The 57,348-nt window shown below is 51.3% G+C and carries 57 protein-coding genes, 2 tRNA genes, 2 pseudogenes and 2 riboswitches (2 of these 63 only partly in view); of the genes and pseudogenes, 24 read left to right on the top strand and 37 right to left on the bottom strand.

Annotation, left to right across the window (positions count from 1 at the left end):
* The 8 genes and pseudogenes from AC0L73_RS02075 to recA all read left to right on the top strand — a co-directional run.
* Positions 1-1,344, top strand: the 3' portion of a protein-coding gene (locus AC0L73_RS02075; RefSeq protein ID WP_227952344.1) for an ABC transporter substrate-binding protein. It extends 243 nt beyond the left edge of the window; only the last 1,344 of its 1,587 coding nucleotides appear in the window; the start codon falls outside the window, past its left edge; it ends in the stop codon at positions 1,342-1,344.
* Between the two features lie 76 nt (positions 1,345-1,420).
* Positions 1,421-2,395 (top strand): ABC transporter permease, encoded by a 975-nt coding sequence (locus AC0L73_RS02070; protein WP_227952343.1) that lies wholly within the window; start codon positions 1,421-1,423, stop codon positions 2,393-2,395.
* A 7-nt stretch (positions 2,396-2,402) separates the two neighbouring features.
* Positions 2,403-3,332: an ABC transporter permease gene (locus AC0L73_RS02065; RefSeq protein WP_227952342.1), complete on the top strand. Its 930-nt coding sequence runs from the start codon at positions 2,403-2,405 to the stop codon at positions 3,330-3,332.
* 5 nt (positions 3,333-3,337) lie between these two features.
* The gene (locus tag AC0L73_RS02060; protein WP_227952341.1) at positions 3,338-4,318 is read left to right on the top strand and encodes an ABC transporter ATP-binding protein; all 981 of its coding nucleotides are present in this window, start codon (positions 3,338-3,340) and stop codon (positions 4,316-4,318) included.
* Positions 4,311-5,307, top strand: a pseudogene (locus AC0L73_RS02055) (ABC transporter ATP-binding protein). The gene AC0L73_RS02060 and the pseudogene AC0L73_RS02055 overlap by 8 nt, the downstream one beginning before the upstream one ends.
* Positions 5,304-6,818 carry a M81 family metallopeptidase gene (locus AC0L73_RS02050; RefSeq protein WP_227952339.1) on the top strand — a complete coding sequence of 505 codons (1,515 nt, stop codon included), beginning with the start codon at positions 5,304-5,306 and terminating at the stop codon, positions 6,816-6,818. The pseudogene AC0L73_RS02055 and the gene AC0L73_RS02050 overlap by 4 nt, the downstream one beginning before the upstream one ends.
* A gap of 516 nt (positions 6,819-7,334) precedes the next feature.
* On the top strand, positions 7,335-7,739 hold the full coding sequence (locus tag AC0L73_RS02045; RefSeq protein ID WP_473654738.1) for a hypothetical protein: 405 nt from the start codon (positions 7,335-7,337) through the stop codon (positions 7,737-7,739).
* Between the two features lie 344 nt (positions 7,740-8,083).
* Positions 8,084-9,169 (top strand): recombinase RecA, encoded by a 1,086-nt coding sequence (gene recA, locus AC0L73_RS02040; RefSeq protein ID WP_321576148.1) that lies wholly within the window; start codon positions 8,084-8,086, stop codon positions 9,167-9,169.
* 81 nt (positions 9,170-9,250) lie between these two features.
* On the opposite strand, the gene AC0L73_RS02035 is transcribed toward recA, so the two are convergent.
* Positions 9,251-10,465, bottom strand: coding sequence for an NADP-dependent isocitrate dehydrogenase (locus tag AC0L73_RS02035; RefSeq protein WP_227952337.1), 1,215 nt, complete (start codon positions 10,463-10,465; stop codon positions 9,251-9,253).
* Positions 10,466-10,568: 103 nt separating this feature from the next.
* The gene (locus AC0L73_RS02030; RefSeq protein WP_227952336.1) at positions 10,569-11,153 is read right to left on the bottom strand and encodes an LOG family protein; all 585 of its coding nucleotides are present in this window, start codon (positions 11,151-11,153) and stop codon (positions 10,569-10,571) included.
* Positions 11,154-11,183: 30 nt separating this feature from the next.
* Between AC0L73_RS02030 and AC0L73_RS02025 the strand changes: the two genes are divergently transcribed.
* From AC0L73_RS02025 to AC0L73_RS01995, 7 genes and pseudogenes are all read left to right on the top strand, one after another.
* Complete coding sequence (locus AC0L73_RS02025) at positions 11,184-11,552, top strand: hypothetical protein (RefSeq protein WP_227952335.1); 369 nt, start codon at positions 11,184-11,186, stop codon at positions 11,550-11,552.
* A gap of 77 nt (positions 11,553-11,629) precedes the next feature.
* On the top strand, positions 11,630-12,097 hold the full coding sequence (locus AC0L73_RS02020) for a c-type cytochrome (protein ID WP_227952334.1): 468 nt from the start codon (positions 11,630-11,632) through the stop codon (positions 12,095-12,097).
* A gap of 33 nt (positions 12,098-12,130) precedes the next feature.
* Positions 12,131-13,030: a c-type cytochrome gene (locus AC0L73_RS02015; protein ID WP_227952333.1), complete on the top strand. Its 900-nt coding sequence runs from the start codon at positions 12,131-12,133 to the stop codon at positions 13,028-13,030.
* A 97-nt stretch (positions 13,031-13,127) separates the two neighbouring features.
* A complete protein-coding gene (locus AC0L73_RS02010; RefSeq protein WP_227952332.1) occupies positions 13,128-14,243 on the top strand; it encodes a LysM peptidoglycan-binding domain-containing protein in 1,116 nt (371 codons plus the stop codon).
* Positions 14,244-14,364: 121 nt separating this feature from the next.
* Positions 14,365-16,196 (top strand): annotated as a pseudogene (locus tag AC0L73_RS02005) (ABCB family ABC transporter ATP-binding protein/permease).
* Positions 16,197-16,306: 110 nt separating this feature from the next.
* Entirely contained in the window at positions 16,307-17,005 is a 699-nt protein-coding gene (locus AC0L73_RS02000; RefSeq protein ID WP_227952330.1) for a phosphatidylserine decarboxylase, read from the top strand.
* Positions 17,006-17,833: a CDP-alcohol phosphatidyltransferase family protein gene (locus AC0L73_RS01995; RefSeq protein ID WP_227952329.1), complete on the top strand. Its 828-nt coding sequence runs from the start codon at positions 17,006-17,008 to the stop codon at positions 17,831-17,833.
* A 63-nt stretch (positions 17,834-17,896) separates the two neighbouring features.
* Here the strand turns inward: AC0L73_RS01995 and AC0L73_RS01990 are convergent, their stop codons facing one another.
* From AC0L73_RS01990 to AC0L73_RS01915, 16 genes are all read right to left on the bottom strand, one after another.
* Positions 17,897-21,073 (bottom strand): efflux RND transporter permease subunit, encoded by a 3,177-nt coding sequence (locus AC0L73_RS01990; RefSeq protein ID WP_473654737.1) that lies wholly within the window; start codon positions 21,071-21,073, stop codon positions 17,897-17,899.
* Complete coding sequence (locus tag AC0L73_RS01985) at positions 21,070-22,197, bottom strand: efflux RND transporter periplasmic adaptor subunit (RefSeq protein WP_227952327.1); 1,128 nt, start codon at positions 22,195-22,197, stop codon at positions 21,070-21,072. Before AC0L73_RS01985 ends, AC0L73_RS01990 begins: the two co-directional genes overlap by 4 nt.
* Positions 22,198-22,236: 39 nt before the next feature.
* Positions 22,237-22,773: a PadR family transcriptional regulator gene (locus AC0L73_RS01980; protein WP_227952326.1), complete on the bottom strand. Its 537-nt coding sequence runs from the start codon at positions 22,771-22,773 to the stop codon at positions 22,237-22,239.
* A gap of 261 nt (positions 22,774-23,034) precedes the next feature.
* Positions 23,035-23,529 carry a cell wall hydrolase gene (locus AC0L73_RS01975; protein ID WP_227952325.1) on the bottom strand — a complete coding sequence of 165 codons (495 nt, stop codon included), beginning with the start codon at positions 23,527-23,529 and terminating at the stop codon, positions 23,035-23,037.
* A 77-nt stretch (positions 23,530-23,606) separates the two neighbouring features.
* On the bottom strand, positions 23,607-23,828 hold the full coding sequence (locus AC0L73_RS01970; RefSeq protein ID WP_227952324.1) for a DUF1289 domain-containing protein: 222 nt from the start codon (positions 23,826-23,828) through the stop codon (positions 23,607-23,609).
* 1 nt (position 23,829) lies between these two features.
* The gene (locus tag AC0L73_RS01965) at positions 23,830-24,261 is read right to left on the bottom strand and encodes an iron-sulfur cluster assembly scaffold protein (protein WP_227952323.1); all 432 of its coding nucleotides are present in this window, start codon (positions 24,259-24,261) and stop codon (positions 23,830-23,832) included.
* 9 nt (positions 24,262-24,270) lie between these two features.
* Positions 24,271-25,896 carry an NTP transferase domain-containing protein gene (locus AC0L73_RS01960; protein ID WP_473654736.1) on the bottom strand — a complete coding sequence of 542 codons (1,626 nt, stop codon included), beginning with the start codon at positions 25,894-25,896 and terminating at the stop codon, positions 24,271-24,273.
* The gene (locus AC0L73_RS01955) at positions 25,893-26,582 is read right to left on the bottom strand and encodes an XdhC family protein (protein WP_473654735.1); all 690 of its coding nucleotides are present in this window, start codon (positions 26,580-26,582) and stop codon (positions 25,893-25,895) included. The genes AC0L73_RS01960 and AC0L73_RS01955 overlap by 4 nt, the downstream gene beginning before the upstream one ends.
* Positions 26,583-26,591: 9 nt before the next feature.
* Positions 26,592-26,930 carry an XdhC family protein gene (locus AC0L73_RS01950; RefSeq protein WP_227952320.1) on the bottom strand — a complete coding sequence of 113 codons (339 nt, stop codon included), beginning with the start codon at positions 26,928-26,930 and terminating at the stop codon, positions 26,592-26,594.
* A complete protein-coding gene (locus AC0L73_RS01945; protein WP_227952319.1) occupies positions 26,927-28,147 on the bottom strand; it encodes a vWA domain-containing protein in 1,221 nt (406 codons plus the stop codon). The genes AC0L73_RS01950 and AC0L73_RS01945 overlap by 4 nt, the downstream gene beginning before the upstream one ends.
* A complete protein-coding gene (locus AC0L73_RS01940; RefSeq protein ID WP_227952318.1) occupies positions 28,144-29,061 on the bottom strand; it encodes an AAA family ATPase in 918 nt (305 codons plus the stop codon). Before AC0L73_RS01940 ends, AC0L73_RS01945 begins: the two co-directional genes overlap by 4 nt.
* A 134-nt stretch (positions 29,062-29,195) precedes the next feature.
* Entirely contained in the window at positions 29,196-29,984 is a 789-nt protein-coding gene (locus AC0L73_RS01935; RefSeq protein ID WP_227952317.1) for an FAD binding domain-containing protein, read from the bottom strand.
* Between the two features lie 14 nt (positions 29,985-29,998).
* Positions 29,999-32,350, bottom strand: coding sequence for a xanthine dehydrogenase family protein molybdopterin-binding subunit (locus AC0L73_RS01930; RefSeq protein ID WP_227952316.1), 2,352 nt, complete (start codon positions 32,348-32,350; stop codon positions 29,999-30,001).
* A 3-nt stretch (positions 32,351-32,353) separates the two neighbouring features.
* Positions 32,354-32,821 carry a (2Fe-2S)-binding protein gene (locus AC0L73_RS01925; RefSeq protein WP_473654734.1) on the bottom strand — a complete coding sequence of 156 codons (468 nt, stop codon included), beginning with the start codon at positions 32,819-32,821 and terminating at the stop codon, positions 32,354-32,356.
* Between the two features lie 143 nt (positions 32,822-32,964).
* Positions 32,965-33,621 carry an SRPBCC family protein gene (locus tag AC0L73_RS01920; protein ID WP_473654733.1) on the bottom strand — a complete coding sequence of 219 codons (657 nt, stop codon included), beginning with the start codon at positions 33,619-33,621 and terminating at the stop codon, positions 32,965-32,967.
* 82 nt (positions 33,622-33,703) lie between these two features.
* Positions 33,704-34,198, bottom strand: coding sequence for a PAS domain-containing protein (locus tag AC0L73_RS01915; protein WP_227952313.1), 495 nt, complete (start codon positions 34,196-34,198; stop codon positions 33,704-33,706).
* 216 nt (positions 34,199-34,414) lie between these two features.
* Between AC0L73_RS01915 and AC0L73_RS01910 the strand changes: the two genes are divergently transcribed.
* Positions 34,415-35,026: a Panacea domain-containing protein gene (locus AC0L73_RS01910; RefSeq protein ID WP_473654732.1), complete on the top strand. Its 612-nt coding sequence runs from the start codon at positions 34,415-34,417 to the stop codon at positions 35,024-35,026.
* 4 nt (positions 35,027-35,030) lie between these two features.
* Here the strand turns inward: AC0L73_RS01910 and AC0L73_RS01905 are convergent, their stop codons facing one another.
* Genes AC0L73_RS01905 through AC0L73_RS01865 form a run of 9 tightly spaced genes read right to left on the bottom strand, consistent with a single transcriptional unit; the run spans position 35,031 to position 42,582 of the window.
* Positions 35,031-35,228, bottom strand: a complete 198-nt coding sequence (locus tag AC0L73_RS01905) for a hypothetical protein (protein ID WP_473654731.1) — start codon at positions 35,226-35,228, stop codon at positions 35,031-35,033.
* Positions 35,194-36,747 (bottom strand): Na(+)/H(+) antiporter subunit D, encoded by a 1,554-nt coding sequence (locus tag AC0L73_RS01900; protein ID WP_473654730.1) that lies wholly within the window; start codon positions 36,745-36,747, stop codon positions 35,194-35,196. Before AC0L73_RS01900 ends, AC0L73_RS01905 begins: the two co-directional genes overlap by 35 nt.
* Positions 36,740-37,012: a hypothetical protein gene (locus AC0L73_RS01895; protein ID WP_227952310.1), complete on the bottom strand. Its 273-nt coding sequence runs from the start codon at positions 37,010-37,012 to the stop codon at positions 36,740-36,742. Before AC0L73_RS01895 ends, AC0L73_RS01900 begins: the two co-directional genes overlap by 8 nt.
* Positions 37,013-37,023: 11 nt before the next feature.
* Entirely contained in the window at positions 37,024-40,029 is a 3,006-nt protein-coding gene (locus tag AC0L73_RS01890) for a proton-conducting transporter transmembrane domain-containing protein (RefSeq protein ID WP_473654729.1), read from the bottom strand.
* Between the two features lies 1 nt (position 40,030).
* Positions 40,031-40,396, bottom strand: a complete 366-nt coding sequence (locus AC0L73_RS01885) for a cation:proton antiporter subunit C (protein ID WP_227952307.1) — start codon at positions 40,394-40,396, stop codon at positions 40,031-40,033.
* Complete coding sequence (locus AC0L73_RS01880) at positions 40,396-41,448, bottom strand: DUF4040 domain-containing protein (RefSeq protein WP_415776549.1); 1,053 nt, start codon at positions 41,446-41,448, stop codon at positions 40,396-40,398. Before AC0L73_RS01880 ends, AC0L73_RS01885 begins: the two co-directional genes overlap by 1 nt.
* Positions 41,449-41,477: 29 nt before the next feature.
* Positions 41,478-41,819 (bottom strand): monovalent cation/H(+) antiporter subunit G, encoded by a 342-nt coding sequence (gene mnhG / locus AC0L73_RS01875; protein ID WP_227952306.1) that lies wholly within the window; start codon positions 41,817-41,819, stop codon positions 41,478-41,480.
* Positions 41,819-42,106 (bottom strand): MrpF/PhaF family protein, encoded by a 288-nt coding sequence (locus AC0L73_RS01870; protein WP_415776548.1) that lies wholly within the window; start codon positions 42,104-42,106, stop codon positions 41,819-41,821. Before AC0L73_RS01870 ends, mnhG begins: the two co-directional genes overlap by 1 nt.
* Positions 42,106-42,582 (bottom strand): Na+/H+ antiporter subunit E, encoded by a 477-nt coding sequence (locus AC0L73_RS01865; RefSeq protein WP_227952304.1) that lies wholly within the window; start codon positions 42,580-42,582, stop codon positions 42,106-42,108. The genes AC0L73_RS01870 and AC0L73_RS01865 overlap by 1 nt, the downstream gene beginning before the upstream one ends.
* 300 nt (positions 42,583-42,882) lie before the next feature.
* On the opposite strand from AC0L73_RS01865, the gene AC0L73_RS01860 reads away from it, so the two are divergent.
* Positions 42,883-43,452, top strand: a complete 570-nt coding sequence (locus AC0L73_RS01860) for a cold-shock protein (RefSeq protein WP_227952303.1) — start codon at positions 42,883-42,885, stop codon at positions 43,450-43,452.
* A 37-nt stretch (positions 43,453-43,489) separates the two neighbouring features.
* Here the strand turns inward: AC0L73_RS01860 and AC0L73_RS01855 are convergent, their stop codons facing one another.
* From AC0L73_RS01855 to AC0L73_RS01845, 3 genes are all read right to left on the bottom strand, one after another.
* Complete coding sequence (locus tag AC0L73_RS01855; protein ID WP_227952302.1) at positions 43,490-44,431, bottom strand: ABC transporter substrate-binding protein; 942 nt, start codon at positions 44,429-44,431, stop codon at positions 43,490-43,492.
* An 11-nt stretch (positions 44,432-44,442) separates the two neighbouring features.
* Entirely contained in the window at positions 44,443-45,225 is a 783-nt protein-coding gene (locus AC0L73_RS01850) for an ABC transporter permease (RefSeq protein ID WP_227952301.1), read from the bottom strand.
* Positions 45,226-45,325: 100 nt separating this feature from the next.
* Entirely contained in the window at positions 45,326-46,030 is a 705-nt protein-coding gene (locus tag AC0L73_RS01845; protein ID WP_473654728.1) for an ABC transporter ATP-binding protein, read from the bottom strand.
* Positions 46,023-46,129, bottom strand: a riboswitch (TPP riboswitch). Its footprint overlaps the gene before it by 8 nt.
* A 46-nt stretch (positions 46,130-46,175) precedes the next feature.
* On the opposite strand from AC0L73_RS01845, the gene AC0L73_RS01840 reads away from it, so the two are divergent.
* From AC0L73_RS01840 to AC0L73_RS01815, 6 genes are all read left to right on the top strand, one after another.
* Positions 46,176-46,640, top strand: coding sequence for a DUF192 domain-containing protein (locus AC0L73_RS01840; protein ID WP_227952299.1), 465 nt, complete (start codon positions 46,176-46,178; stop codon positions 46,638-46,640).
* Positions 46,641-46,654: 14 nt separating this feature from the next.
* A complete protein-coding gene (locus AC0L73_RS01835; protein ID WP_227952298.1) occupies positions 46,655-47,086 on the top strand; it encodes a PaaI family thioesterase in 432 nt (143 codons plus the stop codon).
* Between the two features lie 75 nt (positions 47,087-47,161).
* Positions 47,162-47,238, top strand: a tRNA-Pro gene (locus tag AC0L73_RS01830).
* A gap of 171 nt (positions 47,239-47,409) precedes the next feature.
* Positions 47,410-48,027, top strand: a complete 618-nt coding sequence (locus AC0L73_RS01825) for a PA14 domain-containing protein (protein ID WP_473654727.1) — start codon at positions 47,410-47,412, stop codon at positions 48,025-48,027.
* A 7-nt stretch (positions 48,028-48,034) separates the two neighbouring features.
* The gene (locus AC0L73_RS01820) at positions 48,035-48,337 is read left to right on the top strand and encodes an ETC complex I subunit (protein ID WP_473654726.1); all 303 of its coding nucleotides are present in this window, start codon (positions 48,035-48,037) and stop codon (positions 48,335-48,337) included.
* 24 nt (positions 48,338-48,361) lie between these two features.
* A tRNA-Arg gene (locus tag AC0L73_RS01815) sits at positions 48,362-48,438 on the top strand.
* Positions 48,439-48,452: 14 nt separating this feature from the next.
* Here the strand turns inward: AC0L73_RS01815 and AC0L73_RS01810 are convergent.
* The 7 genes from AC0L73_RS01810 to AC0L73_RS01780 all read right to left on the bottom strand — a co-directional run bounded on the left by AC0L73_RS01810 (position 48,453) and on the right by AC0L73_RS01780 (position 54,989).
* Complete coding sequence (locus AC0L73_RS01810; RefSeq protein ID WP_473654725.1) at positions 48,453-49,952, bottom strand: hypothetical protein; 1,500 nt, start codon at positions 49,950-49,952, stop codon at positions 48,453-48,455.
* A 58-nt stretch (positions 49,953-50,010) separates the two neighbouring features.
* The gene (locus tag AC0L73_RS01805; RefSeq protein WP_473654724.1) at positions 50,011-52,071 is read right to left on the bottom strand and encodes a TonB-dependent receptor family protein; all 2,061 of its coding nucleotides are present in this window, start codon (positions 52,069-52,071) and stop codon (positions 50,011-50,013) included.
* Positions 52,072-52,144: 73 nt separating this feature from the next.
* Complete coding sequence (locus AC0L73_RS01800) at positions 52,145-52,579, bottom strand: hypothetical protein (RefSeq protein WP_227952261.1); 435 nt, start codon at positions 52,577-52,579, stop codon at positions 52,145-52,147.
* A gap of 81 nt (positions 52,580-52,660) precedes the next feature.
* Complete coding sequence (locus AC0L73_RS01795; RefSeq protein WP_227952260.1) at positions 52,661-53,512, bottom strand: energy transducer TonB; 852 nt, start codon at positions 53,510-53,512, stop codon at positions 52,661-52,663.
* Positions 53,509-53,925 carry an ExbD/TolR family protein gene (locus AC0L73_RS01790; RefSeq protein WP_227952259.1) on the bottom strand — a complete coding sequence of 139 codons (417 nt, stop codon included), beginning with the start codon at positions 53,923-53,925 and terminating at the stop codon, positions 53,509-53,511. The genes AC0L73_RS01795 and AC0L73_RS01790 overlap by 4 nt, the downstream gene beginning before the upstream one ends.
* 1 nt (position 53,926) lies before the next feature.
* Entirely contained in the window at positions 53,927-54,313 is a 387-nt protein-coding gene (locus tag AC0L73_RS01785; protein WP_227952258.1) for an ExbD/TolR family protein, read from the bottom strand.
* On the bottom strand, positions 54,300-54,989 hold the full coding sequence (locus tag AC0L73_RS01780) for a MotA/TolQ/ExbB proton channel family protein (protein WP_227952257.1): 690 nt from the start codon (positions 54,987-54,989) through the stop codon (positions 54,300-54,302). The genes AC0L73_RS01785 and AC0L73_RS01780 overlap by 14 nt, the downstream gene beginning before the upstream one ends.
* A gap of 273 nt (positions 54,990-55,262) precedes the next feature.
* Positions 55,263-55,468, top strand: a riboswitch (cobalamin riboswitch).
* A gap of 239 nt (positions 55,469-55,707) precedes the next feature.
* Between AC0L73_RS01780 and AC0L73_RS01775 the strand changes: the two genes are divergently transcribed.
* Positions 55,708-57,348, top strand: the 5' portion of a protein-coding gene (locus AC0L73_RS01775) for a TonB-dependent receptor plug domain-containing protein (RefSeq protein ID WP_473654723.1). The gene runs 312 nt beyond the window's last position; the window shows 1,641 of its 1,953 coding nt (coding positions 1-1,641); its start codon is at positions 55,708-55,710; its stop codon lies beyond the right edge, outside the window.

The following is a 57,348-nucleotide window of genomic DNA, read 5'->3' as shown; positions in this document are numbered from 1 at the left end:
AAAAATATCGATCCGAATACCTGGCAGTTTAATCTGCGGAAAAACGTCACTTTCCATAATGGTAACCCCTTTAACGCTGACGATGTTGTCTTCTCCATAAAAAGGGCGCAGGCGGACACCAGCCAGATGAAGGGCTACGTCAATACAATTTCCGATGTGAAGAAAATTGATGATTACACCGTCCAGGTTATTACAGAAAAGCCTAATCCGATCATGCTGGACCAGTTGGTTAATATTTTCATGATGGATAAGGAGTGGTGTGAAGAGCATGACGTGGTCGCGCCACAGAATTTCGGAGATAAACAGGAAACATACGCTGTTCGCCATACCAATGGTACAGGGGCGTTCAAGCTGGAAAGCCGTGATCCGGATGTCAAAACTGTTTTAGTCAAAAATGAAGATTGGTGGGGAAAGAAAGATTATCCCAGTAACGTTGATAAAGTTGTCTGGACCCCAATTGCTAACGATGCGACGCGTGTGGCTGCGCTATTGTCGGGTGAAGTCGATTTGTTGACGGATCCGCCAATACAGGACCTTGCCCGTATTCTCACCGATCCCAAACTCAAAGTAGACAAGACGTCCCAGATTCGTACAATTTTCTACGGGTTTGATGTTAAATCCGATGAATTGCGGCACTCGGACGTAAAGGGCAAGAATCCCTTCAAGGATGTAAGGGTTCGTGAAGCTTTCTATCACGCGATTGACATCAATGCGATTAAGAAGGCAGTGATGCGCGGATGGTCGGCCCCCGCAGGTATGATTATCGAGCCACCTATCAATGGATATCGCGCTGATTGGGATCAAAACCGTCTTCCTTATGATCCTGAGAAAGCGAAGGCGCTGTTGGCCGAAGCAGGGTATCCCGATGGGTTCTCCGTTCAATTGGACTGCCCGAACAATCGTTATCAAAATGATGAGGCGATCTGCCAGGCTACGGTTGGCATGCTTGCCAAAATCGGCATCAAAGTGCGGCTGAATGCGCAACCGAAAACGCAGCACTTCCCTTTGATAACCGGGAAGGATACTGATTTCTATATGCTCGGATGGGGTATTCCGACAATGGATTCAGGGTTTATTTTTGATTACCTGTTGGAGTCAAACGGCTCTTGGAATGCGTCCGGTTACGGAACTCCTGAATTAGATGCCAAGATTATCGAAATTAGAGGCATCGTCGACCCTGAAAAGCGGAACAAGATTATCAACGAAATCTGGACGCAGGTTCAGAATGATATCCCTTACCTGCCGTTGCATCACCAGGTAATCGCATGGGCTATGGTGAAGAGTCTCAGCATTCCGATTGAGCCCAATGATATGCCGCGGTTCTACTGGGCAAACTTCAAGTAATACTCAATGCGCATGATGGCTCGGCGGCAAATTCGCCGAGCCATTACATAAACAAAAGAATTGCAGGGACGATTCCATGGTCAGTTTTGTTATAAAGCGATTGTTTCAGTCAGCAATTGTTATGCTTGCGGTCGCCTTGATCAGCTTTTTCCTTTTCAATTTTGTGGGTGATCCAATTAGCAACATGGTCGGGCAGGAAACTACTGTAGAAGACAGGGCGGAACTGCGCGAAAGATTGGGACTGAACGAGCCTTTTCTGTATCAATTTGGACGTTTTGTGGGCCATGCCCTGCAAGGAGATTTTGGTATTTCCTACCGGCTGCAAAGACCGGTTGAAGATTTGATCGCCGAAAGAATGCCAGCAACGCTGGAACTTGTTTTCGTTTCCGCAATTCTTGCAATCGTATTTGGTGTTGTTGGCGGGCTCTTCACCGGATTGAAAAAAGATCACTGGGCCAGCAAATTGATTATGACGACGTCCTTGGTCGGTGTTTCTCTTCCAACATTTGTTATCGGTATTCTGCTGATTTACATATTTGCGGTGAAGGTACACTGGTTACCGTCATTTGGGCGAGGTGAAGTGGTTGATATCGGCGGCTGGACCACTGGCTTGCTCACCGTGAGCGGATGGAAAGCGATTATTTTGCCTGCCATTACTCTGGCGCTTTACCAGACGACGCTTATTCTGCGAATTATTCGTTCCGAAATGCTCGAAGTTATGAGGGCTGATTTTATCAAGTTCGCCCGCGCCCGTGGTCTTAAAAGACGCGACATAAATTATGGGCATGCGCTTAAGAACACCCTTATTCCAGTCATCACAGTTACAGGGCTTCAAATAGGTTCGCTGATCGCATTTTCCATTATTACCGAAACAGTCTTTCAGTGGCCGGGAATGGGCAGCCTGTTTATCCAAGCCGTTCAGTTTGCGGATATACCGATTATGTCGGCTTATCTTGTGCTGGTTGCATTTTTCTTTGTCGTCATAAATCTAACTGTGGACTTACTCTATTTCGTCGTTGACCCCCGTCTTCGCGCTGATGTGAAAGGATAGGACGAGTATGAAGAACCTCACCACATCTGGTCGATGGGCGACCTTTGTCGACCATGACATTACCTATAGTTTCCTTCATTCGCCGACGACAATTATTGCATCAATAATAACGATCCTGATGTTTGTTGCCGCATTTGGCGCTCCGATTTTGACGTCCTTCACGCCGTTTGATCCTGGAAGCCTAGAGTTGACGGACGCCTTTCTGCCGCCGGTATGGGAGAGCGGCGGGATAGAGAAGCATTTTCTTGGCACTGACGGACAGGGGCGGGACATATTAGCGGCAATAATGTATGGCACGCAAATTTCCCTTGTTGTAGGTCTGTTGAGCGTTCTGCTGTCGATGGGAATAGGTGTTCCGTTGGGCATCATCGCCGGGTATTTTGGGGGCTGGGTTGATACGGCAATAATGCGTTTTGCCGATATTCAGCTGACAATTCCCCCCATTTTGATCGCGTTAATGATTGATGGCGTTACACGTACCTCCATGAGTAGTGAGTTGCATGAGGTGATAGCTATTCCCGTTTTGATCGTTTCTATCGGAATCGCAAGCTGGCCACAGTATGCGCGAATTACCCGAAGCGGAGCGATGGTGGAGCGGCGCAAGGATTTCGTTGCGGCGGCCAAACTCATTCAAACGCCAACATCGTTGATACTATTACGGCATATTCTCCCAAATGTAATCGGACCAACGCTTATCGTTGCGACTATCGGCGTGGCGGTCGCAATAATTATTGAGGCTACTTTATCTTTCCTCGGAGTTGGAGTTCCTCCGACAACGCCATCGTTGGGGACGCTAATCCGTATCGGCAACAGCTTCCTGTTCTCCGGCGAATGGTGGATCACTTTCTTCCCGGCCTTCACACTTGTTATCCTGGTTCTGTCCGTCAATCTGATTGGGGACTGGCTTCGCGATACATTCAATCCGAAATTGAGGTAGGCGTCATGGCTGTTCTTGATATCTCCAATCTTTGCATCGAATTTCCGACGCGCCGCGGCGTGTTAAGCGCCGTTGAAGATCTAACTCTGTCGATTGAGGCAGGTGAAATTCTTGGCATTGTCGGCGAGTCCGGGGCGGGAAAATCGCTCACCGGAAATGCTATTGTCGGGCTGCTGGAGCCTCCCGGGCATGTCACGGAAGGCGTGATCCTGTTGAATGGGCGGGATATTACACATTTGCCTGAATCGGAAATGAGGAAAATACGGGGTGCGCAAATCGGGGTTATTTTTCAAGATCCTTTGACTAGTCTCGATCCGCTTTATACCATAGGTCAGCAGCTTACGCAGACTATCCTGACCCATAAAAAAATGTCGAATGCGCAGGCAAAGGCTTGGGCGATTGAGCTGTTGAATGAGGTCGGGATTCCCGCGCCGGAGCGGCGGTTTGATGCCTTTCCACATGAGTTCTCTGGGGGCATGCGGCAGAGAGTGGTGATTGCGCTGGCGCTCTGCTGCGATCCTTGCCTGATTATTGCAGATGAGCCGACGACCGCATTGGATGTTTCGGTGCAGGCGCAAATTATTGCATTGCTAAAACGTCTTTCCCGTGAAAAAGGTGTCGCTACCATGCTGGTGACACATGATATGGGGGTCATTGCGGAGGCTGCGGATAGGGTTGCCGTCATATATTCGGGCCGGCTTGCGGAAATAGGCGATGTTCGGAGTGTTATCGACGCGCCCAAACATCCCTACACAAAAGGATTAATGGATTCGATCCCCCAGATCGGCCAGAACCTTAAAATTCTTCCGAATATCGTGGGTGCGATGCCCAGGCTTGATGCCCGGCCTGACGGATGCGCCTTCAATCCAAGATGCTCAAAAGCTAAATTCATATGCCATCAACAGGCGGCACCTCTGATCGAGGCGGGCAGCGTCGGGCAACGGGCAGCTTGTTGGGTTTACGAGGGAGGAGAGAAGTATGTCTGAGCAAAGTCTATTAGAAGTTCAAGGGCTTAAGATGTATTTTGATGTTTCTCCGCCGCTCGTTACCCGGCTACTTAACCGAATGCCGAGGCAAGTGTTGAAGGCCGTTGACGGTTTGAGTTTCTCCATCGAGCGGGGGAAAACATTTTCGTTGGTGGGCGAGATCCGGTTGCGGCAAATCGACCGTGGCGCGCGCGGTTGCAGGCCTTTACAAGGCAACAGACGGGAACATCATAATCGATGGCCAGAACCTGGCGAATGCAAACGGGAAATCCAAAATAACGGATATCTCACGGCGAATGCAGATGATTTTCCAGTCCCCCTATGCGAGCCTCGACCCGCGTTGGAGGGTACGTGATATTATCGCTGAGCCCATTCGTGCCTTTGACCTTGCGAATGATAAAAGGGATGAGAGAAGGCAAGTAGAGCAACTGCTCGTCCAGGTCGGGTTATCGGAGAGTGACGGCGAGAAATATCCTCATGAATTTTCCGGGGGACAGCGTCAACGGATATCCATCGCCCGGGCATTATCCAGTAAGCCGGAATTTCTTATTTGCGATGAGCCGACCTCGGCCCTTGATGTGTCCGTTCAAGCCCAAATTCTTAACCTGATGACAGAGCTTCAGGATGAACTCGGACTGACCTATCTTTTTATCAGTCATGATCTCGCCGTCATCGATCATATTTCAGACTGGATTGGCGTTATGTATTTGGGCCGTGTGTGCGAAATAACGCCTAAGGCTGAACTCTTTTCCAACCCGCGACATCCTTATACGAAGCTTTTACTTGAAACGATTCCGGATCTTAGAGGGGGCTCCCACAGAAAGCCACTTGAAGGAGAAGTGCCAAATCCGATCACGCCGCCGAGCGGCTGTACATTTCATCCGCGATGCCCATTCGCAAATGAGCGGTGTACGCGAGAACAGCCTGTGTTGAAGGAGTATGGGCCTGCGAAGGTCGCCTGCCATGCTGTCGATGAGGAAAGAATATGAAGCGGATTGCAATTGCTGGTTTTCAGCATGAGACCAATACTTTCGCAGAAAAGAAAGCAGATTTTGACGCCTTTGCAATGGCGAAAGACTGGCCAGCTTTATGCGAGGGCGACGCGCTAATAGAGAAAGTATCCGGGTTTAACTTACCAATTGTCGGCGCCATAGATTGCTTTTCCAAAGAAGAAATCGAAATTGTGCCGCTATGTTGGGCTTTTGCTGTTCCTTGCGGAGTAGTAACCCGCGATGCCTTTGAGCGGATTGCCTCTCTTATTCTGGGGCTGCTTGAGAGTGCGGGCCCGGTTGACGGTATTTATCTGGATCTTCATGGCGCAATGGTTACCGAGCATTACGATGATGCGGAAGGAGAACTGCTTCGCCGACTTAGAATGCTGGTGGGTTCCAATATTCCGATCTCAGCAAGTCTCGATTACCATGCAAATATTACGGAAAAAATGGTTGAATATGCGGATTATCTCGACACATACCGGCATTATCCCCATACAGATATGGCGGAAACAGGAAAACGCACGGCAGGTGTGCTGGTTAAATTACTCGGTGACGGTACTCGTTTTAATAAGGCCATGTATAAGTCGGATTTTCTGATTCCGTTAAACATGGGCTGCACCACTTTGAATCCCTGTAAAACCCTCGTCGGTGAAAAGCTGGAGAAAATACGAGATAGCTTGACACCTCATAGTCATATTTCGTTTGCCGCCGGTTTTGCCCTTGCGGACATCGAAGAGGCGGGCCCATCAGTTATCGCCTATGGACCGGAAAAAAATGTGATTTTGGAGGCGCTTGCCAATTTCCAGCAAGAACTCGTAGCGTCCGAGCATTTATTTAAGGAAACCGGTGTTTCGGCTGATAAAGCTGTCGCCATGGCCCTAAAAATCAGCGAAACCGCCCGTAAACCGGTCATCATTGCAGACACGCAGGATAATCCAGGTGCTGGCGGATCTGGTGATACAACCGGACTACTCAGAGAGCTTCTTTCTGCAGGGACTCAGAATGCGCTATGCGGGTTTATATCAGATTCCGAAACTGCCGAAATGGCGCATGCGGCAGGTGTGGGGCGGGATATTCTTGCGGATCTTGGCGGGAAAGGATTTAAAGGCGATACGCCTTTGAGCGGCCTTTATACGGTGCTTGCGTTGGCGAATGGTGAGTTGTTGGCCACAGGACCGATGTGGAAGGGCGCGCAGATGCAACTGGGTCCGTGCGCTTTACTTGAAAGAGATGGTGTCAAAATTGCTGTCTCCAGCAAAACCGTACAAACGGGAGATAGCGAAATGTTTCGGCATTTAGGTATTGACCCAAAAGCCCAATCAATCATCGCCCTGAAAAGCTCGGTGCATTTTCGTGCAGATTTCGAAAGATTTGCACAAGAAATTATCGTTGCACTCTCGCCCGGACCTGTTGAGGCTGATTTAGTGAAACTGAAATATAAAAAATTACGGCCTGGTGCGCGTATAGGACCTAACAAAGATTTTGAGCATGATTTTGAGGTTTGAGATAGGTGGCGCAGTCCACGTATAAAAAAGGCATTGATGTTGTCATGCATTAAATTCACGTAGCAACAAAGGCAGAATAAGGTTTGGGTTAGTCTAATTGAGAAGGAACGAAGATGAAGCCAAAATAGGCAAAATCCAAAGCGCCTGCGGATCGGGAGGTGAAGGGCATCCGATGTGCGACGCGCAAGCAGTATACTGAGGAAGAGAAGTTCAGGATCGTGCTGGAGGCCTAGCGCGGGGATGATAGCATTCGTGGATGGAAACTATGCTGTGGTCTTGAGGGTCAAAAAAGGCATCGAGCATTTTCTCGGATTTTTCATCCTGCAGTTCCGGTGTTAGCTAGATATTTGCGGATGTAGATATTTTCTGGGATATGGCGGGATGAGTATATCAATTAGCCGTGATGCGGGAGGTTAGGTGAGAGAATAAAAATAGCTCGATTGATTTATAAGGAAACACAAGCACAATTCTCAGATAAGCATGGAGTTTTATGAAGTTATTTGTCCGAAGCGGAAAATGAAAAAAGGCAAACTGTCTATTGAAATGATTATAGGTATTGCTGACTATTTCACGCAATTAGATGTCCATTGGCTACTTACTGGCGAAGGTCCATTTCTAAATCCAGTAGCGTATGATGAAGGTGGTTGGAGTATCCCTAGAGAACGCCATTCAGATTATCATTTTTTGCTGAATGTTCTAACGCTTATTGAGGAGAAATTGCGAGAAGATTGGCTCGGTCGACAAAAGGGTCTCAAACGAAAATCGGACTTACTTAGTTATTTTTATGAGAAGTATTTTTCCACATTTATTGAAGCAAAAGAGGATAAGAAGCTATCAATGAAACAAGCACATGGTTTCGCTTCGGTTGAATTGACAGGTTTAATGCTATGGGATTGTCGTCTGCTCGGCATAGAGAGCTAGAATTACAAATAACTATCAAAGGGTAAAAGGTGCGCAATAAGGAAGATAAATTATAACTTATTGAAATATATGAATTTCATATTGTCGAACCTTCAATGTTATTAAATATCAATAACTTAACCTCATTTCATGGAAAAATAAAAGAATCCGGATCACCAGATCTTCGAATTGGTGTGCCGGAAATTCTCTATACTCCTTAATGGAGAAAATTTCGAACAAAGGCACAACATAAACTGAAAAAATAAACGATTACAACTAGATAAAAACTTCTTGCAAAGGAGAACAAAACATGTACATTTATGGCAGTTGCATCCGGGACTGACCTATGGAATAAGGGGAGATCGATGGTAAATACAGCTCTTAAGCTCGTTGAAGCAGGTGGTATGGATAAGAAAAAAGCATTGGAAGCGGCCTTGAGCCAGATCGATCGGGCCTTTGGTAAAGGGTCGGTGATGCGGCTTGGTCAGCAGGAGACTTTAGACGTGGCGGCGATCCCGACGGGATCGCTCGGGCTCGATATCGGGCTCGGCATTGGGGGCTTGCCCAAGGGACGGGTGATTGAGATTTATGGCCCGGAAAGTTCCGGTAAAACGACGTTGGCGCTGCATGTCGTTGCTGAAGCGCAAAAGCAAGGTGGCACCTGTGCCTTCATTGACGTAGAGCATGCGCTGGATCCGGTTTATGCCCGCAAGTTGGGAGTGGACGTTGATGAATTATTGATTTCCCAGCCGGATACGGGGGAGCAGTCGCTTGAGATTACCGACACGCTGGTGCGCTCAGGCGCAATTGACGTGCTGGTGGTCGACAGTGTGGCGGCTCTGGTGCCACAGGCTGAGTTGGAAGGGGAAATGGGTGACACCCATGTTGGACTTCAGGCACGGTTAATGAGCCAGGCGCTACGTAAGCTGACCGGCTCTATTTCGCGCTCCAACTGCATGGTGATTTTCATTAACCAGATCCGGATGAAGATCGGCGTGATGTTTGGCAGCCCGGAAACAACATCTGGCGGGAATGCTCTGAAATTCTATGCGTCGGTACGGCTGGATATTCGCCGAATTGGCCAGATCAAGGCAAAAGACGAAATCGTTGGGAACCAGACCCGGGTCAAGGTCGTGAAAAACAAGGTCGCGCCACCGTTCAAGGTGATCGAGTTCGATATCATGTATGGCGAAGGAATTTCAAAAACCGGAGAAATTCTCGATCTGGGCGTCAAGGCGGAGATTGTTGAGAAATCCGGTTCCTGGTACTCCTATGACAGTCAGCGCATCGGGCAGGGGCGGGAGCAGGCGAAAAGCTTTCTGAAGGAAAATCCCGAGATGGCGAAAGAGATTGAACAGAAAATTCTCGCCAATGCGGGCGTTATTTCTGAAATCATGCAAGGCGGTCCGGACAGCGGCGCCGAGCAGGATGCCGAGACGGCAGATGATTAACGCTGGAAGATAAGTAGCGACAAAAAAAGCCGACCCGGAAGGATCGGCTTTTTCTTTGCGTATTAGAGCTCTGATCTTGGATCAGGCCATTTTCTTTTGCAGATTTGCATCCAGCGCGTCCAGGAACTGGTTGGTGGTGAGCCAAGGCTGATCGGGACCGACCAGAAGTGCGAGATCCTTCGTCATTTCGCCGCCTTCAACGGTAGCGACGCAAACCTGTTCAAGGGACTCGGCAAATTTCCTCAACTCTTCATTCCCATCGAGCTTGGCACGATGCATCAGGCCGCGTGTCCAGGCGAAAATGGAGGCAATCGGGTTGGTCGAGGTTTCCTCGCCCCGCTGATGCATCCGGTAATGGCGGGTCACGGTACCATGAGCAGCTTCGGCTTCTACTGTGTCGCCATCGGGCGTCATCAGGACAGAGGTCATCAGCCCGAGAGAGCCAAATCCTTGTGCGACTGTATCGGACTGTACGTCACCGTCGTAGTTCTTACAGGCCCAGACATATTTACCAGACCATTTCATCGCACAGGCGACCATATCGTCGATCAGGCGATGTTCGTAGGTCAGGCCCTTCTCATCAAATTTGGCCTTGAACTCACTGTTGAAGACTTCTTCGAACAGATCCTTGAAGCGCCCGTCATAGGCTTTCAAGATTGTGTTCTTGGTGGAGAGATAAACCGGCCAGCCGCGATTAAGGCCGTAGTTCATGCAGGCACGTGCGAAACCGCGAATGGAGTCATCCAGATTATACATGCTCATGGCGACGCCGCCTGACGGGAAGTCAAAAACTTCAAATTCCTGTGTTTCGCTACCATCGGCTGGCTCAAACTTCATGGTGAGCTTGCCAGGGCCTTTTACGACCATGTCCGTTGCGCGGTACTGATCACCAAAAGCATGACGGCCGATGACAATTGGATCGGTCCAGCCTGGAACCAAGCGGGGAACATTTGTACAAATGATAGGCTCGCGGAAAACGGTGCCGCCCAGAATATTACGGATCGTGCCGTTAGGGGAACGATACATGCGTTTCAGGCCAAATTCCTCAACCCGCTCTTCATCCGGGGTGATAGTGGCGCATTTTACGCCTACGCCATATTTGATGATGGCATTCGCCGCGTCTACAGTGATCTGGTCATCGGTTTCATCCCGAGCTTCGATCCCTAGATCGTAATACTTCAGATCGATATCCAAATAGGGAAGAATGAGCTTATTCTTGATGAACTCCCAGATAATCCGGGTCATTTCGTCGCCGTCCAGTTCAACGACTGGATTTTTGACTTGAATTTTTGGCATATCGACGTCCTTCTTAGCCTATGGGTTAGTTGTTCTGCGGCTGCAAAATATCACTGCCGACGATCTGTGCAAGCTGATCCGACAAAAAAACAGCGAATTCCCTTTAAAATTTCGAGATATCGGCCTTTATTTCCGCATCCGGCGCTTTCGCAAGGGCCGGAATGATGTCCTTGAGCTCTTCAACAACCGTGAAATAGCCCAGGGCCTCTTTCTCTACGAATCCTGCCTTTATCATATGATCCATCAGATCGAGGAGCGGCCGCCAGTAATTCTTGTAATTGACAAGGATGATTGGCTTGTCATGCAGCCCCAATTGACGCCAGGTGACCATTTCAAATGTTTCATCCAATGTCCCGAGGCCACCCGGAAGGACGACAAAAGCATCCGATGTCTGATACATCATTTCCTTGCGGGCATGCATGCTGTCGACGATATGGAGTTCCGTCAATTTCTCGTGACTGACTTCAATATCATGTAGATGGCCGGGAATAATCCCGGTAACCTGTCCACCAGAGTCAATCGTGGAATCGGCAATGACGCCCATCAGGCCAACATGCCCGCCACCATAAACAAGCCTGATCCCGTTTTCGGCAAGGTCTTTTCCAAGGGATTTGGCGGCATCAATATGAGATGGATCCTTGGGTATCCGGGAACCACAATATACACAAAGTGAAGAGATTTCAGTCATGCTACAAACTATACCGGAAAAAGGTGGGATATGAGAAGTATCATTACCTTAACTATTTGCGGCTTCCTGCTTCTGTCGTCAAGCTCTCTTTTGGCGGGGGAGGCGGATGTCATTGACGTCAAGGTCGTGAAGGTCGATGCAGACGTTTACCGCTTCAGTGTTACCGTTCGTCATGAGGATCAGGGATGGGATCACTATGCGGATCGTTGGGATATTCTGGACATGGACGGCAACAATCTCGGCAGTCGGGTTTTAATGCATCCTCATGAGGACGAGCAACCCTTTACCAGATCCAAAACCTTGTCATTGCCGATGAATGTGAAAAAGGTACGTATTCGTGCCCATGACAAGGTTCATGGCACCGGCGGTGCGGAAATGGTTGTCATTATCCCGCAATGAAATTAGTGTTTTGCATCTATTCAAAGTGTAAGGCATGTCGAATTGATCTTATATTTAACTAGCTTGGGAGTTAGAAAATGAAAAAGATGCTCATGAAACCAGTTATGGCGATATTGATTGGTGGCGCCTTGTTTGGCGGTATGGCGAATGCACATTCGGAATCCACCGGTAATAAGGAAGCCGATTTCAGAATTGCGGAAATGAAGAAACTCGGCATGAATATGGGAGCCATCGCAAAGGTCGCGAAAGGGGAGGTGGCCTATAGCGATTCCCTGAATGACAATGCCGAGGAGATCGCGGGGATCGCGGCGAATATGCCCAAGTTTTTCCCCGAAGGATCCGGTGTTGAGGCCTCACGCGCGAAACCGGAAATCTGGACGCAACCTGACGAATTTCAAAAGGATATCGAAGATTTTCAGGCTGCCGCTACGCAATTGGTTGTGGCCGTAAAATCGGGCGATCAGGCAATGATTGGCGCGGCACTAAAGGAAACGGGTGGCACATGCGGCGGCTGTCACAAGCAATTCCGTAAACCAAAGCAGTAAGAGTAACGATACTTTCGGGGTGTGAAACTGCAGATGCAGAGAAGATTCCAGTCCAAGCTCCGACGGACCGCCATGCAATTTGGGGCGGCCTATCTATTGGCGTCGGTTTGTATCAGTGTGTCGCAGGCGGATGAGATAGCAGATAAAGGCGCTTATCTCACCGCGGCTGGCGGCTGCTATGGGTGCCATACGGATATCAAGAACAAGGGTGAGCCATTCGCGGGAGGGCGTGCGCTTGATACACCTTTTGGCACTTTCTATTCGCCGAATATAACGGCGGACAAGGATAATGGCATTGGTGGCTGGTCGAATGAAGAATTTCTGAAGGCAGTAAAACACGGTATTTCGCCTGCGGGACAGTATTTTTTTCCGGCTTTTCCCTATACCAGCTATACTAAAATGACAGATGGTGATGCGCTTGCCATTAAAGCCCATCTGATGTCTTTGACGCCAGTTGCAAAAGAAAACCGGCCGCATGAAGTATCCGCACCATTCTCATGGCGTTGGTTGCAGTGGGGGTGGCGGCTCCTCTTTTTTAAAGATGGTGCTTATACTCCTCCCGCGAATGCCAGCAAGGCCGTTGCCCGAGGCGGCTATCTGGTGGAGGCATTGACCCATTGCGGAGAATGTCATACGCCGCGCAATTTTCTGGGTGGAACGGAGAGTGATTTTTATCTCGCCGGGACAGTGAATGGCGGGGAGGGAGAGAAAGTTCCAAACATCACGCCGGATGGTGAAACGGGGATTGGAGACTGGTCAGAAGGGGATATCGTCAGCTTCATGAAGGACGGGATGAAACCCGACTTCGACAATGTACAAGGCAGCATGGAAGAAGTGATCAACCATAGCACATCCAAGCTGACGGAGGATGACCTCGCTGCGATTGCTGTTTACTTAAAAAGTATCCCTCCGATTAACAATAAAATCCAGTAGCTCACGACCCTCAATCTTTCAAATTTTACTAAAGATTGCGCGAATTGCCATGGGGGTTCATAATAGCGACATATATAGTTAACCGAGTGAGGCTCTGGTGCGCGTATTTGGTATCTTGGCGATTTTATTGCTTTTAGTGGCTGGTCTGTTTCTCTTTTATCGCAGTGACATGTTTTTCGGCTCTGAACCGCAGGGTCCCGTTGAAACAACTGACCTATCGAATGCGGAGACTGCCCCCGCCAAGGCCAATGGAGGGGATGGTGCCAAAGAAGCAGAACAGGCAGCTGTCTCTCAGGCCAAAGTCATTGAGAAAAATCTCGACGATACAACAGATGATGAAGGTAAACGCGTGGCGCTTGCCCGCCCGAGCTTCGATATTATTCGTATTGATCAAAATTGCGACCTTGTGGCCGCCGGTCGGGCGGAACCCAAAGCTTTGGTTACAATCTATATAGGCTCGGATAAGACCGGTGAGGCAACGGCGTCTTCGAATGGGGAGTGGGTGTTCACGTCAAGCAAACCTCTTCCGTCGGGATCGCAAACAGTTAATTTGAGCGCACTCGGGATCGATGGCAACGAGCTTGAGTCAGGCAGCCTCGTCATCATGAATGTGCCTGATTGCACAATCCCCGTGGATGATCGGGTTCCTGCGATCGCCATGCTGGTTCCGAAAGATGATGTGAGCGGCGCGGCAACAGGTTCCACGACGAAGCTCTTGCAGGTACCTGCAGCGAAAGGGGATGTCTCTGCGGCGAAGGATTTATCGCTTGGATCTGTGAACTATGACGATAAGGGAACGCTCTCTCTTTCGGGGCGTGGGCAACCGGGCAATCGTATCACGGTATATATGAATAACAAGCCGGTCGGGACGGCCGTAGTTGATAGCGATGGTAACTGGTCACTGGTCCCGGACGAGTCCATTCCGGCAGGTAATCACACGCTTCGGATTGATCAGCATGGGACGGACGGGAAAATTATCTCGCGGATCGAGTTGCCGTTTCAGAAAACACCGGCTAGCGATGTTGTTCTTGCTCAGGCTAGTGGCGGTCTCAGCGCCATTGTCCAGCCCGGTAACAGCCTCTGGCGCATTGCCCGGCGCGTTTATGGTGAGGGGATGGAATATACCGTGATCTATCAGGCTAATCAGAACCAGATCCGCGATCCTGATCTCATCTACCCGGGACAGATTTTCGCTCTTCCTAAGCAAGAATGACGAAATTCCCCTAGTTCAGATGTAGTGACCATCACAAAAAGGGTGGTCACAGGGATTTTGTCGGCTCTAATTGCCGGGCTTTACGCTATGTTTAAGTAACTTGGGTCAATGCGGATACATCATGAGCAATCAGACGTTCGACAGCCACAGCCAATCCAGCTCACGTAGCCATTTCTCAACGCTGCGCTCGCTCGGTGAGTATCTCTGGGTTGGCGGTCGGAATGATCTGAAAATCCGTGTTGTGATTGCGGTTGTTCTGCTTGTAATGGCTGAGGTCGCTTCCGTTTATACACCCTATATCTTGAAGTATATCGTTGATGATATGACGGGGGATGTGAATCCAGTCATTGTCATGCCGGCGGGCTTGATTGTTGCGTTCGGGGTGGCGCGTGTCTTGACGCAAGCCTTTGCTGAGCTGCGGGATGCGGTGTTCGCAAAAGTGGGGCAAAACGCCATCCGGCAGGTTGCGCTGAATACTTTTCAGCATCTGCATCGCCTCTCGTTGCGGTTTCATCTGGATCGGCAAACGGGTGGACTTAGTCGGGTAATAGAGCGAGGCACCAAGGGAATTGATTTCCTGCTGCGCTTTATGCTGTTCAACATTGCGCCGACCTTACTCAAAATCCTGTTTATCTGCGGAATTTTGCTGGTCCAGTATGGCTGGCTGATGTCCGTTATTACGTTGGTTACTTTGGTCAGCTATATCTTTTTCACCCTGACAGTAACCGAATGGCGACTAAAATACCGCCGGACGATGAATGAAAAGGATAGTGAGGCGAATACCAAGGCCATTGATAGCCTGCTGAATTTCGAGACGGTCAAGTATTTTGGCAATGAAGGGCATGAGGCCCGCCGGTTCGACAAGGCCCTTGCGTCCTATGAAACGGCCGCCGTTAAAAGCAATACGACACTTGCGTATCTGAATATCGGGCAGGGGTTCATTATCAGTGCCGGGTTGATCGCCGTCCTGATCCTGTCAGCACGGGGGTTGTGGCCGGTGAGTATACGGTCGGTGATTTCGTAGCTATCCATGCCTTTATGATGCTCCTTGTGCAGCCGCTCAATTTCCTTGGCTTCGTTTATCGCGAGATCAAGCAAAGCCTTGTCGATATGGAGAAGATGTTTGAGCTCCTGACCGTATCCCGTGAAATTGCGGATATCCCGGCAGCGAAGCCTCTTGCAGAAGGCGGCGGGGATGTTGAGTTTCACCATGTTGATTTCGGCTATGAGGACAATCGGCAGATATTGCACGATGTTTCTTTCAGGGTGCCGTCCGGCAAGACAACGGCCATTGTCGGACCATCTGGCGCCGGGAAGTCGACGATATCGCGCATTCTGTTCCGGTTCTATGATGTTGATAAGGGCTATGTGACAATTGACGGGCAGAAGATTAATGAAGTGACGCAAGATTCCTTGCGCGCGGCTATCGGTATTGTACCGCAGGACACTGTCCTCTTTAACGATACGATTCGCTACAACATTGCGTATGGACGCCCCGGCGCGACCGATGCGGAGATCGAGGAGGCGGCCCGTCTTGCCAGCATTGATAAGCTCATTGAAAAATTACCCGATGGTTATAATACTATGGTGGGCGAGCGGGGCTTGAAGCTCTCCGGTGGGGAGAAACAACGTGTCGCGATCGCACGGGCCATCCTGAAACAGCCGCGCATACTTCTGTTTGATGAAGCGACTTCCGCGCTTGATTCCCATACGGAGAAAGAAATACAAGCGAGCTTGGCAGAAGTTTCTAAAAACCGTACAACGCTGGTGATTGCCCATCGACTCTCCACGGTGGTGGAGGCGGATGAGATTATTGTTCTTGAAAATGGTATTATTCAAGAGCGCGGGCGCCATAAAGACCTCCTCGCGAAGGAAGGGAAATATGCCGCCATGTGGAAACGGCAGCAGGAAGCCGCGACCTATCAGGAGAAACTTGAGCAGGTACTGGATTAAACGATACAATCTATCTGCTGTTTCGGAATATCATCTTTTTGTTCTTTTTGACGAACACATGCGGTATGACCTAGTTTGAGTAACGGGTCGTATGCCGAAGGGAAGTAAACATGGACACGCTAAAATCAGTACTGGTTCCGATCAATCAGGAAGGCCACCGGTTTATCGCCATCTTTGCCGCGATAACTGTCGCTCTTTTTCTGTTTACCTGGCCGTTGCTCGGCTGGATCGGTGTGATCCTGACGCTTTGGTGCGTCTACTTCTTCCGTGATCCAGACCGTCATGTTCCAACCAGAGAGGGCTTGATTGTCAGTCCTGCTGATGGGGTCGTTCAGATGATCGAACGGGCCGTTCCGCCGGAGGAACTCGGCATGGGGTCAGATGCACGCCTTCGCATTAGTGTTTTTCTGAATGTTTTTAATGTGCACGTCAATCGCATCCCACTCGGCGGCACGATCATCCGTCAGGTCTATCGCCCCGGCAAGTTTCTGAACGCAGCCCTCGACAAAGCGTCGGAGGAGAATGAACGTCATGCGGTACATTTGCGTGATAATGATGGCAATGACATCGTGTTTGTGCAGATTGCCGGCCTCGTGGCGCGGCGGATCGTTTGCTATCTCACCGATAATCAGGAAGTTCGGACCGGTGAGCGATTTGGTCTTATCCGCTTCGGAAGCCGTACGGATATCTATCTTCCTGATGGGGTAGAGCCGCTTGTCGGTGTCGGTCAGTCAATGGTCGGCGGAGAGACGGTTATCGCAGATTTGAAGGCAAAGAACGAGGCGCCCATGGCGTTGGAGGTTCGCTAAATGCCCATCCGTCAGCGTCGCCGCCTGCGGTTTATGCCGCTCAACTCCCTGATCCCGAATATGCTCACCATGTTGGCGCTTTGTGCCGGACTCACGTCTGTGCGCTTCTCATTGGATGAGAAATGGGAAATGGCGGTCATCGCGATTTTGGCGGCGGGAGTACTGGACGGGCTTGATGGCCGGATGGCACGGCTATTGAAAAGCTCGTCAAGATTTGGCGCGGAACTTGATTCTTTGTCTGATTTTGTCAGTTTCGGTGTTGCCCCTGGTCTTGTTCTGTTTCTCTGGACGCTTGAGAGTGGTCTTGGCGGGGTTGGCTGGATTATTGCACTCATTTTCACGGTGTCCTGTGCGTTGCGTCTTGCGCGGTTCAATTCCATGCTGGATGAGGAGCAACCTGCGTGGGCCAGCCGTTATTTCACTGGAATTGCGGCGCCAGCAGGAGCCTCTATCTCGCTTCTGTTCATGGTGATGCATTTCTATACAGAGAGCGATTTCTTCCGTTCTGCCATCCTGAATGCGGGATGGATACTATTCATGGCTTTCATGATGGCGAGCCGGATTCCGACGTTTTCCATCAAGCGTGTTCGCATCGCCCGTCGCTTTATTATGCCGGTTCTGTTGCTGGTTGGCGGTCTGGCGGCGGTGCTTGCAAGCTATCCGTGGCAGCTGCTTTCCCTTATTGCGATTGTTTATATGGCGACCATCCCCTTTTCCATCCTCAGCCATCGCCGACTGCAGGAACAGGAAAACCGTAAAAACACGGATGGGGAAATCTCCGACGCCATTGACGATGACGACGAAGAGGAAAAAGAAGAAAAGGCCTGAGAATTCTCAAGCCTTTTCGGTTTCACCTATAGAAATATTGCCGGGGAAGGGACCGATGACGTCCTATTCCGCAGGTTCCGGATGAGCATTCTTTAGGGCCTTTTTCGCAGCCTTATTCTCACGATGCCGTTCCAGAAAGCTACTGACATTTGCCCCCAGCATCAACAATGACGGTGTCATGATCAGGGTGAGGAGCGTCGCAAAGGTAAGGCCGAAGGCCACCGCCGTCGAAAGCTGTACCCACCATTGCGAAGATGGCGCACCCGTCACGACCTCGCGTGAGACAAAATCGATGTTGATCTGCAAGGTCATGGGCAGCAGGCCGAAAATTGTCGTGACGGTCGTCAGCATCACGGGGCGCAGGCGCTGGGCACCGGTTCTCAGAACCGCTTCCATCGCTTCCATGCCCTGCTTGCGTAAGTACGCATAGGTATCGATCAAAACGATATTATTGTTCACCACGATCCCGGCAAGCGCGATAACCCCGACGCCCGTCATGACAATGCCGAACGGCTGACCGGTTATGATCAGGCCGACAAAGACGCCAATGGTTGACATAATGACTGCAGTCAGGATCAGGAAGGCATGATAGAAGCTGTTAAACTGGGTCACCAGAATAATCGCCATGATAAAGAGGGCGACGGCAAATGCCTTGCCGAGGAACTCCCCGGCCTTTTTCTGCTCTTCATCCTGTCCCTTGAACACATAGGAGACTTCTGGGTTGATATTTGCCTCATTTTGTATCCAGGCCTGAATTTCCTGTACCTTGTCATCGACCAGCACACCGGCGGCGACATTGGCTTTGACAGTCATAATCCGTCGTGAATCAGAACGGCTGATCGTTCCGACTTTCTGACGGGCTTCACGTGTTACAAAATTCGAGATCGGCACCATGCCGTTAGTTGTCATCACCCGCAGATTATCAAGCTGGTCAATGCTGCGTTTGTCATCGGGAAAACGCAGACGGATATCAATCTCGTCATCTGCATCGTTCGGGCGGTATTCATCGGCCTTGATACCATTGGTGACGAGCTGGATTGTCTTGCCTACAGTCTGGATGTCCGCGCCAAAACGGCCGGCCTGAGACCGATCGACAGTGACCTGCCATTCAATACCCGGAATGGGTCGGCTGTCCTCCAAGTCGATCAGATCGTTGACATTGGTTTCAAGATGATGGCGGATTTTCTCAATCTCAATTGGGAGGAGATCAGGATTGCGCGACGAAAGCTGTATCTGCACATGCTTACCGGTCGGTGGTCCATTATCGGGCTTTCGGGCCTCGACAACGATCCCCGTAAGATGGGCCGTGCGTTCGCGAATGTCGGTAAATATCTCTTCCACCGGGCGGCGTTCCTGCCAGTCCTTGAATTCGATCTGTATGATTCCAATTACGTCTTCAGAAACATTTTGGCCGCCGCCGGTAGTGCCCGAGCGGGTATAAAGGCCTTCGAAATCGTCAAGCTTCAGAATCTCTTGCTCGACTTGCCCGACGAGCAGATCCTTTTCATCCGTTGACATATTACCGCGGGCATGGACATAGACCAAGGCCATTTCCGGCTCGACTTCGGGGAAAAATTCAACACCATTACCATGGGTCGCGTAATATATCTGAACTCCGACAAGGGTTACCAAACCAAGAACGACAATCTTTGCCGGATGTTTGATGCAAACAGCAAGGAAGCGCACATAGCGTCCCGTAAGCCCGCCAAGGCTAAGAATATCACCGCTTTCCGCCGCCGCCAGCGCTGCAAGGCTCTTGGAATTGGTCGAACCTGCCCTCCCAAACACTGACCCCAGTGTTGGCACGAAGATAAGTGCCATCAGCAAAGAGCCGGTCAGTGTTGTGATCAGGGTGAGGGGGAGGTACTTCATAAACTCCCCGACCACGCCCGGCCAGAACATCAGCGGCATGAACACGGCAAGTGTCGTTGCGGTCGAGGCGATGATTGGCCAGGCCATGCGCTTGGCCGCGAGGGCATAGGCTTGCCTCCGGTGCACGCCCTCTGCCATTTTCCGGTCGGCAAATTCCGTCACAACGATAGCGCCATCTACCAGCATGCCAACGGCGAGGATGAGACCAAACAGAACAACGATATTGATGGTCAGTCCAATGAGATACATATACAGGATGCCGATCAGGAAAGAGCCGGGGATCGATAGTCCGACGAGGCCTGCCGTGCGGACACCCAGGGCACTGATCACCACGATCATAACCAGAATGATGGCACTGATGATGTTATTTTGCAGATCCAGCAGCATATTCCGGATATCTTCGGATCGGTCCTGCGAAAAGGTCACGACCACATTTTCCGGCCAGTAGCTTTGCTCTTCGGCGACGGCTAGTTTGACGGCTTCGATTGTCTCAATAATATTTTCGCCGACGCGCTTTTTGATTTCCAGCGCCACAGCAGGGCGTCCGTTCAGACGGGCGTAGCTGTCGGCATCCTTGAAGGTGCGCCGGACTTCCGTCACATCACGAAGCGTCACCACGCCTTCATTGTTAACCTTGACGGGGATGTCCAGCACATCCGAGGCATTCTTGTAAAGCCCAGGCACCTTGATCGCGAAACGGCCTTTGCCCGTATCCATGGAGCCGGCGGCAATCAGCTTGTTATTCGAGACAACAGCATTGGCAAGCTCTGCATTGGAAATCTTGTAGCTTTCTAGCTTCACCGGATCGATGATCACTTCCAGCACTTCCTCGCGATCACCGCCAATGTCGGCTTCCAGCACGCCCGGTAAGCCCTCCACCCGATCCTCAAGCTCTTTCGCGAGCTTGATCAGGGTCCGAAGCGGGACATCGCCCGACAGCGTCACCACAATTACCGGGAAGAGCGCAAAATTAACCTCATTGACTGTCGGATCATCGGTTTCCTGGGGAAGTTCGGTTTTTGCGAGATCAACTTTTTCGCGCACATCCTGAAGTGCCTTGTCTACATCGAAACCGGCATCGAATTCGAGCGTGACAGAGGCGTGCCCCTCAGATGCGCTCGCGGTCATCTCCTTGACACCTTCGATAGAGCGGAGTTCTAACTCCATTGGCCGGATCAGCAATCTCTCCCCATCTTCTGGGGAGATGCCTTCATGGGTCATGGACACATAGATGATCGGGATATTGATATCCGGGTCGGATTCCTTCGCGATATCAATATAGGCATACGCCCCGGCGACCAGTATCAGAAGGAGAGCCGATATAACCGTCCGTGAACGATTTATGGCAGCGTCAATAATGGCGTTCATTGGGAAGCCTCGGCAACGAAGAGGTCAGGTCTCACTTTGTCGCCCGCCCGGACAAAATCCTGTCCGACGACGATCAACCGAACGGTTTCGGGAAGCCCTTGCACCCAAATGCCATCTGGTGTGTCTGCGAGAATTTTAACCGGATTGAATTTGACAACATCATCCTCGCCCACAGTTCTGAGGCCCAGGACGCCAGAATCGTTTAGCGTCAGATATGCGGGGGAGATGAAATGCGCCATCACTGAATTTGTCTTGAAGACAATTTCCGCGGTTACACCGCTCCGGAGTTTATACCCCTTATTCGGGACTTCCAATTCTACACGAAATGTGCGGGTTTCAGGTTCCGCAACCCGTCCGATGAATTTGACCTTGCCGTTCACGGTTTCGCCGGTGACAAGTTTCGCCGACCCTTTGCCACCGACTTCAATATTACCGACCTGCAACTCGGAAATTTGTCCCGTGATCAATAAAGGGTCGCTTTCCACGATGGTGGCAATCCCATTCCCATCCTTGACGTAATCGCCAACCTCGGCTTCTCTCGCTTCGATATAACCGTCAAACGGGGCTGTGATCACCAGATCATTAAGACGAATTTTCATCGCGGTTACTTGCGCGCTGGCGCTATCAAGCTGCGCCTTTGCACTGGCAAATGTGGTGTCGGAACTGAAGCCTTTTTTGTTTAACTTCTTGGCTGCGTTAAATTCGATTTCCCTTTGCCGAACCAGAGCTTCGGCTTCCTGAAGACGCGCCTTGTTATCCTTGACATCAAAGCTGACGATGCGATCTCCGGACTTCACGCGGTCACCTTCTTCAACATATATTTTATTTATACGGCCCGAAATTTCCGCCTTGAGCTCAACGACACGGTTGGCTTCTGTTCTGCCGTGGACGATGATTTCCTGCTCTTTAGGCTGTGCGGTGGAGATGGCATAACGCACCCCCATGATTTTGGGCTGGTTCTTATGCGTTTCGGCAGTGTCGGCGGAAGTTCCGTCTGCCTTGGTCGCCGCGACGGCATCGCCGTTCGCTGTCTCACTGTCGCCGCCAGTGTCTATCTGTCCAGACGCAATCCAGGCCGTCACGCCAACGGCGATTATTATTGCGATGATGATTGAGCGGTTCACAGTGATACCTCTTGTTTATAGAGTATGGTTTTAGTTGTATTATTCTGCAGCGCGGTTCCCCATGAGCGCGTCCGCTTCCAGCAAGTGTCTATTATCTTGCAGGTAATCAATTTCTGCCTGATACATTTTCATGCCGAAATTACATAGAAATTTTTCCCGATCCGTTTGCTTGGTTTCACATTCGTCGGTCATGGTTGCAATTTTCTGAAGACGGTCTTCTATCCGGCCATCGATGAGGTCTGAAATTGTGGCTGCCGGCAGAAGATGGGAAAACATCAGGGTTGCCAAAAATTCAGACCGAAATCGATCAGACGCCGGTTTTTTCATGATCGCGTCGAAAAACTGATATCGACCGTTTGCGGTGATGGAATAGATTTTTTTATCGGGTCGCTTTTCCTGGCTGAGTTCGCGGCAAGAGACAAGGCCTTCCTCTGTCAGCTTATTGAGAGCAGGGTAAATAGAACCGTAGCTGGCGTGGAATATCAGATCCAGCCGATCTTCAAAGGTCTTCTTTATTTCATAGCCGGTCGCATCCCCCATAGTGAGAATGCCAAGACATAAAGTGCGAATATCCATAAATTCCACTTACTTACATAAAATGTCGAGAAACGCGCCCACGTTCCAAGTCGGGATCTAGATGCCCATATTCCGAACGAATATATATCAAATCGATATAATTACAAATTCAATATAGATTAATTTTTGATTCCAGCATGTGATGAAGATCACGAATTAAATAAATCGTTTTGCGGGTGTGGCGATAATGGGGGAAACACGCGACAAAAAAAGCGGCCATTGGCCGCTTTTGCAATTTATCCAGTAATCAAGTTTCGCTAATTACATTTGCCGATAGAAGATATGATTACCGATGTTGGCCGTTATCACCAAGCTTTTCGACCAAGTCGGGGAGACATAATTCGCGTGATAGAAGGTTGCCTCGCCGGAGAGGTCGCGCATATTTCCGCTTCTCACAAGGTTGGCCACCATTAATGCCCTCTGCCAGGACACCTGATCCGTTGCGGTATCGGATTTACCGTCGCAGGCAAAGGAGAACTGACAGGCGTTGCGGCGCGTGCTGCCTTCAAATACCACTTTGCAATAAGATGTACCCTTTTCCGCCACGCGGTTATGGACAACCTGTGCGACCGCGACCTGCCCGCTGAAGGGTTCGCCGCGCGCCTCAAAATAAACAGCTTGTGCAAGACATTTGGTATCGGGATCATTGTCAGTTGACGCAACTATTGTTGTTGCCGCTGGCATGAATGTTGCCATGACAAGAAACAATAGTGACAGAAAGGAAACTGTCAAAATGCTAAGTGTTTTCAAATACATTTGCGCCCCCATTACTTGAAAGCAAGCTCATATTGAGATCAACGATGCTTTCATTAAGCGGGGGGAAGTGGGCGAAATTAAGGCGATTTGTCCGAAAGACGGGAATCCCGTCGGCGCTGACGTATCTCTTTCAGGACATCCATTCTCTCTTCATTGGTCATCAATACCCAGCCACCGATCTCATTTCGTGTCCGAAAACAGCCTCGACAATAAAGATTTTGGGTGTCCATGCTGCATATACCGGTACAGGGAGAGGGAAGGTCGGGAATGTTTTTTATTCTTGGGTTTTTACGACGCATCTCATGCTTTCTTTAACGCTGTCTCCAACGCCCGGATCAGAGTATCAAAGGGAAGGAGGGCGCAATTATGACGGCTCTTGTGGTTGGCGACAACATTGAAAAATTCGAGTTCTTTCCATTCCGATGTATCGGGAATGACGCCGCCCTGCAACATGGAATGCAGACTTTTGCGTGTTTTTAGAATGTCTTCAAGTGTTTTACCAACAGCATGTTCACCGATCATAGACGCCGACGCCTGACAGAGCATGCAGGATCGATTCTGATGCTTCAGCTCGGCAATTTCTTTTTCACCCAGCCGGATCTGCATAGTGATCCGGTCGCCGCAGGTCGGATTATCCTTCGTTTCTTCCGCATCCGGATTGTCAAGTATGCCATCGCCCGTGGCGTTGGCGGCAAGCCGCAACAAGCTCTTGTGATAAAGTTCGTCAATCACGTTATTTACTCATTTTTGTTGGAGGGCGACCAGCGCGTCCGGCGTATCGATATCGGTGAAGATACTGTCCTTATCGGCCTCGACGTTGAAGACGTGTGATTCATTCTCCGCAATCAATGACTTGGCGCCGATATCTCCCGTAACGGTGAGGATTTCATTCTTAAATTGGCTACCGATGAGAACCGGGTTGCCCCGTTTGCCCTGAAAAGTGGGAACAACTATTGAACGGCCTTCCTCTATATCAAAGGCATCGATCAGGGAATCAAAGAGATCCGCATCCACCAGCGGCATATCGCCAAGGCAAATAAGAATCCCGTCATATTTATCGGCAAGGGCGCGAAAGCCGGTTTTTAGGCTGCTACTCAGGCCGTCAGCATAGTCCGGATTGTAAAAAGAGGAGATATTGAGACCGTTGAATAATCTCTCGATCTTCTTCCGGTCGTGACCGGTTACACCGAAGACACCCGCCGCTTTTGATTTGAGCGCAATTTCCGCCGTATGGCGGAGCATGGCTTTTCCATTAATTTCAGCGAGAAGCTTGTTTTTACTCCCCATTCGTCGGGATTGACCCGCAGCGAGGATCAGGACGGCAACTGATTTTCCTTTTGTCGCTCCGGCCTTTCGTTCCTGATTGCGTGGCTGCGGCCGGCTCGGGATTTCCTTCAGTAATCCGCCTGCACCCATATCCATGATATCCGATGCCGTTACCGGAATATCGGCCAGAATGCGGTCGAGGACGAAGTCAAATCCATTCAGCTTGGGGGAGCGGGTGCAGCCCGGCAAGCCGATCACAAGCTTTTCGCGTAAATGCCCGAGAAGAAGGAGATTTCCTGGATCTACCGGCATGCCAAAATGGTCGATTTCGCCGCCTGCTTGCGTGATGGCTGCGGGGATGACATCCTTGCGGTCCGTGATTGCCGATGCGCCAAAGATTAGGATAAGATCGCATCCGCCTTTATCTAACGCCGTGATCGCCTCCGCAAGTGCATCTTCATGATGGTCGCAATGGCGGCTTGAATCAATTTGATTGTCGCAGCGCGCCAGACGATCGGCCATGATCCGCTCCGACTTCTCGATTACCTTTTTCTTTGTGTTCGGTAATATCGTTGAAATGACACCGATCTTTTTCTTCACAAAAGAATGAACGGAAACAATTGATTGGGTGCTTTTCTTTATATCTTCTAGAACTTTCTCCACTTTTTCCTTCGGGGTGGCGAAAGGGATGATTTTGACCGTTGCCAGCATCTGCCCGGCATCCACCAACTCATAGTTTTTTACTGTGGCGATGGTGATCGTTTCATCGATATGGTTGAGCGTCTTTATCCGTTCTTCATCAATCACCGCGACCCCTCGCGCTTCCGCGATGAGATTAGCGCGGCCAGTGAAAGGCGGCTTTACAGTCACATTATGCCCCGTAAGGGGGGCCGCGATCTTTGCGGCAGCCTCATCTTCCGGCATATCCGTATCTTCAAGACGTGCGCCAAGAATGGTATCTATGCCATTGTTTTTGATGGATTCTACATCGGATTTTGAAAGCACATGCCCCTTCCTGAGCAGCTTGCCTGGTGCAGTTTCTACCGCATGGGCAAGGACGATACCTTCCGCCTCCTCGACAGCTATGCGGCCAAAGATCACGTTATTTCCTTCTGACGGAGAACCGCCGTGATTTCCGCCATGATGGAGATGGCAATTTCCGCCGGGCTTTTTGCGCCGATATCGAGGCCGATGGGCCCATGAATACGCGCGAAATCTTCTTCTGTGAAGCCCACCTTCAGAAGCCTTTGTTGCCGTTTCGTATGGGTTCGTCCGCTCCCCAAAGCGCCAACATAGAAAGCATCCGATTTCAGAGCATGTTGCAATGCCGGATCATCCAGCTTTGCATCATGGGTTAGCGTGACAATGGCCGTGCGTCGATCTGGATTCAACTCCTCCAGCGCTTCGTCGGGCCAACGGTTATCGAGGGTGACATTGGGAAATCGAAAGCTAGAACCGAAACTCCGGCGCGGGTCGATAACAGTAACCTCATAATCCGCTCCCGCCGCCATGGGGACGAGGGCCTGCGCGATATGCACAGCCCCAACGATGAAAAGCCGCAGTGGCGGGTTGAAGATATTCAGAAAAACGGGTCCGTCTTCGCTCTCGAATGTGGCGGGTTTATCGTATCGAAGGGCATTTCTCGCTGCTTCCGCCAGATCGGAATTATCTTCACTTTCAAATGGGTAGAGAAGTTTTTGGTTTCCGGATGTTAAGTTTGTCGCAAGGACAACCTGACGCTTTTCGACGCGCGCCTGTTGCAGTTCTTCCAGTAAAGCCGTTTTCATGTCGCTGCCTCAGTCAAGCTTTTCAACAAAGACATTGATTTTTCCACCACAGGCAAGACCGACTTCCCAAGCCTCGTCATTGCTGACACCGAATTCCAGTGTTTTGGGCTCACCGCTCTTGATGATCTCCAGCGCTTCCTGAATGACAGCTCCCTCGACACAGCCGCCACTTACGGAACCGACCATCTGACCCGTTTCATCGATTGCGAGTTGGCTGCCCGCTGGGCGCGGAGCAGATCCCCAGGTGTTGATCACGGTCGCGAGGGCGACGCTCCGGCCATCCTTTTTCCAGTTGAGCGCCTGGCTCAGGATATCGTCATCGGACAGAGTTGATGCAGTTTCGGTCATGCGGCAAAACTCCTCTTATCGGGTTGCGCGCCCATGGGGTTGGATAGAATGTCAGCAAGGTCTTTCAGGCTGTTGAGATTATGGATCGTCCGGAATTGATCGACATGGGGCAGGATCGCCTTGACGCCTTTCGAGCGTGGCTCGAACCCCTGATACCGGAGCAACGGGTTCAGCCAGATTAACTGTCGGCAGGACTTATGTAGCCGTTCCATTTCAACCCCTAATCCTTCTCCTGCATCGCGGTCGAGCCCATCGGAGATAAACAGGACCACCGCCCCTTGTCCGAGGACACGGCGAGACCAGAATTTATTAAATTCCTTCACCGTTGCGCCAATACGTGTACCACCGGACCAGTCTTCTACCTTTTCACTGACCGCATCCAGAGCGGCGTCAACATCGCGATAACGCATATATCTTGTTATATTGGTGAGCCGGGTGCCAAATACAAATGTGTGAACGCGATCTCGGTCATTTGTGATCGCATGCATAAAGTGTAGCAGCATGCGGCTATATTGTGTCATAGAGCCAGAAATGTCACAGATTATTATAAGCGGTGGATGCCGGGTCACGCGGGACTTGAAGCGGAGCGGTATGCTGGCCCCACCGCTTCGCAGGCTGGCGCGCAGTGTGCGGCGCATATCAACAACGCCGCCATGGAAATCCGCGCGCTGCCGTCGGGTTTTTACCTCCATAATCGGCAGGCGCATCCTGGCCATGGCCTTTTTCGCTTCCTCCATTTCCTCCGCACTCATGCTCTCAAAATCCTTCGACTGCAGAAGTTCGCTTTCCGAGGCAGTGAGCGTTGCGTTTATCTCGATCTCTTCCTGTTCGTTTTCTTGCTCAGTATCCGGGGCGGGTGAGGGCGCGAGTGCTTCGGACAGACGCCTGCTCAATTCCGGTTGATCGTCCCGCTTGGTGCTATCGAGAAACGTCGTCGGCAGCATCATGTCCATCATCTTTTTCAGGAGTTCCGGGTTACGCCAGAACACATGGAACGCCTGATCGAAAATATCCCATTGGTCGCGGCGATTGACGAAGACCGAATGCAAGGTCCAGTAAAAATCATCCCTGCGGCGAATACCGGCGACTTCGACAGCGCGGATCGCTTCGATCACGCGGCCCGGACCGACAGGCAGCCCAGCCCGGCGTAGCGTTCGCGCGAAATGCATGATGTTTTCCGCGAAAGTGCCACCGGTATGTACCGCCGGTTCACTCATACGGCGTCCATTTCGGAGTTAATCTTCTGGATGATGTCCGCTGCCTCACTCCCCTGTATTTTCACGATATCATCCTGATATTTAAGGAGAACACCGAGCGTGTCATTGATGACATCGGGGTCGAGGGAGATGATGTCGAGCTCTTTCAGCGCGTTGGTCCAGTCCAGCGTCTCCGCCACGCCCGGTAGCTTGAACAGATTGGGATCTTTACGCAATTCCTGTATGAACAGAACAATCTGTTTTGAAAGCCGCTCATCCGCGCCGGGAATTTTTCGAGCAATGATCTCTTTTTCACGTTCCGCATTTGGATAGTCGACCCAGTGATAGAGGCAGCGGCGCTTTAGCGCATCATGAATTTCCCGCGTCCGGTTGGAGGTAATGATGACAATTGGCGGCTCTTTCGCCCTGATAGTGCCAAACTCCGGGATGGTGACCTGAAAATCTGAGAGTACTTCAAGCAAGAATGCCTCGAACGGCTCATCAGTGCGATCGAGCTCGTCGATCAGTAGAACGGGGGCGCCGCCGACGTTGCTTTCCAGTGCTTTCAGCAGCGGACGCTTGATCAGGAACTTTTCCGAAAAGATATCGCTGCTGAGGCGGTCCCGGTCGGCCGTCTCGGTTGCCTCAGCCAGCCGGATTTCAATCATCTGGCGGGCATAGTCCCATTCGTAGACGGCGGAGCTGACATCCAAGCCCTCATAGCATTGCAGGCGGATTAGGGGACGATCCAACTGTTCCGCCAAAACCTTGGCGATTTCCGTCTTGCCGACCCCTGCTTCCCCTTCCAGAAAGAGCGGACGGCCCATTTTCAGGGACAGAAAAAGGACTGTGGCCAGACTACGATCCGCCACATAATTGGCGTCTTGCAAGAGGTCCTGTACGGCGTCGATGGATTGCGGCTGGACGTTTGTCATGCTTGTCGGATTTCCCTTGGTTGCTTAAATCTGGTTGCGCCGGAATTTTGGTCCCGAAATGGGGAAATAGTTACTAAAGATGAAAGGGGAAGCCAAAACTTCCCCTTTTTAATTGTCCGGGTTGACGGCTCAGACTATGAGGCGGCCTGAACCGCGCGCGCCGCCATGACGGAGATCAGGTTCGCCCGGTAGTCAGCGGAAGCATGAATATCAGCACTGAGGCCAGAGGCTTCTGTCTTGATACCGGATACCGCATCGGCGGAAAAATTGCTCGATAGGGCAGCTTCCATATCCGTCTGGCGGAAGACGCAAGGTCCCGCACCAGTCACTGCAACACGCACGCCCTGAGCTGTCTGTGCGACGAACACACCGGTCAAAGCAAAACGCGACGCCGGGTTTGGAAACTTCGCATATCCTGCCTTTTCCGGAACGGGGAAAGTGACCTTGGTGACAAGCTCATCTTCCTCCAATGCCGTCTCGAACAGATCAACGAAGAAATCTTCCGCCGAGATGCTCCGTTTGTTGGTATGCACTGTTGCACCAAGACCAACCAGCGCCGCCGGATAATCCGCCGCCGGGTCATTGTTGGAAATGGACCCGCCGATTGTCCCCCGGTTGCGCACTTGTGCATCGCCAATATGGCTTGCAAGATACGCTAGCGCCGGGATGGCGGATTTAACATCTGCAGAATTGGCAACATCCACATGGCGGGTCATCGCGCCAATGGAAACCTCGGACTCGCTGACGCTGATACCTTTAAGTTCCGCAATGCCGCTGAGATCAATCAGTTTGTCCGCTTGTGCCAGCCTGAGCTTGAGGGTCGGCAGCAAGGTCTGGCCACCGGCCAGAAACTTGTCATCCTCACGTATGGCGGAAACTGCCTCATTTACCCCCGAAGGGCGTTCATAATCGAATGAATACATGGGTTGGTCCCTTCTTAATTGCTGTTGATGGCGCGCCAGATCTTTTCTGGCGTCGCCGGCATATCGATATCCTTACCCAACGCATTGACGATGGCGTTCATGAGGGCCGCAGGGGCCGCAATCGCGCCCGCCTCGCCGCACCCTTTCACGCCCAGCGGATTGCTGGGGCAGGGGGTGTTTGTTGTCGTAATACGAAAGTTTGGCAGATCGTCAGCCCGTGGCATGCAGTAATCCATGTAGGATCCGGTGATCAGCTGTCCGCTTTCGTCGTCATAAACCACGCCTTCGAGAAGAGCTTGGCCGATGCCTTGTGCGACGCCGCCATGCACCTGACCTTCTACGATCATCGGGTTGATGATATTGCCGAAATCATCCACGGCGGCCCAGTCAACGATATCGACAACACCTGTTGTCGGATCAATCTCGACTTCCGCAATATGAGTTCCCGCTGGAAAGGTGAAGTTAAGCGGATCATAGAACGCATTTTCTGCCATGCCCGGTTCCAGATCAGCCGGATAGTTATGCGGGACATAGGCAGCAAAGGCAATTTCGCCCATGGTCATCTGCTTATCCGTTCCGGCGACCGAGAAGACGCCATGCTCATGTTCGATATCCTCAACCGAGGCTTCCATGAGATGGGCGGCGATCTTCTTTGACTTCTCGACGATCTTATCGACCGCTTTCACGATGGCTGATCCGCCAACGGCGAGGGAACGGGAGCCATAGGTACCCATTCCGAAGGGAACCTTGCTGGTATCCCCATGCACGACTTCAACGCTTTCGATCGGAACGCCGAGTTTGTCAGCGATGATCTGTGCGAAGGTAGTTTCATGCCCCTGACCATGGCTGTGACTGCCGGTAAAGACTGTAACGCTGCCTGTCGGGTTGAAGCGAACCTCAGCTGATTCCCAGAGACCCACGCCGGCCCCGAGCGAGCCGACGGCCGCAGATGGGGCGATGCCGCAGGCCTCAATATAGGCTGCTGTACCAATACCACGGATTTTGCCATTGGCCTCTGATTGGGCCTTGCGTGCGGCAAAGCCGTTATAGTCGATCATCTCCTTCGCCATATTCATGGCAAGCGGATAATCGCCCGAGTCATAAGTCATGATAACCGGTGTCTCATACGGATAGGCATCCGGCTGGATAAAGTTTTTAAGCCGGAATTCCGTTGGATCCATACCCAGATCCCGTGCTGCTGTGTCCATCATACGTTCGACAACATAAGTTGCCTCCGGACGGCCCGCCCCACGATAGGCGTCAACCGCCGTCGTATTGGTAAAGCCGGCCTTGACCTCGACATAGATACTCGGGATTTTATACTGCCCACTTAACAGCGTGCCATAGAGGTAGGTTGGTACAGCCGAGGCAAAGGTTGAGAGGTAGGCACCCATATTTGCCTGGGTCGAAACCCGAAACGCCAATATCTTGCCGTCGTTATCCATGGCAAGCTCCGCATGGGAGACATGATCACGACCATGGGCGTCGGTCAGGAAGGCTTCCGAGCGATCCGCCGTCCACTTTACCGGGCGATTAATCTTCCGCGCGGCCCAGATGGTTGTCGTTTCCTCGGCATAGACGAAAATCTTGCTACCGAAGCCACCACCGACATCCGGAGCAATAACCCGGAGCTTGTTTTCTGGAGCTATGCCCAAGAAAGCCGACATAATCAACCGCGCGACATGCGGGTTCTGGCTGGTGGTATGAAGCGTCAGCTCCTCGCTGCCCGCATCATATTCACCAAGAGCCGCACGCGGCTCCATCGGGTTGGGAGAGAGCCGGTTGTTAATCAGATCAATCTTTGAGATATGCGCCGCATTGGCAAAGGCCGCATCCACGGCCGCCTTGTCGCCAAGTTCCCAGTCATAACAAAGATTTCCTGGCGCTTCTTCATGTATTTGTGGAGCACCAGGGGCGAGTGCCTTGGAAATATTGGTGACGGGCGTTAAAACCTCATAATCCACCTCAATCAACTCCGCGGCGTCTTTTGCCTGCTGCAGGGTCTCGGCGATGACAAACGCCACTTGATCACCCACATGCCGGACGGCATCGACTGCCATGCTGTTATGAGGCGGTGCATTATGGGGAGAGCCGTCCTTGCTGGTGATACCCCAGCCGCAGATCAGGCCACCAATCCCATCGGCGACCATATCGGCGCCGGTGAAGATATCGACAACGCCCGGAGCTGCTTTCGCGGCGGCGAGATCGATATTATTGATTTTGGCAAAGGCATGTGGGGAGCGCAGAAAATAGCCGTAAGTCTGCCCCACCCTGTTGATATCATCCAGATAGTGGCCGTTACCGGTAATAAATCGTTGGTCTTCTTTACGCCTGACAGAGGCGCCAATTCCATTTTCGACAGTCATTGATCACCCTCCCATATTCTCCGATGCGGATTTGACGGATTTGACAATATTATGATAGCCCGTGCACCGGCAGATATTGCCTTCAAGCTCGGTTCTGATTGTCTTCTCAGATGGGTTCGGGTTGCGCTTTACAAGATCAACCGCACTCATGATCATGCCCGGCGTGCAGAATCCGCATTGCAGGCCATGGTTTTCCTTGAAGGCGGCCTGCATCGGATGCAACTCGCCATTTTGCGCCAGACCTTCGATGGTGGTGACCTCCGCGCCGTCAGCCTGAACTGCCAACATTGTGCAGGATTTAACGCTATCTCCGTCGACATGAACGGTACAGGCTCCGCATTGGCTGGTATCACAGCCGACATGGGTTCCGGTCAGTCGGAGATTTTCACGGATAAATTGAACGAGTAGGGTGTTGGGCGCAACTTCGGCGCTGACCTGTTTCCCGTTCACCGTCATACTAACGGTTGTCATATGATCTTCCTCCCTTGATTTAGCGTTTTATTTTGAGTTCGTAGCGATGTGTCAGACTGTTATTCAGACCTTTTGTTTTATTCGGTTATGAGTTTCCAACTGATCTAGCGCGACGTCAAGCGCTGTAAAGTCATTTCAAAAATTTAAATCAATCGCCTGCAAGATAGAACAAAATAACAGCCGCGATTATACCGAGTGGAATAAGAATCGAGGGGCGCATCCAGTCGGGGGAGGCAGCTTTCTCCGCGTCGGGCAGGGGGGGGCGCCACCTTTTCCTGAGTCGCGCTGACGTCCGGTACGGCGGGTTCGCTTGCACTCATTTCTTCGGCGGCCAACGGTTCTTCTGCATGTTCTTCCCGGCCTGAGCTGACAAGTTCATTGAAGTTTGCAAAGAACTCCGATGCCAGCTTTTTCGCGGTGCCATCAATCAGGCGGGAGCCGATCTGCGCCATTTTCCCACCGACAGAGGCATTAACGTCATAAGATAGCAGTGTGCCGTTATCGCTTTCTTTCAGGGAAATATCCGCACCGCCCTTGCCAAACCCGGCGGCGCCGCCTTTGCCTTCACCGGTAATCGTATACCCATTCGGCGCATCGATATTGCTCAATGTCACATGGCCGTTGAATTTAGCGGAAACAGGGCCGACCTTGACTTTAACCGTTGCAGAAAATTCCGTGTCACTGACCTTTTCAACGGTCTGGCATCCGGGGATAGACTGGCGCAGGATTTCCGGATCGTTTAGCGCGTCCCAAACTTCTGCCCGTGAAGCGTTGATCAGTTCCTCACCGCTCATTTGCATGATAACTCTCCCGACGTTGGCTTGGTTTGTTTTTCCTAGCCTACTCCATGACGAACGGGAAGGGCAAGCCTGTTATCGGGAGTCATAATTTGAATGTCGGTCGGTCAATCAGGTGCTGTTTGATATCGGAAAAATTTATGCCGACCAGTAACTTGTCCGTTTTATCGCCATTTGTTGTAAGCGGGAGAACAACGCGTTCATAGTTCAGCCTTCGGCCGAGGGGAGAACAAGTCGTGCTGGCCATGTATGTCGGTCGCTGATGGGCAACCGAGTAATCATACTGAGCTATAATTTTTTGGCGGTCTTCGTTGTTCAAGACATTCTCAAGATACTCTCCAGTTATCGATTTTTGATAGACAGGGTTGACCGAAGATCCGGCGAGGCGGACAAAATACCTGGGCCTGCCTACACCAACATCGAGAAGGACTATATGCCGGAGGCACTGTGGAATATCGACCGGATTAAATTGTTGGCGTCTTGGTACTGTCGGAGCAGGGTCAAGCTGCTGCCAGTATCTCACCAGATCAATGAGGGCTTGATGGTTGATCTCCGTTAGAGATGTCGTGAATTCCGTCATCAATACTTAATCCGGTTGTCGAAAATGGCTGCGCAGAGATAAGGTAAGGTCGGTGATTTTTCAACATATTTATTCGTCTAATGGTAGCATTTGGGGCTGCTCGGACTTAATTACATTTTAATGTGGCATTATGACAACGAAGTCGCTCTTTCATTAAGCAGGGATTAACCATTCATCCGTAGTTTGTATTTGATAAAACTATGTGAGATCAATGATATGCGCCCTGCGACCCGCTCAACTTTTGACATTCTCTGCTGGCTGAAAAATCAAAGCTGGACGTCCGACAAGGCGTCCGAGGCTCCTTTTCAGTTAAAGCTCCTCTATCTGGCGCAGGCGTTGTATGCCGCTTCGAATAAACAAAGAAAACTGATGCCCGCGACATTTCTTGCGACAGCTGCGGGGCCGATCGAACCGGATATATTTCTGGCACTGGAAAATAATTTGACCATCGGCAATCCGTTACCACCGAGTGCGGAAGTAGGGGCATATCTTTCCTCATTTTATGCGGACTTTAAAGACATGGGGCAGACGGATATTGATTTTATCCTGTCCAAAGATACGGCAATCCGGTCGGCAATGGCGCGTGGGCGGAATTCTGAGATTTCTGTTTCTGACATGGCGATTGCCTATAAAAAAGGACTACCATTGTTGGGCATTGGGAAAGACGCAGGCCAACCAACCCCCTCGTTTCGGGAGGGGGGCGATCAGAGCTTGAGGCGGCACCGAACGCCAAGCAGGAGGTGCGCTTCACTTGCCGATGGCCGCTCGGTCACCAAATGGATGCCGAAGAAACGGATCATGAGCAAAGAGCGCCCCGTCCTAAACTGAAGCCCTACATCGGTAAGGGTTGCTGCAGAAAGCGATAGAAGAACACCACCACAAAACCAAGTACCGCGACGATGATCATTACCGCCGTGCTGGATGACGTCGTCCGGGCCAATACCTTGCCATCTCCATGTGTCTTTTCCGTCGTATTGATGATGCTATAGACAATGTCATTGGCAATGCCAAGAAACCAGTTCCAGATCACCAGTATCAGACGACCAATCGCAAGCGCCAGCCATTTCAGTGGAACACGATAGAACCAGTCGAAATCGAGATCTCGTAGAGCGAAGCTCGGGCGGATAAATCTTGTATCGCATCAGCAGGGCGAAGGCGAGGACTGCAAACAACAGGAGTTGTAGCGAGGTGATTACATGCCCGGCCGTGTATGGTTTATATGTTGGCTCATAGGGTAGCAGTTCATATAGCAGGCCATGAAAGACACCGATCCCGATACAGAAAAAGGCAGCAAACCCCATTGCGAACAGCATATTCATCGGGGCTTCTTTCACCCGGATGCCACTGTCATGGGCGAAGAAGGTGAAGAACGGGACCTTGATGCCGGAATGGTCCATGACGCCAGCGCTGGCGAACAGCATGATCAACCAGATCACGACCATGCCGCCGTCTGCGGCTGCGGATTGGATCATTGCCTTGGAGACAAAACCGCCCGTCAGTGGGAAGGCAGCAATCGACATGGCGCCAATAATACAAAAGACCATCGTCACCGGCATGGACTTATAAAGTCCGCCAAGTTCCGATGCCTTGATCGTTCCGGTCCGGAACAATACCGCTCCCATGCTCATGAAGAGGAGGCTCTTATACATAATATGGGCGAAGGCATGTGCCGCCGTTCCATTGATCGCAAGTTCAGTTCCGATGCCGACACCGACCACCATATACCCCAACTGGTTATTAAGGGAGTAGGCCAGTACCCTTCGAAGGTCATTTTCAAGGACGGCGAAGAAGATCGGATAGACCGTCATTGCCGCGCCGATCGGGATCAGGATATCAGTTCCCGGGAAGGCCCGCGCAAGCGTGTAGATGGCGAGCTTCGTTGTAAAGGCAGACAGGATCACGGTGCCGGTGACGGTCGCCTCCGGGTAAGCATCCTGCATCCAGTTATGCAGGAAGGGGAAAGCGCTCTTAATACCGAAGGCGAGCAGGATCAGGCCGCTCGCCAGACCTGTAAGTCCAATGTAATTGAACGCGATAGAGCCGGTTTCCTGATAATAAAGAATAATCCCGCCAAGCAGAATAACGCCGGAGGATACCTGAATAATCAAATAGCGCATGCCGGCCTTATAGGCGCGCTCCGTCCGGCTCGCCCAGATCAGGAAGACCGAGGAAATTGCGGTTAATTCCCAGAACACAAAAAGGGTGATCATGTCGCCCGCAAATACCGCCCCAATTGCGGATCCCATATAGATCAGGGCGACGAAATGCTGGATCGTGTCTTTGACATGCAGCGCATATATCATGCCCATAAAGGAGGCCAAACAGAAGACCGTGCCAAATATCCGCGCAAGCGGATCAATGCGGGTCAGCTCGATCGAAAGGCCCAAGAATTCATAATGGCCCCAAGTACCAAGACCAAGGGTATATATCTGCGTGAGCGCTAAAACCGGAAGCGTGAGCAGCAGGATAGAGCGAATAATGCCACTTGTGATCGGAACAAGCAGGGCGCCAAAAATGAGGATGAAGCCAGGATTTAGACCTTCAATCATAGTAATCCTCATCCCGCATCAAAACTTTACGGAGTTTCTTGGCAATCAAGACAAGTCCGACATAACAAACAAGTCCATAGAGGGAGTAAAACTCGAAGATATTTTCGAACTCAAACTCGACATGTTTGTGATAGAGAATATTGAATAGTGAAAGGATGTCAGGCACGGACACTAACGCACAAAGAACAAGAATGGTGTAAAACACCTTGTCGATATTCTTTGGATCATCCAGCCAATATTTTTTTTCATCATCCGGTTTTGACATTTTTTCCATCCCTATGGCGTCAAAATGGGTTCGATCAGCCTGACGATCGGATCCGCGAGGAAGAAGAGGATTACGCAGGCCAAAGCGGTCAGGACGGGCGGCAGAACACAGAAAAGCGGCGCCTCCTGTATATTTCGCCAGGAGAAGTCAGATTTCTCATATCCAACGGGTACGGGTTCGTCGCTCTGTCCGAGCGGCGGATAAAAGAAGCCGCGCGCGACAATCGGCAACAGATAGGCGATGTTGAGAAGCGAGCTGACTAGCAGCACAATCATCAGGTAAATCTCGTCCGCCTCCACTGCGCCAAGCATGAGGTAGAACTTGCTCCAACTTCCGCCCAAAGGCGGCAAGCCGATAATGCTCAGCGAGCCGATCAGGAAGGCGATAAAGGTGACTGGCATTTGACGGCCAAGGCCCCGCATGTCACTGATCTCTGTTTTATGCACAGCGGTATAGATCGCACCTGCGCAAAAGAAGAGAGTGATCTTGCCAAAGGCATGCATGACGATCTGGAGTGCGCCACCGGCCACCGCCATCGACGTTGCCATGGATGCGCCAAGCACCACATAGGCGAGTTGGCTGATCGTGGAATAGGCAAGCCGGGCTTTCAGGTTATCCTTGGTGAGTGCCACAACCGACGCTGCAATCAGGGTATAAGCGGCGACCCATGTGAGCCATTCCGCCGCACCGGTCTCACCCAGAAAATCAATCCCGAAGATATAGATCACGACTTTCAATACCGAGAATACACCGGCCTTAACAACGGCCACCGCATGGAGGAGTGCGCTGACCGGCGTAGGCGCGACCATTGCAGCCGGAAGCCAGCGATGGATCGGCATCAGGGCTGCCTTGCCGATGCCATACATAAAGAGGAAGAGAAGCACGCCAGTCACTCCGGCGCTGGCATGTCCGTCAAGAATGCCGCCCTTCACGAAGTCGACGGTTCCCGTAAGGGTCCATGTCCAGATGATCGCGGGCAGGAACAACCCGATGGAGGTGCCGATCAGGATGCCGAGATAGATCCGGCCGCCTTTCAGGGCATCGGCGTTCTTCTTGTGCGTGACCAGCGGATAGGTCGAGAGCGTCAGGACCTCGTAAAAAACAAATAGCGTCAGCAGATTTCCGGAAAAGGCGACGCCCATGGTTGCGGCGATTGCAATTGCGAAACAAATATAAAATCCGGTCTGGCGCGGCTCGTTATTCCCGCGCATATAGCCGATGGAATAGATCGAATTGATAATCCAGAGCGAGGACGCCACAGCCGCGAAGGTCATGCCGAGAGGTTCGACTTTCAACATCAGCGCAATATCGGGCAGCAATTCAACCAGCAGAACAACCGGTTCCACTCCATTCATGATGCTGGGCAGAATGCTGAAGACATTCAGGCAAAGCAGAACTGATGTGACCAGCGTAACCGTCTCACGAATATTCGGGACGGAGGAGGTGATCGCAATCCCGAGCGCGCCGACAAGCGGAATGATCAGGGAGAGAGCGACATGTGTTTCAAGGGCAAACATGATCTTACGCCCCCCCATCAGAAATGCGGCTGCCGCTTTGGCAATGCCGACGTTAAAGCTGGTTTCAATACCGAAATAGAAGCTGCCGAGGATAAAGAGCCATGTTGGCACCAGCAGGGAAATCGGCGCCTCCTCTTTCACGGTGCCCTCTGGCATATCACGGAAATAGGCGACCTCCACCACCCGCCAGATATAAATTACGGCAAGCAGGCTGGATACCATCAAAAGAGCGACAAGGCCGTATCCGATAACGGAGCCTTTTTCGAGAGCGGCCACCACCAGATACCATTTACTGATAAAGCCGGGGGTGAGCGGCACGCCAATCAGGCCAAGGCCACCCAGCACAAAACCGAATGTAGTGATCGGCATCCGACGCCCAATCCCTTCAAGGTCTTTCAAATAGGTGGAGCCGACGACAAAGAACATGCAACCAACCGAGAGGAACAGGCCCGTCTTGACAATGGCATGATTGAAAATATGGACAATTGAAGCCGTCAGGCCGGTTTCGTTGGCAAGCGCTATGCCGAGTATAATATAGCCGAGCTGGGCGACACTGGAATAGGCGAGGAGCCGTTTGATGTTCGTCTGGTAAATCGCGACGGCGGACATGGTGAGAAACCCCAGTACCGCGAACGGGAGCAGGATATCCATAAGCTCCAGCCCCTGGAAACTGTAATTCACACCGAATACGGTGAAAATATAGCGGATCAGCAAATAGACGGAGACTTTGGTCGCGGTTCCGGCGAAAAAGGCGGTTATAATGCTGGGGGCGTAGGTGTAGCCGTTCGGCAACCAGATATGAAATGGGAAGAGCGCCAGCTTGATGGCGAGTCCGATGACGATAAAGCCGGCCGCCGCAAGAATGGGGCGGGTGCCTTCAATTTCCGGAAACCGCGCGGCGATATCCGCAATATTAAGTGTGCCCGTCATCATATAGATAAGGCCGACGCCAATCAGATAGAAGGTCGCGCCAACCGTACCGATGATCAGGTATTGAAACGCGGCGGTGAGGGCGCGGCGATCCGTCCGCTCTCCCATCGCGATAAGTGCGTAGGAGGAGAGGGACATAATCTCCAGAAAGACGAAGACATTGAAGGCGTCGCCTGTGATACAGATGCCGAGCATACCGGTCAGCGCCAGCAAATAGGCCGCAAAAAAGAGGCCAAGCTGTGACGTCGGAACTTCCTTGGTGACGCTTTCGCGGGCGAAGAGCAGCACGCCTGTGCTGACCCCGCTGATCAATACCAGCATAAAGCCACTTAAAAGATCGACGACATATTCAATCCCCCAAGGCGGAGCCCATCCGCCGAGCTCATAGGAGATCGGACCGGAGGATGCAACGGTCAGGAGAAGCTGCAGGCTGATATAAAATGCATAGGCGCTGGCAATCGTCGTTACGGCCCAAGGGGCGGTTTTTCCGCGAAGGAGCGCGCAAATTGGCGCGGTCAAAAGGGGCGCGATTGCAACCAGAATAGGGAACTGGGAACTCAATGACAGCATGTCAGGCGCCATCCTTCATCTCGAGAATTTCTTCTTCGTCAATGGTGCCAAAGGATTCCCTTATCCGCACGACCAGGGAGAGGCCAAGCGCCGTCGTCGCGATACCAACGACAATTGCCGTCAGGATGAGCACATGGGGAAGCGGGTTCGAATATATGGGGGCCGCCGTGTCAAGTGGACCGTCAACAACGATAGGTGCCGTGCCACCAGAAATTTTGCCCATGCTGATGTAAAAGAGAAAGACGGAAATCTGAAACAACGAAAGTCCAATCATTTTCTTGACGAGATTGGAGCGGCTCATAACCGTGTACAGGCCGATCATCAGCAGGATGATGAAAACCCAGTAATTGAAAAACCCAAAGGACATCAGTTTTCCTCCTGCTCTGCCTTGGCGGCAATTAGATCCGCGCGGCCGACAAAGGCATAGAAAATTGCCAGCATGGCCGCCGTCACCGTGATGCCGACGCCGAGTTCGACCAACAGAATGCCGAGATGCTGGCCTGCGACCGGATCACTCGCGAGGACATTGTAGTCGAGAAAATTTCCACCGAGCATCATGCTGACAACGCCGACACCACCATAAAGAAGTACGCCTGCCGAAATCAGAAAGAGGATTGCCCTTTCACTTACCACGGAGCGGGCATAGTCGAGGCTGAAAACAAGAGCATAGAGAATTATGCCCGCCGCAAAAATCACACCCGCCTGGAACCCGCCGCCGGGTCCGTAGTCGCCATGAAACTGCACATAGAGAGCAAAAACAAAAATAAACGGTATCAGCAGCTTCGCGATTACATGGGGGATGAGGTCATGCTGACTGCCCAGCCCGGTTAAACTACCGCTTCGGCCAGTCTTGCCCTCATCAAGCGGCACGTCAGTTTCATCGTCTTCATTCTTGCGTCGACGCCGCTGACGCAGGATCAAGAGAACGCCGATCCCGGCGGCAAAAATAACAGTAGTCTCCCCGAAGGTATCATAGCCGCGATAACTGGCGAGAACCGATGTCACCATATTGGGTACGCCAATTTCCGTCGGGCTGTCATTAATATAGCGAGGGGCGACATGGGTATGGACCGGATTATTCGCTTCACCGAAACGCGGCATTTCATAGGTCGCGTAGTAAAGAACGGCGCCAACGGCAAGACAAATGACCAAGGGGCCCGCAGCAAATTTCGGCTGGTCTTTTTCCTGGGAGCCAACAAGGGCCAGAGTGCCGATATATAGCACGGTGCTGATACCGGCGCCGACGGCCGCCTCTGTAAAGGCAACATCCACTGCATCAAGGCTGATGAAGATCAACGCCATGATGAAGCTGACGATCCCGAGCAACATGGTAGCGACAAACAGATTGCGGACAAACAGGACCGACATGGTCCCGGCAATCAGTAACAGCATCAGAAAAATATCTACAAAGGCAGCTATGGTCCTGTCCCCTCTCGCTCAGTAATTAATTACGCGTCATCTTTTTCTTTTTGTTCGCTCTGTCCGAAACCATCAAGTTTTGGCTTTAATCCCGCAACAAAGCTTCCCTGCGCTAAGGCGTAGGAGGCGGTTGGGCTAGTAAAAAATACGAATACGATCACTAGCAGAAGTTTGACAGAGACAAGTGAAAAGCCACTTTGAAAGGACAGCCCGACAAATATCAGGAATGTAGCCAGCGTATCGGCCATGCCGCCCGCGTGGATGCGGGTATAAAGATCAGGTAGGCGTAGCAGCCCAAACCCGGTAATCAGCAGCAGCAGGCTGCCGGCCAGCAATAGCACCCATGTGCCAATATCGAGAATGAGGTCCATCAGGAGTTATCCGCCGGTTTAGAAAGGGTTCCGCGCAACGTCCCAAATTTGAAATATTTCAGAACAGCGAGCGTCCCGATAAAATTAACGAGGGCGTAAACCAGTGCAAGATCAAGAAAATCAGGACGCCCTGCAAGAAAACCCATCACGCCGATCAATAACACTGTCTTTGTGCCGATGGCATTAGCGGCCAGGATGCGGTCGTAGGATGTCGGTCCGAGAATGGCTCGGGTGAGGGCAAGCGCGATGCTGACCAGGATGGCGATGGCGGTAATGGCGTAAATCATCATGTTTCCTTCATTACCTTGGTAACCCGTTGATCCATGTCGCCATTTTTTACACCATCGGCGGAGCCTTCCGTCAAGGCATGGACCATCACCTGATCATCATCCAGATCGACGGTTACCGTTCCCGGTGTCAAGGTGATGGAATTGGCATATATCACGCGACCAAGATCAGATTTCTGACTGGCGGTAACCGTGAACATGCTGGGCCGCAGATACCGGCTTGGGAACAGGACACATTTGGCAACATCTATGTTTGCCTTGAAGATCTCAACAACCAGCCATCCCCAATAAGAAATGATGCGGGGCCCCAGATAGATCGGGTGGCTTTCATGGTCAATTACATCCATGCGATAGGCAATCAGCGCAGATAGCAAGCAGGAGGCAATACCAAAGCCCGTAATTAGTGGCGTGTAATGCCCTGACAACAGAAGCCAGACAGCCATAAGCACAAGAAACAAACTAATGGTTTTTAACAATGTCCTGCATTCCCTGTCGTATTGTCGGCACTGGTTAAAACTCTTGGGAGTTAAACTCCTGGATGGTCGATGGCTTGCCCCCGTATATGCCACGGGATTTCTATGTCCGCAAGTATCAACGAAGGAGAAAGCACTCGATAGACTTCACAGCGATTTACCTGCGAATTCTGCGTTCTTATTCATCAATAGTATAGCGGCAAAGACTTTACTAATTCGAATATTGAAAGTTTCCTTAAAATTGTGTTAAACTGTTGTTCTGGCGAGACGTCACCATGCGTCTGTCAAGTTCGGGAGTAATATATGACAGCCAAAATTGAACAATTGCGGAGTAAGCAGGAAGACAGCAAAACGAACGAATCCCCGGAAGCCAACTTTGAAATGACAGGACGTGTTAAATGGTTCAACACGGTCAAGGGTTTTGGTTTTCTAACGCCGAATAACGAACCGGGGGATATCTTTCTGCATCTTTCTTGTTTACGCGAAGCAGGTCATGAATATGTGGCGGAAGGTGTGAGCGTAACCTGTGTTGTTGTGCGTCGGTCCAAGGGCCTGCAGGCAATCAAGGTTCTTGATATTGACACATCGACGGCTGTTCCTTTTGAGCCACGGGTGCCTGAAAAGAACAATGTGACCAATCACCCCGCCGTGCAGCCTGAGGGGGATTTCGTCGAAGTGGAAGTCAAGTGGTTTGATCCGGTCAAGGGATACGGTTTCTTGACGCGCGGTGATGATACCCAGGACATTTTTGTGCATATGGAAACTTTGCGCCGTGAAGGGGCTTTGCCGGTACAAGCGGGACAGAAGATGAGTGTCCGGATCGGTGATAGCTCCAAGGGACCACAAGTCGCGGAGATTGAACGTCCGGAATAACCATTCCGGACGATACTTTTCTTTCTCGGTGTTCCCCCTAGTTGAGGACGGCAGCGTAGCTGTTTGCGTCTTTTGCTTCGTCGATCAGTCCTTGCGCCTTCATGAAGGCGGCAAATCTGTCGTATCTGCCGACATCAAGAGCCGCCGGGCGCAATGCAAAGCGCGGTAGCGTGTCGGCCCATGCACGGCGGTTTAGTTCATCATCCAATTCCTTGTGGTTCTTGATAAACAGCTCCCAGCTGTCATCCGGATGATTGACGAGGTATTGTACAGCCTCTTCCAGCGCATCAACAAAGGGCTTGAAACGCGGATCATCAAGCTTGTCTGCATTTGCAATCACGATTAGCTCGTCATAGGACGGAACACCTTCTTCCTCAGGGTAGAACGCGCGGCCAGGATGACCCTCGATATCCATCTGGTTAAGCTCAAAATTCCGGAAGGCACCGATCACTGCGTCGACCTGACCAGAGAGAATACTGGGCGAAAGCGAGAAATTGACGTTGATCAATGTTACATCATCTGCAGTCAGATTGTGGGGCGCTAGCATGGTGGTTAGCAATGCTGTTTCAAATCCGCCGACTGAATAGCCAATTTTCTTGCCTTTCAGATCCGCGAGCGTTTTGATTGGCCCATCTTTCAGCACGACAAGGCTGTTGAGCGGAGTGGCGACGATCGTTGCGATCCGTTTTATTGGCAACCCATTCGTCACCTGCATATGAAGCTGAGGCTGATAGGAAATGGCGAGATCTGCCTTTCCGGCGGCAACCAGTTTCGGCGGCGCGCTCGGGTCGGCGGGTGCTATCAGTTCCACATTCAGCCCATGCTTTTTAAAAAAGCCCTTTTCCTCGGCAATGATCAGAGTGGCGTGATCCGGGTTCACAAACCAGTCCAGCAGGACCGTCAGCTTTTCTGCGGCCTGTGCCGTCGTTCCCTGTATCATCAGGGCGCAAAGGAGGGGCAATAAAATCCGTTTTTTCATCTATATCTCCATTATTGGATTTTTGTATCGTTTGGGGTTGATAACCAAGGCAACGCACGAAGCAGCAGGGCATCGATCAGGTAGTATAGAAGGAGCGCCATGGTGGTCAGGACCAGCAGGCTCGCGAACATGATATCTGTTTGAACCCGGGCATTGGCGTGCAGCATCAAATAGCCAAGCCCGGATGAGGCGCCGACCCATTCTCCGACAACTGCGCCAATCGGCGCGATCGCTGCGGCAACCCGAATGCCAGAGGCAAGGGAGGGGAGCGCGAAAGGTATTTTGATGTGAATGTACAGATTGATGAGCTTGCGAAGGCGTCCGCTCTTGCTGGATTGCTGCAACAGACCAGCGAGATTGAGCCACGCCGGATCTGTCCGGTTTAAGCCATCGAGAAAACCGACTGTGACAGGAAAATAGATGATTAATAGGCTCATCACAATCTTTGGTGCCATACCATAGCCGAGCCAGAGTACCAAGAGTGGCGCTATAGCAAAGACAGGAATGGCCTGACTGGCGATCAGTAGGGGAAAGACCCATTGCTTGACTGGTCGATAGGCGGAAATCAGTAGGGCGGAAATAGTTCCGAACAGCACCCCGAGAACCAGTCCGAGAACGATCTCTATCGCTGTGGTCAAAGCATTCTCGCCAATGAGGCCGGCATTTGTCACAAGTGCCTTACCGACCACCAGCGGGGATGGGAGCATAAATCTCGGTAGTTCCAGCAAGCTGGTGAGTAACCCCCAAAACAGGATGAGCCCGGTAATCGTAATCAGGGCACGCAGCGTCTTCATAGCGTTTCCTCAGCCTCGCCAGCGAGGCGCGTCATGATAGCGGAATAATGCTGGGTGAAGGCGCCATCCGACGGATCGCGCGGAATGGCTTTCTCTGGTTTTATAGCGTCCGACAGGCGAGGGGGTGGCCGGCCAGAACATAGATAATATCCCCAAGACGTAACGCTTCCATCGGGTCATGCGTGATTAACAGCGCCGTCTTATCGGCGAGTAATTGCGCAGCCATATCCTGCAGGCGGAATTTTGTGATGGCGTCGAGTGCGGAAAATGGCTCATCCATCAAAAGCACCGGACTCCCTTCCATCAATGTCCGGGCAAGCGCGACGCGCTGACGCATCCCGCCGGAGAGGGTGCTGGGGCGGTTGTACCGCCATTTTTCCAGGCCGACCTGTTGGATGAGAGTTTCGGCGCGCATCCTGTCCGGTCTTTCACCGCGTAACCGGCCGCCGATCAGAAGATTGTCAATAACGGTCGCCCAAGGTAGCAACAGGTCTTTCTGATCCATATAAGAAAGTCGCCCCGTCAGGCTTTCGCCATCACTTGCGGTAATGCGGCTATGCCCGGGAAGGGGAATGAAACCTGCCAGAATTTTGAGAATACTGCTTTTGCCAACACCACTCGGTCCCAGCAAACAGGTGATTTTTCCGGGATCGAGTTCAAGTTCGAGATCGCTCAGGATCGTATCACCATCAAAGGCCAGCTTGTCCAGAGAGAGATGTACGCCAATGCCGATATTGCCTTGATCGGGCACGGTATCGGGCATAGATTCCGTTAAACCGGAATAGGGTGGATCTTGAGATTCCATTGATAACTCGTTCCTACGCAGGTATTAGCCTGATCAGGTAATCGGGGTCGTCCCATTCAATGGAACCTCTCAGCCATAATGGCTCCCCCGAGGAGGCATCACTATAGTGAATTCTCGTTTGTTGGCAAAGGATTATTCTAGATTTATGATAGATGCTGCGAAAAAGTATATTGTCTTGCTGTTTAGTCTGGCACTGATGTTTTCGACTCTCGCACCTATTCTCACGGCACGGGCGGAACGCCTTGTCGTGAAAACAGCACATGAAGAAATTGTGCTGGATGTAGAGGTCGCTGATGACGGCGCCGAACGTAGCAAGGGGCTGATGCATGTGACGTATCTGCCAACAAATACAGGGATGCTTTTTGATTTTGAAATGTCCCGCCCGATTACCATGTGGATGAAGAATACGGAAATCCCGCTCGACATGTTCTTTGTGGATGCGACCGGGAAAATTCTCTACATTAAGCATGAGGCTGAACCTCATTCGCTTGAGATCATCGCGCATGACAAACCCGCTCGGGCGGTGTTGGAAGTAAACGGTGGGTTCGCGCGAAAGAAGTCTATTATGGTGGGGGATATGCTTTCCCACCCCCTTTTTGAAAAAGAGTAACTGCCGGAATAACAATGAATAAACAAGCTACCGGAACCCTTCCTGTTCCCGAAGGATTTGAAATCGTCCAAGGAAAAGGCCCTTTTACAGATGCGAATGGTCCGTTTTTTGGAAAAATTGTCAGCAAGGATAAAGTGATACGGGCTTTCCGTGTAGAGGAGAAGCATCTGAACAGCATCAAGATTATCCATGGGGGCATGTTGATGACGTTCGCCGATTCTGCGCTGGCGGCTGCGGTCAGGCATGTAAGTGGCCGATCCAGCGTTACCATCAAGATGAATTCCGAATTTCTCTCGCCGGCACGCGAAGGGGATTGGGTGGAATCCGATGTAGAAGTGATCCGGAGCACGCGCACCGTCGCCTTTGTGCGCGGAGATTTGAAAGTCGGCAACAAGGTAATTTTTAAGGCAGACGCGATATTTCACTATGTCCGTGCAGGCCGATAAAGATTTATTGGCTTTTGCTGTGAATTCCGGCTTGCAGGTCGGGCTCTGATAGTATAGATCATCACATTCACCGAACGGGGCGTAGCACAGCCTGGTAGTGCGCTCGCTTTGGGAGCGAGAGGTCGCAAGTTCGAATCTTGCCGCCCCGACCAAAAAGAAAGCCTTGCAATTCAATGGATTGCAGGGCTTTTTTTATTAAATATTTTGATATTAATTCTGACAGTTTATTGAAATTTTCCTTCTCTTTGCGCTTTAGATTGCTGTCTGCTGAATTTTCACTAAAATGTGATTATATATTGTGGTCAGGAGGAGGCGCCAAGTTGATGAAGAAATTAAACGAAAATGGGAATTTCAGGTTCGGGATGCGATGGATGGTTCTGTTGCTCGGGCTTGTGATGCTGCCCGTTTTGGCCAATGCGGAAACATTTAAGGATCTCAAGCCTGTTTCGCCTCAGCCGGACCCCGCAAATCTGAAGCCCGGTCTTGCGGTCACCTATTATGGGGTCAAGGTCAACAGTATTGGCGAGCTTGAAGAGAATATGGGTTATATGGATGGTAAGCCGGGAACTCCTCTTCCTATGCTGAATTATCAGGTGGGACAGGGTAATGTGCTCACATCCAACAGCAACGATATGGTCGGCGCGATCATCAAGGGGTTTATCAAGATGGAGAAACCCGGCCGCTATGTTTTTATGGTGCATTCCAACGATGGAGTCTGGGTTGCCATAGGCGACAAGCTGATTTATGAAGACCCGGATGTGCATGCCGATCGCTTCTCAGATGAAATAATTGTTGAGATTTCTGAACCGGGCTGGTATCCGATCCACATCAAATATTTCGAAAAGAAAAACACCGCGACATTGGAGTTGTACTGGGAAGCTCCCGGCTATGGCGAAATGGATTTCGTTCCGGCCGAAGTATTCAGTCATATTGGAGAGTAGGCGCGCAATGGCAGCGAAGGCGAGAATATATCAACCGGCGAAAAACGCCATGCAGTCCGGCCGTAAGGGCACGAAGCATTGGCGCCTTGAATATGCGCCGGCCGAGGCTAGATATGTTGAGCCACTTATGGGCTGGACAGGGTCGCGCGATATGAATGCGGAAGTGACGATCGACTTTGACGACAAGGAAAGTGCAATCGCTTTTTGTAAAAGCAATAATATCGACTTTACGGTTTTTGAGCCCAAAAAACGACAGCTCCATTTGAAGGCGTATGCCGATAACTTCTCCTATACACGGGTTCGCGGATAAGCGCGGTTACCGAGACGAGATAACGGCCCCGTAGCTCAGCTGGATAGAGCAATTGACTTCTAATCAATAGGTCGCACGTTCGAATCGTGCCGGGGTCGCCAATTATTTCAATGGCTTACCGTTCATTCGGTGAGCCATTTTTTGTTTTGGTTGATTTAGTCCGCATATAAATACCCAATCCAGCCAACACAAGAAGTGATGTGAGGAACAGCATAACCAATGCATCGCGTCCGGGTCTGCCAGAGACAGGGACCAGGAAGTCCCATTTATGGGCCCAGGAAAAGACATATCGTTCAAAGAGATCTGGTGATGTCATGCGATCAACGAGGATGCCGGATATAGGGTCGATATAAAGAATATCGGATGGAGCGTCGGCGAAGATGATTTTCCAAACTGGTAAACGTTTGTTCCGAAAATCGTACTCCGGCCCGAAACGGGTGATGAGTGAGGCACTAGCTGAGGTTTGGATATCTTTTTTCAGAAGTTTCCGCGCGTAGTGAATAGACATATTACGGTCGGTAAGCGGTGCCTCCGTTTGATTGTTGAGCGCGATGTAGAGGGCGGATTTTTCAACAGGCATACCATCAAATTTCTGGCGTCGGGTAATCACCTTATCTACCTGCGCCGGAGGAATGCCCAATCGATAGAAATAGCCGCCGCCAGCTCCCTCAATAAGGCTCATCGCATTAAAGGAAATATCCTGGTAGGGCGCGAGCCAGTTCGATTTTTCATTGAAATGAGCCTGGGCAAGATCAAGGTTTCTCTGGAGTCGCTGGTCGTCAATATTGCCTTCGAAAGATGACCAGAAAAGATGCAGGCTGCCACTCAGGCAGGAGGCGAGCAGGGGAAGCAAGATTGCATAGGCTATATACCGGTGAAACCTACGGGATTTCTGTGGGATTTTTCGGCGTTTTAAAAGAAACACCAATCCCGTGCCACTAATCACAAGGCCAAGTATTGAAAGCAGCATTATACCCATGGCGATAAGACGCAATGTCTCGACATTTTCAAGCCAGTTCCATGTGTGCAGAAGTTGAAAGCCCGACTGGAGTGCCGATTTCCAGTTGTTGGTTATACTACCCATGGCCCCGGTTTCGGTATGGACAAACAAGGCTTTGTTGTCCGGGGTATCGAACTCGATTTTATAGACTGGTAACAGGCGGTTGACCGAGGGGTAATCGGTGTTGAATTCAGTCTGGAGAGTAATATTAGTTATCGTCGTATCTGACAGGCCGGAATAGTACCGGGCCAGCCAGATCGCCTGTGTTTGATCATAGTCAGGCAGCTCTGTTTTCGTTACCGGGTTAAAATATCGCTTTGGTCCGGATATTTCAGCCGAGACCTGCAGGAGAGGGCCTGGTTCTCCCTGTACAATCTTGACGATTGCAGCGTTATCGATCTTGTTTTGGCTAAGGATTATGGGGATGGATTCAACCACGGAGCTCTTTATTTTGACCTGTGGCGGGAAAAAGGATGCGGCCCTCGGGCCTGTCCAGATCATTAGAGGATGCATAAAGGCCGAGACTACAAACAGGAGAAGGGCTATAACGCCAACCCATGTCAGAAGGCGGTGCAGGGACAGGTTCTTTTTCGCGAGTAAATTTCGAAATTTCATTTTGATAAAACGACCGCCCCAAATCCGGGAAAAGGAGGTGGGGCGGCAGTTCCCTGATCTAGAGTTGAGCCTTGAGGCCAATAAACGCGCGACGGCCTTCGCCGGGGTAATACACGTTGGTATTCCCGGCACCATTTATGATGGTGCTGTAGGTGGAGATATATCGCCGATCCAGCAGGTTCCGGGCATCCAGAAACAGAGACACATTGTCACTGACCGTATAACCGGCAGAGAAATTCACCAGCAGATAGCCTGGGGCTTCGATCGTGTTTTCATAGTCTACATAGGCGCTGCCGGAAACTTCGATTCCCGGCGCAATAAACCATTCCCCATTGTGATCATATTTTAATTCACTCTGATAGAAATGATCCGCGATACCGGGGATATGGTTATCGCCATACTGGGCATCCCCTTCGAAATAAAAGTCTGAATAGGTATAGCTGCTACGCCAGACGAGACTGTCCCCCTTTGTCATCAGGTCATTCGCCACATTGACGTCAAAGCCAAGCTCCACCCCCTGATGGATTGTCCGATCCGCATTAAAGGTGCTGGCGGGAATACTAGGGCCAGTGGTGAACTGTAGCATTTCATCCTTCAACCAGGCACGATAGAGCGCGGCATCCCATTCGACGATGCCGATATTGCCACGGGTACCAATTTCCGCCGTCCAGGCTTTCTGCGCTTCAACCGGGGTAAAGCCAACAGTGCCTCCCTGTGTGAGCTCCGAGAATGTCGGCGCTTCAATGCTGTGACTGACATTTCCAAAAAACTGAAGATTTTCGGTGGGCTCATACATTACCCCAATCTTGGGATTGATGGAGTTATAGGTCTTGCTGTCGCTTTCCGCCGGATTTGTATAATCCGTAACCTTGCGACCGGCGCTGGTAAGCTGGGCCCCTGTAATGATGGAAACTTCAGGCGAAATGTAGAACGTATTCTCCCCATAAAGCACGATATCGGTAGCTCTCTGATCCGTGTCCGAGGTGAGGGCACCACGTGAGCCATTTATGTTCTGGTAGACGTCCGCGTCGGTATTCCCGAGCTGGCCGATTAACCCGATGCGATAGCTGTTCCTGTATCCGCCGATTTCAGTGCTGCCACTAAATTCGGAGAAGGCTCCATAGTCCCAACTTTTCTGATCTATTATCCCGACAAAGGGCGTGATCGGATGGAAGAGATCCTTGTAATTCACGAAAACGCCGACATCGATCTGCTCGTCATCCCCGAATATCCAGGATGTTTTATTAGAAAGGCGGACAGAACGGATATCCCGCTGCCAGTCAGATGTGATCGCAGACGGATCAACCGATTTTGGGTCATGTAGGGCGTCATATCGGCTGACACTGGCGGGAAGTTCCTGATTTATGTTGTTCGCACTGAGGTAAAAGCGCGTCTCGACACCGTCGCTCAATCTGATGCCGACATTCCCGTTCAGCTTAAGGTTTTCCTGATCCTCATGATCGCGAAACCCCGAACTGGTTGTTCCCGTCACACTCCCATATGCGTCATATTTTTCAGTCGCCATGCCGCCCTGAATATTGCCGCGATAGGTGTCGTAGGAACCGCCCATCAGGTTGAATTCCAGCCCTAGATTCGTGCGGCCTGTTTTTGTGACGGTGTTAACCGCGCCGCCGAGACTGGTCCCGCCATATTGCAGGGCATTTGCACCTTTATAGACTTCAATCCGCTGGGTGATTTCGGGGTCCAGTTCCTGAAAATCCGCGGATCCATCCGCGAGATTGAATGGTATGCCATCCTGCGTCAGCTTGATGCCACGAAGGTGAAACCCTCGGGAAACGCCAGAACCTCGGATGGAAAGGCGCACTTCCTCGCCATAGCGCTTCTTGGCGCTGACGCCGGGGACCAGTGAGAGGGTATCTTCGTAACTCATATTGAGCTGGCTCTCGATCTCAGTCCCTTCAACCAGATCGACAGCGCCGGGGGTTCGATTGATGATCATCCGCGCGTCTTCATTTCCTGGCACCGTAATGGAACTGCTGCTTTCATCGGTCGTTGTGACCGTAATTTCCTTTTCGAGCGGTGCTTTTTCCTCGGCGCTGATTGGCCATACACTTAGGGCAGCCAGACTGACGCCCAGCATTAAAGTTCTTGTTTTCATTTTGCCTCACAAGTTCACACGCCGCAGCCAGTCGCCTGGCCGGGCTTAATGTCATTTGAAATTCTTGCTGTGATCAGAGGCTGTGGGGTGGCGCGCGAGAAAAAGTACCGCGAATGCGAAACAGATCGAAATGAGCATCATTTGCGATGGAAATAAAAGGGTCGGCCTTCGCTATGCGAAGGATTGGTATCGGCGTTCCGTCGAATAAAATATTCCCGACCGTCGTGCCAAAGGTCGGTAGGACGCAGAGCGCACATCTTGGGTGCGATCCGGGGTCAGTCTGGACGTTGGCATCCTGAAGATCGGCCCAGGTTACCCATTTGATCCCTTCCGGGGTACAGATGAGGAAACGCTCACCAACCAGCTTCTCCAACTGCGATAGCTCGGGGTTGTCGGTAGCTTGTTCGATGTTTGATGCGCCAAGGGCAAGGGCTGGCATCACCGCGTTCGCAAGGAACGTGAGGAGCATCAAAAGAGTTATATTTTTCCGAAATCTATTATCGAACATGATCGTTCTCATAAACACGACCTGCGTTCGCCGCAAGATGCGTTGAAGACCATATGTAATTCCGTTTCCTCATATGCCCTGTCATTCGAAATTATACCTGACCGGAAATTTGAATTCCAAAGCCGCCTCCGGGATGGTTGATGGAAAGGGATCGAACGGGGCCGCCTTTCGCACCATTTTCAAGGTTGCCTCATCCAGCGCCCTTGATCCTGAAGATTTGAAGATTTTAAGATTCTGTAACGCACCATTTGATGTCAGGGTAAATTCAATATGAACAACACCCTCCTGCCGCCGCAACTTCGCAGCGCGGGGGTAATATTTGTTCCGTGCAAGTTCGGCCCGAACGGTATCGCGATACGCACTGGTCTCGCTGTTGCCGATCGAACTGCCGTCCGCTACTCCGGGATGGCTTGCTGCAATTTTCTGACCACCTGTTGTCGCCTTCTGTGGAATTTCAACGGGCTGGACAGCTTTTGTCTTCTGTGGACTCTGTGGGGCAGGTTGTTTGTTTTTAACTGTCTGTTTCAAGGGTATCGGTCGCGGCGGGACGGGCAGCGGTTTAACAGGTTCCCGCTTTTTGCTGACTAGAACGGGGAGGGGTACTGTCTCCTTCGGTGGCGTTATTGGGATGACCTTTTTATTCGGGACTACGGGTAATGTGGGAACGGCTTCAATCACCTTTGGTTGGATCGGGAAGACCGTCACTTCTTTAGGCTTGGGGGATGCCGCCTCAGGCTCGGACGTCGGCGCAGGCTCCGTATTCGGTGGGCTGTTCACCGCGGGTAATTGGCCGACCGTAAGCGTAATCCGGCCCTTCGGCATGGCGAGCGACGGGGGTGCGCTTTGCCAGGCAACTAACCCCATAATACCAATGACATGCAATCCGGTTGAGAGCAGCAAGAAAGTTGGTTGGCGAAGCAAAAGGGCGGTCATTTTGACGCCACCTTGTCGAGGGTCACCAAGCGGATATTGCCGACTTTCACGGCTTTCAGTACCTCCAGAATTTCGATGAGGCGACCTGCTTCCAATTCGTGATCTGCCGCAAGCTTGATGAAAATTTCGTCGCCATCTTTTGTCAAAATCTGACGGGCAGTCGAACCAAGACGGTCTAATGCGACGGTCTTTCCCTGATAGGAAATCTCCCCGATCGCGTTGATTTCTATCACCTGTGGATGTGGGGGGACCAGAGGGCGCTGGCTCGTCCAGGCGGGCTGAAGATCTTTGGAAAGAGGGGCGGCGACCGTCCCGACGATCAGGAAAAAGATCAGCATTAGAAAGACAACATTGATGAGCGCAATCGTATTCTCGGGCAGGGCGCGCTTTTCTTTGGGCGTGGTTATTTTCATGTCAGCGCGCCAAAGAAACAGATTGCAAATCTGTTTGCTCAAGGGTTTCCAGAATCGTAACAAGCTGTTGCGTCGGCATTTTTTTATCCGGAGCAAGGACGGCGCTGGTGCGACCTTCCTCGGTTTGCTCTTGCACGCGGTTTTTCAGCGCGCTTGCGCTTATCGAAATCCCCTCAATTTCAAACCGCCCGTCAAGATGGGCGAAAATTATGATGGGCTTTTCTGTTTTCTCCTGGGCAGGACCAGCCGTTGCGGCGGAGAGTGTGAACTCGGTAAATTTTGTGAAGGTCGACGACAGCATGAAAAACAGAAGTAACAGGAATATTACATCGATAAGCGATGTAAGACCGATTAGGTTTTTGCGCTTCTTGCCGTTACGAATTCGCATGATCAGCGGTGAGCGTCGCAGAAAGGCCGGAGGTAGATTGGTTAAGAGAAACGGCGGTAATTTCACCAGTCAGGAGGGATGTGACCATGCTTTCAATTGCCTGCTGCTCTGCATCGACCAAAGTATCAAACCAGGTTGCCACCATGGAAGCCGGGATCGCGAGGGCGAGGCCCGCCGCCGTTGTCAGCAGCGCGACCCATATTCCCCCGGCTAGCGCCGAAGGGTCAACATTTGCACCTGCGGATTGCAGGGCCTGAAAAGCTTCGATCATTCCGAGAATTGTCCCGAACAGGCCCAGCAGAGGCGCGATCTGGGCGATTGTTTCCAGCAATCGAATTCCCTTGCGTGCCTTGGCAAGTTCCTCCCCGGCGACGCGATCAATATCCTCTCGGACAAGTGCCTGCCGATCTGGCGAATAATAGAGACCTTGCAACGTATGGCGCACGGTCATTGCGGTCGGGCTCTTTTGTGCCTGAAGGAGCTCGATCGCCTGCAGTCCTTGATTGCGTTTCCAGAGCAGCATGGCTTCCCGGATTTTTTCATGTCGACCCAAGCCCGTTGATGTAAAGAGCCAGAGCTTTTGCAGGGCTACTGACAATGCCACCACGGAAAGAACAGCCAGAATAGCGATTACGGGGCCGCCTTTATCATAGAGCGATATTACATATTCGATCACGAGGACGCCTTCCCAAGGGTTAAGATTCGCAACTAATACGCAAACAGAGACATGTTTTGTCAAGTCGCGGTTTGAAGGGCCGAGCCTCTGGTTTTGCGCAAAGCGCATCCATTTGCCTCTGTAAATTTAGGGAAACCGGGTTGTTTTAGTATTAGTAGTCATTAGCTGCGGCAAATTGTCTCGTGATCGACGGCAGGCAGCTTGATGTGACGTTTCATTTCTAACAGTACCAGAATGATTTCTTGTTGCTTGACTTATAAAAAACGCTGATGCAATTACTATCTCAGCGATGGTTCCATTCATGGATGAAAAAGGGAACAGGGACTGACCAGCCTGACTGAATTCAGGCTGTTTTACACCTTGGCTGCCCCCGCAACTGTGAACAGAGAGCGTGCCCGAAAAAGCCACTGGGAAACTGGGAAGGCTGGGAAACGCAATGACCTGTGAGCCAGGAGACCTGCCGTCGTAAGCGCTACTCGACCACTGTACGGGGTGTGCTCGTGGGACGGAAACCCGTTTGTGGTGGCGCGCAGGAATGCGTTGCTATCGGGGTTTTGGATTTGAATTCTATTTTCCTCAATTGCTGAAAGCCATTTGTCCGTTTTATGCGGACTTGAAGTTTTCTATCTGATCGCACTGTGTTTCTTCGTCGTCAGGCGCAAGCGGCAATGTCGCTGTTTGCCCTTACTTGTCTTTTAAGAAACAAGAGGGATCAGCAATGTTTGATTACTTAAAAAAGAAGAAACCTATTCCCGTCCGCCTTGCCTCCGGCAGTTTCCTTGCGATCATTATCGCCATGTCGGTCATGGCGGATGACACAACCCAACTCATGCCCGAAATTGTCGTCTCGGCAAGCCGTACGCCGCTGCCGTCTATGGAAATTGGTAGCGCCGTCACGGTCATCACAGCAGATGAGTTGGAAAAACGGCAAGTGAGGATCGTCTCAGATGTTCTACGGGATGTGCCGGGTATCGCCGTTAATCGCACAGGGCCGGTTGGCAGCCAGACGCAAATCCGCATTCGAGGAGCGGAAGCAAACCAGACGCTTGTCCTGATCGATGGGATAGAAGTCAATAACCCGGCTTCGGGATCGGAGTTCAACTTTGCGAATATCCTGAACGCGGGGATTGCGCGGATCGAAGTGCTGCGTGGACCGCAAAGCGCGATTTACGGCAGTGATGCTATTGGCGGCGTGGTGAATATTATCACCAAGGACCCCGAACCCGGTTTCACCCTTTCCACCCGTGGGGAGTTTGGCTCTTTCTCTACGAAGGACGGGCAGGTCGATATGGGCTATGGAAGTGATAAATTCACCATTTCCGGTACGGTCGAGCGGTATATTACGCATGGCATCTCTGTGGCCGATGAGAAAAACGGCAATACCGAGAAGGACGGTTATGATAATACGACCGGTCGCCTCAAAATCAGCGTCAAGCCCATCGAGAACCTTGAAATTAAAGCGGTGGGCATGATTGTCGACAGTGATCTGGATAGTGATGCCTCCGCCGTTGTGGTCAACACGATCGATGGCGAAGACAGCTCTCAGTCCCTGCAAAGATACGGCTTGACCAGCGCAAAACTAACTCTCGCCGATGGTGCCTGGGACCAACTGGTCAAGATGAGCTATATGGACGATAAAACGGACTATCTAAACGGAGCGGGGGCGACCACCTATACATCGGAAGGCAAGCGGATCACCTATGGCTATCAGTCGGATTATTATTTCTCGACACCGGATTTTGCAAACGCCGACCATACGGCTACCTTCGCGGTTGAACGCGATGAGGAGGAGCAATACACCAACAGTGGTTTCTCCGGCCCCAATACTGTGAACATCGTGAATTACGGTTACTCAACGGAATACCGGGTCAGCTTATGGGAAAATCTATTTCTGTCCGGCGCGCTGCGTTATGATGACAATGATAATCTCTTCGACAATCAGACCACTTATCGCGGGACGGCTGCCTATTTATTTGATGAAACCGCAACCCGTTTGCATAGCAGCTTTGGCCGGGCGGTTAAAAACCCGACATTGTTTGAATTGTTCGGCTCCACGCCCGGTTTCACCGGCAACCCTAACTTGAAGCCTGAGGAAGGGTTCGGATGGGACGCGGGTGTCGAACAGGCTTTTCTGGATGACAAACTGATTCTTGACGTGACCTATTTCAGCAATCGCATTGAGAATCTTATTCAAGGCAGCGGGAATACAGCCGTTAATCTTGCCGGCACAAGCCGGATACAAGGTATGGAGTTTACTGCCTCGACCGAGCCGTTCGAGAACATACGTCTCGATGCTTCCTATACCTACACAAATGGGAAGGACGCAATGGGGACGGCGCTTGTCCGGCGGCCCAAACAT

The sequence above is a fragment of the Sneathiella sp. D3-11 genome, from assembly GCF_055809395.1.
Note: the sequence above shows the minus strand (reverse complement) of the source record. Positions and strands in the feature narration are given on the sequence as shown.

Bases quoted from the DNA above. Each gene is read 5' to 3' on its own strand.
- AC0L73_RS01950 (WP_227952320.1), bottom strand. From the start codon at position 26,930: ATGACCGAAACTGCATCAACTCTGTCCGATGACGATATCCTGAGCCAG.
- AC0L73_RS01925 (WP_473654734.1), bottom strand. From the start codon at position 32,821: ATGACAACCGTTAGTATGACGGTGAACGGGAAACAGGTCAGCGCCGAA.
- AC0L73_RS01970 (WP_227952324.1), bottom strand. From the start codon at position 23,828: ATGCGTCGTAAAAACCCAAGAATAAAAAACATTCCCGACCTTCCCTCT.
- AC0L73_RS02035 (WP_227952337.1), bottom strand. From the start codon at position 10,465: ATGCCAAAAATTCAAGTCAAAAATCCAGTCGTTGAACTGGACGGCGAC.
- AC0L73_RS01790 (WP_227952259.1), bottom strand. From the start codon at position 53,925: ATGAAAATAACCACGCCCAAAGAAAAGCGCGCCCTGCCCGAGAATACG.
- AC0L73_RS01800 (WP_227952261.1), bottom strand. From the start codon at position 52,579: ATGTTCGATAATAGATTTCGGAAAAATATAACTCTTTTGATGCTCCTC.
- AC0L73_RS02060 (WP_227952341.1), top strand. From the start codon at position 3,338: ATGGCTGTTCTTGATATCTCCAATCTTTGCATCGAATTTCCGACGCGC.
- AC0L73_RS01810 (WP_473654725.1), bottom strand. From the start codon at position 49,952: ATGAAATTTCGAAATTTACTCGCGAAAAAGAACCTGTCCCTGCACCGC.
- AC0L73_RS02045 (WP_473654738.1), top strand. From the start codon at position 7,335: ATGAAAAAAGGCAAACTGTCTATTGAAATGATTATAGGTATTGCTGAC.
- AC0L73_RS01855 (WP_227952302.1), bottom strand. From the start codon at position 44,431: ATGAAAAAACGGATTTTATTGCCCCTCCTTTGCGCCCTGATGATACAG.
- AC0L73_RS02070 (WP_227952343.1), top strand. From the start codon at position 1,421: ATGGTCAGTTTTGTTATAAAGCGATTGTTTCAGTCAGCAATTGTTATG.
- AC0L73_RS01910 (WP_473654732.1), top strand. From the start codon at position 34,415: ATGCGCCCTGCGACCCGCTCAACTTTTGACATTCTCTGCTGGCTGAAA.
- AC0L73_RS01835 (WP_227952298.1), top strand. From the start codon at position 46,655: ATGAATAAACAAGCTACCGGAACCCTTCCTGTTCCCGAAGGATTTGAA.
- AC0L73_RS02020 (WP_227952334.1), top strand. From the start codon at position 11,630: ATGAAAAAGATGCTCATGAAACCAGTTATGGCGATATTGATTGGTGGC.
- AC0L73_RS01870 (WP_415776548.1), bottom strand. From the start codon at position 42,106: ATGATTTACGCCATTACCGCCATCGCCATCCTGGTCAGCATCGCGCTT.
- AC0L73_RS02025 (WP_227952335.1), top strand. From the start codon at position 11,184: ATGAGAAGTATCATTACCTTAACTATTTGCGGCTTCCTGCTTCTGTCG.
- recA (WP_321576148.1), top strand. From the start codon at position 8,084: ATGGTAAATACAGCTCTTAAGCTCGTTGAAGCAGGTGGTATGGATAAG.
- AC0L73_RS01825 (WP_473654727.1), top strand. From the start codon at position 47,410: ATGAAGAAATTAAACGAAAATGGGAATTTCAGGTTCGGGATGCGATGG.
- mnhG (WP_227952306.1), bottom strand. From the start codon at position 41,819: ATGGACCTCATTCTCGATATTGGCACATGGGTGCTATTGCTGGCCGGC.
- AC0L73_RS01955 (WP_473654735.1), bottom strand. From the start codon at position 26,582: ATGAAAACGGCTTTACTGGAAGAACTGCAACAGGCGCGCGTCGAAAAG.
- AC0L73_RS01840 (WP_227952299.1), top strand. From the start codon at position 46,176: ATGATAGATGCTGCGAAAAAGTATATTGTCTTGCTGTTTAGTCTGGCA.
- AC0L73_RS01860 (WP_227952303.1), top strand. From the start codon at position 42,883: ATGACAGCCAAAATTGAACAATTGCGGAGTAAGCAGGAAGACAGCAAA.
- AC0L73_RS01845 (WP_473654728.1), bottom strand. From the start codon at position 46,030: ATGGAATCTCAAGATCCACCCTATTCCGGTTTAACGGAATCTATGCCC.
- AC0L73_RS01995 (WP_227952329.1), top strand. From the start codon at position 17,006: ATGCCCATCCGTCAGCGTCGCCGCCTGCGGTTTATGCCGCTCAACTCC.
- AC0L73_RS01900 (WP_473654730.1), bottom strand. From the start codon at position 36,747: ATGATTGAAGGTCTAAATCCTGGCTTCATCCTCATTTTTGGCGCCCTG.
- AC0L73_RS01785 (WP_227952258.1), bottom strand. From the start codon at position 54,313: ATGCGAATTCGTAACGGCAAGAAGCGCAAAAACCTAATCGGTCTTACA.
- AC0L73_RS02050 (WP_227952339.1), top strand. From the start codon at position 5,304: ATGAAGCGGATTGCAATTGCTGGTTTTCAGCATGAGACCAATACTTTC.
- AC0L73_RS01990 (WP_473654737.1), bottom strand. From the start codon at position 21,073: ATGAACGCCATTATTGACGCTGCCATAAATCGTTCACGGACGGTTATA.
- AC0L73_RS01890 (WP_473654729.1), bottom strand. From the start codon at position 40,029: ATGCTGTCATTGAGTTCCCAGTTCCCTATTCTGGTTGCAATCGCGCCC.
- AC0L73_RS01850 (WP_227952301.1), bottom strand. From the start codon at position 45,225: ATGAAGACGCTGCGTGCCCTGATTACGATTACCGGGCTCATCCTGTTT.
- AC0L73_RS02065 (WP_227952342.1), top strand. From the start codon at position 2,403: ATGAAGAACCTCACCACATCTGGTCGATGGGCGACCTTTGTCGACCAT.
- AC0L73_RS01895 (WP_227952310.1), bottom strand. From the start codon at position 37,012: ATGTCAAAACCGGATGATGAAAAAAAATATTGGCTGGATGATCCAAAG.
- AC0L73_RS01805 (WP_473654724.1), bottom strand. From the start codon at position 52,071: ATGAAAACAAGAACTTTAATGCTGGGCGTCAGTCTGGCTGCCCTAAGT.
- AC0L73_RS02000 (WP_227952330.1), top strand. From the start codon at position 16,307: ATGGACACGCTAAAATCAGTACTGGTTCCGATCAATCAGGAAGGCCAC.
- AC0L73_RS01945 (WP_227952319.1), bottom strand. From the start codon at position 28,147: ATGAGTGAACCGGCGGTACATACCGGTGGCACTTTCGCGGAAAACATC.
- AC0L73_RS01795 (WP_227952260.1), bottom strand. From the start codon at position 53,512: ATGACCGCCCTTTTGCTTCGCCAACCAACTTTCTTGCTGCTCTCAACC.
- AC0L73_RS01885 (WP_227952307.1), bottom strand. From the start codon at position 40,396: ATGTCCTTTGGGTTTTTCAATTACTGGGTTTTCATCATCCTGCTGATG.
- AC0L73_RS01935 (WP_227952317.1), bottom strand. From the start codon at position 29,984: ATGTATTCATTCGATTATGAACGCCCTTCGGGGGTAAATGAGGCAGTT.
- AC0L73_RS01915 (WP_227952313.1), bottom strand. From the start codon at position 34,198: ATGACGGAATTCACGACATCTCTAACGGAGATCAACCATCAAGCCCTC.
- AC0L73_RS01930 (WP_227952316.1), bottom strand. From the start codon at position 32,350: ATGACTGTCGAAAATGGAATTGGCGCCTCTGTCAGGCGTAAAGAAGAC.
- AC0L73_RS01940 (WP_227952318.1), bottom strand. From the start codon at position 29,061: ATGACAAACGTCCAGCCGCAATCCATCGACGCCGTACAGGACCTCTTG.
- AC0L73_RS01975 (WP_227952325.1), bottom strand. From the start codon at position 23,529: ATGTATTTGAAAACACTTAGCATTTTGACAGTTTCCTTTCTGTCACTA.
- AC0L73_RS02030 (WP_227952336.1), bottom strand. From the start codon at position 11,153: ATGACTGAAATCTCTTCACTTTGTGTATATTGTGGTTCCCGGATACCC.
- AC0L73_RS01980 (WP_227952326.1), bottom strand. From the start codon at position 22,773: ATGGATATTCGCACTTTATGTCTTGGCATTCTCACTATGGGGGATGCG.
- AC0L73_RS01920 (WP_473654733.1), bottom strand. From the start codon at position 33,621: ATGCAAATGAGCGGTGAGGAACTGATCAACGCTTCACGGGCAGAAGTT.
- AC0L73_RS01820 (WP_473654726.1), top strand. From the start codon at position 48,035: ATGGCAGCGAAGGCGAGAATATATCAACCGGCGAAAAACGCCATGCAG.
- AC0L73_RS02015 (WP_227952333.1), top strand. From the start codon at position 12,131: ATGCAGAGAAGATTCCAGTCCAAGCTCCGACGGACCGCCATGCAATTT.